The sequence below is a fragment of the Pseudomonas sp. GL_103 genome, from assembly GCF_057835175.1.
The window spans coordinates 574,250-630,952 of the sequence record NZ_CM174420.1 but is presented as its reverse complement, the minus strand read 5'-3'; the positions used below and the strand labels follow the sequence as shown (position 1 = coordinate 630,952).

At 60.1% G+C, this 56,703-nt stretch carries 51 protein-coding genes and 1 pseudogene (2 of these 52 only partly in view); 26 read left to right on the top strand and 26 right to left on the bottom strand.

Going from position 1 to position 56,703, the window contains the following annotated elements; all coding sequences use genetic code 11:
- The 3 genes from urtC to urtE all read left to right on the top strand — a co-directional run.
- Positions 1-775 carry the 3' portion of an urea ABC transporter permease subunit UrtC gene (gene urtC, locus AC3IP0_RS02815; RefSeq protein WP_489318167.1) on the top strand. 305 nt of this gene lie to the left of the window's left edge, so the window shows 775 of its 1,080 coding nt (coding positions 306-1,080); its start codon lies off the left edge, out of view; it ends in the stop codon at positions 773-775.
- Complete coding sequence (gene urtD / locus AC3IP0_RS02810) at positions 772-1,641, top strand: urea ABC transporter ATP-binding protein UrtD (protein WP_489318166.1); 870 nt, start codon at positions 772-774, stop codon at positions 1,639-1,641. The genes urtC and urtD overlap by 4 nt, the downstream gene beginning before the upstream one ends.
- 126 nt (positions 1,642-1,767) lie before the next feature.
- On the top strand, positions 1,768-2,466 hold the full coding sequence (gene urtE / locus AC3IP0_RS02805) for an urea ABC transporter ATP-binding subunit UrtE (RefSeq protein ID WP_489318165.1): 699 nt from the start codon (positions 1,768-1,770) through the stop codon (positions 2,464-2,466).
- Positions 2,467-2,471: 5 nt separating this feature from the next.
- Here urtE and AC3IP0_RS02800 read toward each other — a convergent pair whose 3' ends face one another.
- Positions 2,472-3,176 (bottom strand): DUF4329 domain-containing protein, encoded by a 705-nt coding sequence (locus AC3IP0_RS02800; protein WP_489326613.1) that lies wholly within the window; start codon positions 3,174-3,176, stop codon positions 2,472-2,474.
- Positions 3,177-3,425: 249 nt separating this feature from the next.
- Here AC3IP0_RS02800 and AC3IP0_RS02795 point away from each other — a divergent pair, with 249 nt between their 5' ends.
- The 6 genes from AC3IP0_RS02795 to ureC all read left to right on the top strand — a co-directional run bounded on the left by AC3IP0_RS02795 (position 3,426) and on the right by ureC (position 7,901).
- The gene (locus AC3IP0_RS02795; RefSeq protein ID WP_489318163.1) at positions 3,426-4,265 is read left to right on the top strand and encodes an urease accessory protein UreD; all 840 of its coding nucleotides are present in this window, start codon (positions 3,426-3,428) and stop codon (positions 4,263-4,265) included.
- A 72-nt stretch (positions 4,266-4,337) separates the two neighbouring features.
- The gene (locus AC3IP0_RS02790) at positions 4,338-4,640 is read left to right on the top strand and encodes an urease subunit gamma (RefSeq protein ID WP_223447678.1); all 303 of its coding nucleotides are present in this window, start codon (positions 4,338-4,340) and stop codon (positions 4,638-4,640) included.
- 9 nt (positions 4,641-4,649) lie between these two features.
- The gene (locus AC3IP0_RS02785; RefSeq protein WP_489318162.1) at positions 4,650-5,183 is read left to right on the top strand and encodes a GNAT family N-acetyltransferase; all 534 of its coding nucleotides are present in this window, start codon (positions 4,650-4,652) and stop codon (positions 5,181-5,183) included.
- 6 nt (positions 5,184-5,189) lie between these two features.
- A complete protein-coding gene (locus tag AC3IP0_RS02780; RefSeq protein WP_489318161.1) occupies positions 5,190-5,723 on the top strand; it encodes a GNAT family N-acetyltransferase in 534 nt (177 codons plus the stop codon).
- A complete protein-coding gene (locus AC3IP0_RS02775) occupies positions 5,723-6,031 on the top strand; it encodes an urease subunit beta (protein WP_489318160.1) in 309 nt (102 codons plus the stop codon). Before AC3IP0_RS02780 ends, AC3IP0_RS02775 begins: the two co-directional genes overlap by 1 nt.
- A gap of 169 nt (positions 6,032-6,200) precedes the next feature.
- Positions 6,201-7,901, top strand: a complete 1,701-nt coding sequence (ureC, locus tag AC3IP0_RS02770; protein ID WP_489326611.1) for an urease subunit alpha — start codon at positions 6,201-6,203, stop codon at positions 7,899-7,901.
- A gap of 66 nt (positions 7,902-7,967) precedes the next feature.
- Here ureC and AC3IP0_RS02765 read toward each other — a convergent pair whose 3' ends face one another.
- From AC3IP0_RS02765 to AC3IP0_RS02755, 3 genes are all read right to left on the bottom strand, one after another.
- The gene (locus AC3IP0_RS02765; RefSeq protein ID WP_489326610.1) at positions 7,968-13,238 is read right to left on the bottom strand and encodes a dermonecrotic toxin domain-containing protein; all 5,271 of its coding nucleotides are present in this window, start codon (positions 13,236-13,238) and stop codon (positions 7,968-7,970) included.
- A gap of 618 nt (positions 13,239-13,856) precedes the next feature.
- A complete protein-coding gene (locus AC3IP0_RS02760) occupies positions 13,857-14,162 on the bottom strand; it encodes a chaperone modulator CbpM (protein WP_489326608.1) in 306 nt (101 codons plus the stop codon).
- Positions 14,163-14,189: 27 nt separating this feature from the next.
- Positions 14,190-15,137, bottom strand: coding sequence for a DnaJ C-terminal domain-containing protein (locus AC3IP0_RS02755; protein WP_489318157.1), 948 nt, complete (start codon positions 15,135-15,137; stop codon positions 14,190-14,192).
- Between the two features lie 297 nt (positions 15,138-15,434).
- On the opposite strand from AC3IP0_RS02755, the gene AC3IP0_RS02750 reads away from it, so the two are divergent.
- Positions 15,435-16,709 carry an Hsp70 family protein gene (locus tag AC3IP0_RS02750; RefSeq protein WP_489318156.1) on the top strand — a complete coding sequence of 425 codons (1,275 nt, stop codon included), beginning with the start codon at positions 15,435-15,437 and terminating at the stop codon, positions 16,707-16,709.
- Positions 16,710-16,840: 131 nt separating this feature from the next.
- On the opposite strand, the gene AC3IP0_RS02745 is transcribed toward AC3IP0_RS02750, so the two are convergent.
- The 3 genes and pseudogenes from AC3IP0_RS02745 to AC3IP0_RS02735 form a co-directional block, all read right to left on the bottom strand.
- Complete coding sequence (locus AC3IP0_RS02745; RefSeq protein ID WP_489318155.1) at positions 16,841-17,854, bottom strand: AI-2E family transporter; 1,014 nt, start codon at positions 17,852-17,854, stop codon at positions 16,841-16,843.
- A gap of 179 nt (positions 17,855-18,033) precedes the next feature.
- Positions 18,034-18,342 carry a PsiF family protein gene (locus AC3IP0_RS02740; protein WP_489318154.1) on the bottom strand — a complete coding sequence of 103 codons (309 nt, stop codon included), beginning with the start codon at positions 18,340-18,342 and terminating at the stop codon, positions 18,034-18,036.
- Positions 18,343-18,406: 64 nt separating this feature from the next.
- Positions 18,407-19,191, bottom strand: a pseudogene (locus AC3IP0_RS02735) (AraC family transcriptional regulator).
- 97 nt (positions 19,192-19,288) lie between these two features.
- Here AC3IP0_RS02735 and AC3IP0_RS02730 point away from each other — a divergent pair.
- Complete coding sequence (locus AC3IP0_RS02730) at positions 19,289-20,176, top strand: DMT family transporter (protein ID WP_489318152.1); 888 nt, start codon at positions 19,289-19,291, stop codon at positions 20,174-20,176.
- Between the two features lie 89 nt (positions 20,177-20,265).
- Here AC3IP0_RS02730 and AC3IP0_RS02725 read toward each other — a convergent pair whose 3' ends face one another.
- From AC3IP0_RS02725 to AC3IP0_RS02715, 3 genes are all read right to left on the bottom strand, one after another.
- Entirely contained in the window at positions 20,266-21,156 is an 891-nt protein-coding gene (locus tag AC3IP0_RS02725; protein ID WP_489318151.1) for a lipase family alpha/beta hydrolase, read from the bottom strand.
- A gap of 107 nt (positions 21,157-21,263) precedes the next feature.
- Entirely contained in the window at positions 21,264-21,569 is a 306-nt protein-coding gene (locus AC3IP0_RS02720; protein ID WP_489318150.1) for a DMT family transporter, read from the bottom strand.
- Positions 21,570-22,208, bottom strand: a complete 639-nt coding sequence (locus AC3IP0_RS02715; protein ID WP_489326606.1) for an FMN-dependent NADH-azoreductase — start codon at positions 22,206-22,208, stop codon at positions 21,570-21,572.
- A 109-nt stretch (positions 22,209-22,317) separates the two neighbouring features.
- On the opposite strand from AC3IP0_RS02715, the gene AC3IP0_RS02710 reads away from it, so the two are divergent.
- The 3 genes from AC3IP0_RS02710 to AC3IP0_RS02700 all read left to right on the top strand — a co-directional run bounded on the left by AC3IP0_RS02710 (position 22,318) and on the right by AC3IP0_RS02700 (position 24,978).
- On the top strand, positions 22,318-23,232 hold the full coding sequence (locus AC3IP0_RS02710) for a LysR substrate-binding domain-containing protein (protein WP_489318148.1): 915 nt from the start codon (positions 22,318-22,320) through the stop codon (positions 23,230-23,232).
- Between the two features lie 205 nt (positions 23,233-23,437).
- Positions 23,438-24,211 (top strand): hypothetical protein, encoded by a 774-nt coding sequence (locus AC3IP0_RS02705; protein WP_489318147.1) that lies wholly within the window; start codon positions 23,438-23,440, stop codon positions 24,209-24,211.
- A gap of 77 nt (positions 24,212-24,288) precedes the next feature.
- Positions 24,289-24,978, top strand: a complete 690-nt coding sequence (locus tag AC3IP0_RS02700; protein WP_489318146.1) for a hypothetical protein — start codon at positions 24,289-24,291, stop codon at positions 24,976-24,978.
- Positions 24,979-25,048: 70 nt separating this feature from the next.
- On the opposite strand, the gene AC3IP0_RS02695 is transcribed toward AC3IP0_RS02700, so the two are convergent.
- A complete protein-coding gene (locus AC3IP0_RS02695) occupies positions 25,049-27,118 on the bottom strand; it encodes an AsmA family protein (RefSeq protein WP_489318145.1) in 2,070 nt (689 codons plus the stop codon).
- A gap of 387 nt (positions 27,119-27,505) precedes the next feature.
- On the opposite strand from AC3IP0_RS02695, the gene AC3IP0_RS02690 reads away from it, so the two are divergent.
- From AC3IP0_RS02690 to AC3IP0_RS02660, 7 genes are all read left to right on the top strand, one after another.
- On the top strand, positions 27,506-27,976 hold the full coding sequence (locus AC3IP0_RS02690; protein WP_150727852.1) for a hypothetical protein: 471 nt from the start codon (positions 27,506-27,508) through the stop codon (positions 27,974-27,976).
- A 173-nt stretch (positions 27,977-28,149) separates the two neighbouring features.
- On the top strand, positions 28,150-28,782 hold the full coding sequence (locus AC3IP0_RS02685; RefSeq protein WP_046039880.1) for a TetR family transcriptional regulator: 633 nt from the start codon (positions 28,150-28,152) through the stop codon (positions 28,780-28,782).
- Positions 28,783-28,983: 201 nt separating this feature from the next.
- A complete protein-coding gene (ureE, locus tag AC3IP0_RS02680; RefSeq protein ID WP_150673196.1) occupies positions 28,984-29,484 on the top strand; it encodes an urease accessory protein UreE in 501 nt (166 codons plus the stop codon).
- Positions 29,481-30,155: an urease accessory protein UreF gene (locus AC3IP0_RS02675; RefSeq protein WP_489318144.1), complete on the top strand. Its 675-nt coding sequence runs from the start codon at positions 29,481-29,483 to the stop codon at positions 30,153-30,155. The genes ureE and AC3IP0_RS02675 overlap by 4 nt, the downstream gene beginning before the upstream one ends.
- Before the next feature lie 23 nt (positions 30,156-30,178).
- Positions 30,179-30,793, top strand: a complete 615-nt coding sequence (gene ureG, locus AC3IP0_RS02670) for an urease accessory protein UreG (RefSeq protein WP_090452850.1) — start codon at positions 30,179-30,181, stop codon at positions 30,791-30,793.
- A 29-nt stretch (positions 30,794-30,822) separates the two neighbouring features.
- Positions 30,823-31,395, top strand: a complete 573-nt coding sequence (locus AC3IP0_RS02665; RefSeq protein ID WP_489318143.1) for a HupE/UreJ family protein — start codon at positions 30,823-30,825, stop codon at positions 31,393-31,395.
- A 201-nt stretch (positions 31,396-31,596) separates the two neighbouring features.
- Positions 31,597-32,730, top strand: a complete 1,134-nt coding sequence (locus tag AC3IP0_RS02660; protein ID WP_489318142.1) for an AGE family epimerase/isomerase — start codon at positions 31,597-31,599, stop codon at positions 32,728-32,730.
- Between the two features lie 23 nt (positions 32,731-32,753).
- On the opposite strand, the gene AC3IP0_RS02655 is transcribed toward AC3IP0_RS02660, so the two are convergent.
- The 10 genes from AC3IP0_RS02655 to amaB form a co-directional block, all read right to left on the bottom strand.
- Positions 32,754-33,659, bottom strand: a complete 906-nt coding sequence (locus AC3IP0_RS02655) for a cation diffusion facilitator family transporter (protein ID WP_489318141.1) — start codon at positions 33,657-33,659, stop codon at positions 32,754-32,756.
- Positions 33,660-33,831: 172 nt separating this feature from the next.
- Positions 33,832-34,602: an SDR family oxidoreductase gene (locus AC3IP0_RS02650; protein WP_150813602.1), complete on the bottom strand. Its 771-nt coding sequence runs from the start codon at positions 34,600-34,602 to the stop codon at positions 33,832-33,834.
- A gap of 297 nt (positions 34,603-34,899) precedes the next feature.
- Complete coding sequence (locus AC3IP0_RS02645) at positions 34,900-35,148, bottom strand: hypothetical protein (protein WP_489318140.1); 249 nt, start codon at positions 35,146-35,148, stop codon at positions 34,900-34,902.
- A gap of 293 nt (positions 35,149-35,441) precedes the next feature.
- Complete coding sequence (locus AC3IP0_RS02640; protein ID WP_007979701.1) at positions 35,442-36,158, bottom strand: ABC transporter ATP-binding protein; 717 nt, start codon at positions 36,156-36,158, stop codon at positions 35,442-35,444.
- A complete protein-coding gene (locus tag AC3IP0_RS02635) occupies positions 36,155-37,027 on the bottom strand; it encodes an ABC transporter ATP-binding protein (RefSeq protein WP_489318139.1) in 873 nt (290 codons plus the stop codon). The genes AC3IP0_RS02640 and AC3IP0_RS02635 overlap by 4 nt, the downstream gene beginning before the upstream one ends.
- Positions 37,024-38,307, bottom strand: coding sequence for a high-affinity branched-chain amino acid ABC transporter permease LivM (livM, locus tag AC3IP0_RS02630; protein ID WP_489318138.1), 1,284 nt, complete (start codon positions 38,305-38,307; stop codon positions 37,024-37,026). Before livM ends, AC3IP0_RS02635 begins: the two co-directional genes overlap by 4 nt.
- Positions 38,308-38,310: 3 nt before the next feature.
- On the bottom strand, positions 38,311-39,225 hold the full coding sequence (locus tag AC3IP0_RS02625) for an ABC transporter permease subunit (protein ID WP_489318137.1): 915 nt from the start codon (positions 39,223-39,225) through the stop codon (positions 38,311-38,313).
- 240 nt (positions 39,226-39,465) lie between these two features.
- Positions 39,466-40,599: an ABC transporter substrate-binding protein gene (locus AC3IP0_RS02620; protein WP_053153757.1), complete on the bottom strand. Its 1,134-nt coding sequence runs from the start codon at positions 40,597-40,599 to the stop codon at positions 39,466-39,468.
- A 362-nt stretch (positions 40,600-40,961) separates the two neighbouring features.
- The gene (gene amaA / locus AC3IP0_RS02615; protein ID WP_489318136.1) at positions 40,962-42,245 is read right to left on the bottom strand and encodes an L-pipecolate oxidase; all 1,284 of its coding nucleotides are present in this window, start codon (positions 42,243-42,245) and stop codon (positions 40,962-40,964) included.
- A 144-nt stretch (positions 42,246-42,389) separates the two neighbouring features.
- Positions 42,390-43,880 (bottom strand): L-piperidine-6-carboxylate dehydrogenase, encoded by a 1,491-nt coding sequence (gene amaB / locus AC3IP0_RS02610; RefSeq protein WP_489318135.1) that lies wholly within the window; start codon positions 43,878-43,880, stop codon positions 42,390-42,392.
- A 175-nt stretch (positions 43,881-44,055) separates the two neighbouring features.
- Between amaB and AC3IP0_RS02605 the strand changes: the two genes are divergently transcribed.
- The 3 genes from AC3IP0_RS02605 (at position 44,056) to nadE (ending at position 47,231) form a co-directional block, all read left to right on the top strand.
- Positions 44,056-44,967: a LysR family transcriptional regulator gene (locus tag AC3IP0_RS02605; protein ID WP_489318134.1), complete on the top strand. Its 912-nt coding sequence runs from the start codon at positions 44,056-44,058 to the stop codon at positions 44,965-44,967.
- A 205-nt stretch (positions 44,968-45,172) separates the two neighbouring features.
- Positions 45,173-46,399 carry a nicotinate phosphoribosyltransferase gene (gene pncB / locus AC3IP0_RS02600; protein ID WP_489318133.1) on the top strand — a complete coding sequence of 409 codons (1,227 nt, stop codon included), beginning with the start codon at positions 45,173-45,175 and terminating at the stop codon, positions 46,397-46,399.
- Positions 46,400-46,403: 4 nt separating this feature from the next.
- On the top strand, positions 46,404-47,231 hold the full coding sequence (gene nadE, locus AC3IP0_RS02595; protein WP_489318132.1) for an NAD(+) synthase: 828 nt from the start codon (positions 46,404-46,406) through the stop codon (positions 47,229-47,231).
- Positions 47,232-47,431: 200 nt separating this feature from the next.
- On the opposite strand, the gene azu is transcribed toward nadE, so the two are convergent.
- Positions 47,432-47,878 carry an azurin gene (gene azu / locus AC3IP0_RS02590; RefSeq protein WP_015093240.1) on the bottom strand — a complete coding sequence of 149 codons (447 nt, stop codon included), beginning with the start codon at positions 47,876-47,878 and terminating at the stop codon, positions 47,432-47,434.
- A 344-nt stretch (positions 47,879-48,222) separates the two neighbouring features.
- Here azu and AC3IP0_RS02585 point away from each other — a divergent pair, with 344 nt between their 5' ends.
- Both AC3IP0_RS02585 and AC3IP0_RS02580 read left to right on the top strand, forming a co-directional pair.
- Positions 48,223-48,810: a cytokinin riboside 5'-monophosphate phosphoribohydrolase gene (locus AC3IP0_RS02585; protein ID WP_414914231.1), complete on the top strand. Its 588-nt coding sequence runs from the start codon at positions 48,223-48,225 to the stop codon at positions 48,808-48,810.
- Positions 48,811-48,878: 68 nt separating this feature from the next.
- Positions 48,879-49,058: a hypothetical protein gene (locus AC3IP0_RS02580; RefSeq protein ID WP_007973286.1), complete on the top strand. Its 180-nt coding sequence runs from the start codon at positions 48,879-48,881 to the stop codon at positions 49,056-49,058.
- Positions 49,059-49,185: 127 nt separating this feature from the next.
- On the opposite strand, the gene AC3IP0_RS02575 is transcribed toward AC3IP0_RS02580, so the two are convergent.
- The 4 genes from AC3IP0_RS02575 to AC3IP0_RS02560 form a co-directional block, all read right to left on the bottom strand.
- Positions 49,186-50,076, bottom strand: coding sequence for a transglutaminase family protein (locus AC3IP0_RS02575; protein WP_489318131.1), 891 nt, complete (start codon positions 50,074-50,076; stop codon positions 49,186-49,188).
- Entirely contained in the window at positions 50,076-52,562 is a 2,487-nt protein-coding gene (locus tag AC3IP0_RS02570; protein ID WP_489318130.1) for a circularly permuted type 2 ATP-grasp protein, read from the bottom strand. Before AC3IP0_RS02570 ends, AC3IP0_RS02575 begins: the two co-directional genes overlap by 1 nt.
- An 88-nt stretch (positions 52,563-52,650) precedes the next feature.
- On the bottom strand, positions 52,651-55,926 hold the full coding sequence (locus AC3IP0_RS02565) for a transglutaminase family protein (protein WP_489318129.1): 3,276 nt from the start codon (positions 55,924-55,926) through the stop codon (positions 52,651-52,653).
- A 268-nt stretch (positions 55,927-56,194) separates the two neighbouring features.
- Positions 56,195-56,703 carry the 3' portion of a YgiQ family radical SAM protein gene (locus tag AC3IP0_RS02560; RefSeq protein WP_489318128.1) on the bottom strand. 1,795 nt of this gene lie beyond the right edge of the window, so 509 of the gene's 2,304 nt are visible here — the last part of the coding sequence; its start codon lies beyond the right edge, outside the window — the gene reads right to left on this strand; its stop codon occupies positions 56,195-56,197.

Sequence of the window (56,703 nt, the reverse complement as noted above, 5' to 3'; positions counted from 1 at the left end):
CGATGGCTTGCCGGCGTTCATGACCTTCCTGTCGTGGACCGAAATGCCGTGGTTCTGGACCGGCACCAGCAGCTTCCTCTGGACCCTGTGCCTGGTGGTTTTGGCGCCGGGCTTGCTGGCCTTGGTGTTCGGCTTCTTCGCCTTCCGCTCGCGGATCAAGGGCGTGTATTTCTCGATCATGACCCAGGCCCTGACCTTCGCCGGCATGCTGCTGTTTTTCCGCAACGAAACCGGGTTTGGCGGCAACAACGGCTTCACCAACTTCCGTACGATTCTTGGCTTTGGCATCATTGAGCCAGGCACCCGCGCCGTGCTGTTTTTCGCCACGGTGCTGTTGCTGGTGGCGAGCCTGTTTATCGGCTGGCGCCTGGCGCAAAGCAAATTCGGACGGGTACTGACCGCACTGCGCGATGCGGAAAACCGCCTGATGTTCTGCGGCTACGATCCGCGCGGTTTCAAGTTGTTCGTGTGGGTGTTGAGCGCCGTGTTGTGCGGCCTGGCCGGTGCGTTGTACGTGCCGCAAGTGGGGATCATCAACCCGAGCGAGATGTCGCCGACCAACTCTATTGAAGCGGCAGTCTGGGTGGCACTGGGTGGGCGTGGCACCTTGATCGGTCCGTTGCTCGGCGCCGGCGTGGTCAACGGCATGAAGAGCTGGTTCACCGTGGCGTTTCCCGAGTACTGGCTGTTCTTCCTTGGCGCGCTGTTCATCGTCGTGACCCTGTACCTGCCCAAAGGCGTGATCGGTTTGCTGAAGAAAAGAGGTGAACAATGAGAGTCACGGCAACCGCTGAATTCATGCTCGAACCAGCGTTTTTTCCTGTGGAGCCCAACAAGGACGCCGGCAGCAGCCGCGATGCCATCGGCCTTGGCCATCGGGTCGGGCCAGGCCTGAATACGCGCCACGGCACCATCCTGACCCTGGAAGACATCAGCGTCAGCTTCGACGGCTTCCGCGCACTGAACAATCTGAACCTGTACATCGGCGTCGGCGAGTTGCGTTGCATCATCGGCCCCAACGGCGCGGGCAAGACCACGCTGATGGACGTGATCACCGGCAAGACCCGCCCCAGTCACGGCAAGGCCTGGTTCGGCGAAACCCTGGACCTGACGCAAATGAGCGAAGTGCAGATCGCCCAGGCCGGCATCGGTCGCAAGTTCCAGAAACCGACCGTGTTCGAAGCCTTGAGCGTGTTCGAGAACCTGGAACTGGCGCAGAAAACCGACAAGTCGGTGTGGGCCAGTTTGCGCGCTCGCTTGAATGGCGAACAAAAGGACCGCATCGCCGAAGTACTGGAGACCATTCGCCTGACCTCATCGGTCAATCGCCCCGCCGGTTTGCTGTCCCACGGTCAGAAGCAGTTCCTGGAGATCGGCATGTTACTGATGCAGGACCCGCAACTGCTGCTGCTCGATGAGCCGGTGGCGGGCATGACCGACGCCGAAACCGAATTCACCGCCGAGCTGTTCAAAAGCCTGGCCGGCAAGCACTCGCTGATGGTGGTGGAACACGACATGGGCTTCGTCGGCTCGATTGCCGACCACGTCACGGTGTTGCATCAGGGCAGCGTGCTGGCCGAGGGGTCGCTGGAGCAGGTGCAGGACAACGAGCGGGTGATCGAGGTTTATCTCGGTCGCTGAGTTTCATCCCTGGTAGGAGCTGACGAGTGAAACGAGGCTGCGATCTTTTGATCTTGCTTTGAAGATCAAGATCAAAAGATCGCAGCCTTCGGCAGCTCCTACAGGAGATTTGAGGAGAGTTTGAGAATGCTGCAAGTCGAAAAACTGCACCAGTACTACGGCGGAAGCCACATCCTGCGCGGCCTGACGTTTGACGTGAAGGTCGGCGAAGTCACCTGCCTGCTCGGCCGTAACGGCGTGGGCAAGACCACCCTGCTCAAATGCCTGATGGGCCTGCTGCCAGCGAAGGAAGGCGCAGTGAACTGGGAAGGCAAGCCGATCACCACGTTCAAACCGCACCAACGCGTGCACGCGGGCATCGCCTACGTGCCGCAAGGCCGGGAAATCTTCGGCCGCCTGACCGTCGAGGAAAACCTGCTGATGGGCCTGTCGCGCTTCCCCGGCAGCGAAGCGAAGGAAGTGCCGGCGTTCATCTACGAGTTGTTCCCGGTGCTGCTGCAGATGAAGCAACGCCGTGGCGGCGACCTGTCCGGTGGCCAGCAACAACAACTGGCCATCGGCCGCGCGTTGGCCAGCCGCCCTCGCCTGCTGATCCTCGATGAACCCACCGAAGGCATCCAGCCGTCGGTGATCAAGGAGATCGGAGCCGTGATCAAAAAACTCGCGGCGCGGGGCGACATGGCAATCCTGTTGGTGGAGCAGTTCTACGATTTCGCCGCCGAACTGGCCGACCAGTATCTGGTGATGTCCCGGGGCGAAATCGTGCAACAGGGTCGCGGCGTAAACATGGAGGCCGAAGGTGTGCGCGGACTGGTTACGATCTGAGTCGTTTACTGTCCAGCAGATCCGCGGAGGACCCAATCAGCCGTGATCGGGCCGGTAAATCCACCCCAGACCGTGCCTGGATCGAGGACACGCATTTGGCCAATGGTCACGATCCTCTTGATTTTACTTTCGGGCGTGGAACCCAGTCTGAATCCAGCATAGCCGGATGCGTTTTGTGGATTGATGGAGTAGACCACCAGAGAACCATCGTGACTTGAAATGTAATTGTTTTTGAAGACGTCGACATGCCTGAAAGTGATATCGAGATCGGCTATCGAAGGCAGCGCCTGATGCAACTTGATCTGGTCTTCGCTGTAATCAGGATGAGCCCGCGCGGTCTGTTCGGCATATTCCGGATGGCTGTGATAGCGGCCTACGCAAAGGTACCCCTCCGGGTGAGTGATCGTCCGGGTCTCACGGTTGTATGCCAGCAACCGCTCCAGATCAAATGACGTCTCCTCACCTTCGATGGGTTTTGTGGCGACATACTTCCCGTCAGGGCATAACAAAACGAGCGCACCATATTCCCTATCGCCCTCGCGTTCATGTTGGTGCATCCATAACGCGGCTTCGTCCGCAGAGCCGAAGGGCTGACTCAAAGGTGGCAACACCGGTGCCGCCGCGGCGGTAGAAAGTGGCTGTTCCAGTGGTATGTTTGCAAGTTGCTCAAGCAGCTTGCGTGCATTTTCACGATCCGTATTGCTAGTCATCAAGAAACTCCAAATTATTCAGTCGCCCCGCAGAAGGCGGAGCGCACGCTTGAATACTGGGTTCTTCGAAAGCACGGATGGCGGTACATATGTATGTCTAAAAAATGGATGAAGCACCAATTTGTTGCGCCGCATTTCACGAGGCACCCTCTATTGGTGCGCGCGGCCACCCAATAGCCGCCTCTTGCTGAGATATCCGGCGGCACAGCCTTTGCAATCATCGGGATGTCCTCACGATAAGCACTGACTATGACTCTTCCTGCATCTGGCGCCTTGTTCACCCCCAGCTGGCACGCCGAACTGGAGCTGGGTTACGCCCGATTCGGCGACAGCACGCGCCCGGTCCAGCGTCGACACCAAGGCCCGCTGCGAGTGCAAAAACATCTGTATGCCGAAGGGCCTGAAGTCTGCCAGCACATCATCGTCCACCCGCCGGGCGGGATTGCCGGCGGTGATCGACTGGACATTTCAGCTCACGTCGGCAGCAATGCCTGGGCACAAATCACCAGCCCCGGCGCAGCCAAGTGGTATCGCGCCGCCGGCCCCGCCTATCAGCAGTTGAAGTTGAAGGTGGCGGCCGGTGCGACACTGGAATGGCTGCCCCAGGAGACGATCATTTTCAGCGCCGCCCAGGCTGAACTCAGCACTGGCATCGACCTTGAAGGCGATGCCAGGCTGTTCTACTGGGACGTCGTGGCCCTGGGCCGTCCGGCCAGTGGCGAGCGCTTCGATCTCGGGCACTTCCAGGCGCAACTGGATATCCGCCGTGACGGCCAGTTGCTCTGGCATGAACGCCAGCGCATTGTCGGGGCGGACGGTTTGCTGGACTCGCCCATCGGGCTCGATGGGCAACCGGTGTTTGCGACGTTGCTGGTGACCGGGGAAATCGATAGCGACTTGCTGGAAACCTGCCGCTCGCTGCACAACAACGTGCGCGGGGATCTGACCCAACTGCCGGGGTTGCTGGTTGCACGGTGTCTGGCCAGTGAAGCGTTGTTGGCGCAGGGATGGCTGATTGAACTCTGGAAGTTGCTACGCCCTGCCCTGCTGGGTCGCGAAGCCGTACCACCCAGAATATGGAATACCTGAATCATGCTTTTCTGTGGGGATTTGTATTCACAGATCCAACACTTTTTTAATCTGCCCAGATGGATGTCTACGATGGACCTGACCCCACGCGAAAAAGACAAGCTGCTGATCTTCACCGCCGGCCTGGTGGCCGAGCGGCGTTTGGCTCGCGGCGTGAAACTCAATTACCCGGAGGCCATGGCCTACATTTCCGCCGCGCTGCTTGAGGGCGCCCGCGACGGCCAGACCGTGGCCGACCTGATGCACCTGGGCACCACCCTGCTGACCCGAGAACAAGTGATGCAAGGCATCCCGGAAATGATCCCGGAAATCCAGGTCGAGGCCACCTTCCCCGACGGCACCAAACTGGTCACCGTCCACCAACCCATCGCCTGAGGCCGCGCCATGACTTACCACATCCGCGATGCCGTGCATGCCGACCTGCCAGCCATCCGCGACATCTACAACGACGCAGTGCTCAACACCACGGCGATCTGGAACGAGCAGGCGGTCGACCTCGGCAACCGCCAGGCCTGGTTCAACGCCCGGCAATCCCAGGCTTATCCGATTCTGGTGATTGTCGATGCCGACAACACGGCGCTCGGGTACGCCTCGTTCGGCGACTGGCGATCCTTCGACGGATTCCGCCACACCGTCGAGCACTCGGTCTATGTGCGCAGCGACCAGCGCGGCAATGGCCTCGGTCCGCAACTGATGGATGTGCTGATCGAACGCGCCAAAGGCTGTGGCAAGCACGTGATGGTCGCCGCCATCGAAAGCGGTAACGCCGCCTCCATTCGCTTGCATGAGCGCATCGGTTTTATCACCACCGGACAAATGCCTCAGGTCGGCACCAAATTCGGCCGCTGGCTGGACCTGACCTTCATGCAACTGACCCTCAATCCTGGCGCGCAGCCGCCCGCCGCCAACAAGGAGTGATCGCCCATGAACCCCGCCCAACTGCGACGCGTCAACGTTGAAAGCTTTGCGCATTACCGCCAGGGTCTGATCGACCTGCTGCTCGATGCCGTCGGTTATGGCGCCAGTGTCGGCTTCATGGCCGACCTCAATGCGACCCAGGCCCACGCCTGGTTCGACGAGGTCCAGGACAACCTGAACAAAGGCAATGTGTTGCTGTGGGTGGTGGTCAAGGACGAGCAGGTGCAGGCCAGCGTGCAACTGAGCCTGTGCCAGAAAGCCAACGGCCTTAACCGTGCCGAAGTGCAGAAGCTGCTGGTGCGCGAACATGCGCGGCGTCGTGGCCTGGGCCAGCAACTGATGAGCGCTCTGGAAGCGGCTGCCCTGCAGCAAAAGCGCGGCATGCTGTACCTCGACACCGAAGCCGGTTCGCCCGCCGAAGACTTCTACCAATCGCTGGGCTATACCCGCGCCGGTGAGATCCCCGACTACGCCTGCGACCCGACCGGCCGCTACAAGCCGACCGCCCTGTACTACAAGATTCTCCAAGGAGCCCATTGATGATTCCCGGTGAATATCAGATCCAGCCCGGCGAGATCGAACTCAACGTCGGCCGGCGCACGATCAGTCTGAAAGTCGCCAATAGTGGTGATCGGCCAATCCAGGTCGGCTCGCACTACCACTTTTTCGAAAGCAACGACGCCCTGACGTTCGACCGTTCCGCCAGCCGTGGCATGCGCTTGAACATCCCTGCCGGCACCGCCGTGCGTTTCGAACCGGGGCAGAGCCGCGAGGTGGAGTTGGTGGATTTGGCGGGGCATCGCCGGGTGTTCGGCTTTGCCGGGCGGATCATGGGTGATCTCGACTGACAAATGCGGTGCTCCCAAAAGATCGCAGCCTCGCTTCGCTCGACAGCTCCTACAGGGGCCGGGCGCGCGAATGCAGTGTGAACACCCGTAGGAGCTGCCGAGCGCAGCGAGGCTGCGATAGCGAGTAATGCGAGCGGTCTCAAAATCAATTGAATTCCAAGGCGAACACATGAAGATTTCCCGTCAAGCCTACGCCGACATGTTCGGTCCCACCGTCGGTGACAAGGTGCGCCTGGCCGACACCGAGTTGTGGATCGAAGTGGAAAAGGACTTCACCACCTACGGCGAAGAAGTGAAATTCGGTGGCGGTAAAGTCATCCGTGACGGCCAGGGTCAGAGCCAATTGCTGGCCGCCGAGGTGGTCGACACCCTGATCACCAACGCGCTGATCATCGACCACTGGGGCATCGTCAAGGCCGACGTCGGCCTCAAGGACGGGCGCATCGCAGCGATTGGCAAGGCCGGCAACCCGGACATTCAGCCCAACGTCAACATCGCCATTGGCGCCAGCACCGAAGTCATCGCCGGTGAGGGCATGATCCTCACCGCCGGCGGCATCGACACCCACATCCACTTCATCTGCCCGCAGCAGATCGAAGAGGCATTGATGAGCGGCGTCACCACCATGATCGGTGGCGGCACCGGACCGGCTACCGGCACCAATGCGACCACATGCACCTCCGGGCCGTGGCACCTGGCGCGCATGCTCCAGGCCGCCGACGCGTTCCCGATGAACATCGGCCTGACCGGCAAGGGTAACGCCAGCCTGCCCGAGCCATTGATCGAACAGGTCAAGGCCGGTGCCATCGGCCTCAAGTTGCATGAGGATTGGGGCACCACGCCGGCGAGTATCGACAACTGCCTGAATGTGGCCGACCGGTTCGACGTGCAGGTGGCGATCCACACCGACACCCTCAACGAATCCGGTTTCGTCGAGACCACCCTCGCCGCCTTCAAGGGCCGCACCATTCACACCTATCACACCGAAGGTGCCGGTGGCGGTCACGCGCCGGACATCATCAAGGCCTGCGGTTTTGCCAACGTGCTGCCCAGCTCCACTAACCCGACCCGGCCGTTCACCCGCAACACCATTGATGAGCACCTCGACATGCTGATGGTCTGCCATCACCTCGACCCAAGCATTGCCGAAGACGTAGCGTTCGCCGAAAGCCGCATTCGCCGCGAGACGATTGCCGCCGAAGACATCCTCCACGACCTCGGTGCGTTCTCGATGATCAGCTCCGACAGTCAGGCCATGGGGCGAGTCGGCGAGGTCATCACCCGTACCTGGCAGACCGCCGACAAGATGAAAAAACAACGCGGGCCGCTGCCCGGCGATGGTCAAGGCAACGACAACTTCCGCGCCAAACGCTACATCGCCAAGTACACCATCAACCCGGCGATCACCCACGGCATCAGCCATGAAGTGGGTTCGGTCGAAGTGGGGAAATGGGCAGACCTGGTGCTCTGGCGCCCGGCATTTTTTGGCGTGAAGCCGACGCTGATTCTCAAGGGCGGTGCCATTGCGGCCAGCCTGATGGGCGACGCCAATGCCTCGATCCCGACACCACAACCGGTGCATTACCGCCCGATGTTCGCCAGCTTCGGCGGCTCGCTGCACGCCACCAGCTTGACCTTCATCAGCCAGGCCGCACAGGATGCAGGCCTGCCCGAAGCCCTGGGTTTGAAGAAGAAAATCGCCGTGGTCAAAGGCTGCCGTGACGTGCAGAAAACCGACCTGATTCACAACGACTACCTGCCGAACATCGACGTTGATTCGCAGACCTATCAGGTCAAGGCCGACGGTGTGTTGCTGTGGTGTGAGCCGGCGCATACCTTGCCGATGGCCCAGCGTTACTTCCTGTTCTGAGCCAGTAACCGCATGACAGACAAAGGCCTCACACACAGCGTGTAGAGGCCTTCGTTTTTTCCGTGGTTACTGAACGGATTCAATCCGCAGCCGCTCCAGCCTGGCCCGGATCATCGCTTCCCGGGTCAGTTTTTTCAGCAACTGCGTAATCTGCAGATCGATGTCATCCAAGGCTTGAACATACTCCTCGTCAGTCATCACCTTGCCATCGGCAAAGTCCGTTTCACTTTTGCCCAATTCACTGCACAGCCCTTTGATTTGCGCCTCCACCGCAGCCTTTTCCTCGGTGGTCAGCCGCGTACCTTCGGCCCTGCTCTGCAACGCATCCTGTAAATCGATGGTGGCGTCGATCCGGCGCTTCAAGCCATTCAATTCCTCGCGGTAAGTCGACTCCAGCCAGGTTCGCCAGAGCGGTTGCTCGAAGATTCGATCAATCAGCAATTCGCCCTCCTCCAGCGCCTTGATCCGCTGGAACGCTGCCTCGATCATCTCCTTGTTGACTTCGGCGATCTTGCGAAACTGCATGCCCCGCGCCTGCCAAGGCAAATCCAGGCGCTCGGCCAGATCAGTCATGTAGGCCAGGTGCACTTCCACTTCATCGATAGCGCCGGTCACTTCGCCATCGGCGTCGTAACGGCGAAACCGCTCCCCCTTAGCCAACCGCTCAGACACCCGGCGACGGGCAATGGCACCGAGTTCATCGAGCCGGGACTTGCCCAGGGCCAGCTCCAGCAATTGCGTTTCGATCAGGTCGGCACGCTCCAGGGCGTAAGCTTCGTGAACCATCACCTGCACGCCCATGGCATTGAACAGTTGCGTACCGCCATCCACGCATTCGGTGGGGGTTGCCGCCTCGTTGAACAGTTTGATGCGCAGCTCACTGTCACGGGCCATGGCTTCGAGCATGCGCCAGACCTTGGCCGTCAGTTCCGTCTGATAGGCCCCGCCGGCCTTGAAGTCGGCGGATTGGGTGAGCCTGCGGATTTCATTGAAGAACGGCACTGAATCGAACTCATCCTCGACCGCGTTCCAGACTTCCTGTTTTATATGCCATTGCCGCTCGGTCATGCCCGACGCCCAATCCGCGCTATCGATTACGCCACGGGGCGGATAAGGACGCTCCAGGTCCAATCCGACCGACTCGATGTAAGACTTGAGGATCTCGAGATTCTCCGGCGAGATCCAGCGCGGGGACCGACTGATCACGGTGCGCGCCAATAGCTCTGCGCGAAATGAACCCGGCGCGACCTCGGGTATCCGGCTGATCGGGTTATCGCTCAAATCAAGATAGATACTGCGCGGCCGCGATTGCGAAAACAGCCCGACAGGCCAGCTGTCCAGTCCCGTTTCACCCAGCAACAGTATCTGCAAATACGGCATTCGGCTGATGTTCGGAATGAGCTTCAGCGGGTTGCCGCGCAAACGCAGGAACATCATGCGCGTCAGATTCTTCAGGCGATCGACCGCCACTACATCCAGTTCAATGTTATTGCCGTCAAGAAACAGGTGAGTGAGATGACGCATGTCCTTCACCGCCTGCGGAAGCGCCGACAGCAGATTGTCTTGCAGATTGAGATAGCGCACCTCATGAAAAGAGTCGAGCAGTGACAGATGCCCGGAGCCCAGCCGGCAATTGCGCAAGCTCAACGAGGTGACATGGTCAAAGTTGGCCTCCAGTTTCGGCAGGGTATCCAGAAGCTGGCTCAACTTTGGAATGTTGTCGAGCGTCAAGGACTGCGGGCGCACCACACCCGCCGCGTCCATACCCTCCGGCCCGGTGCGTTGCCAGCATTGCCTGAGCGCTTTGTAGATTTTGTTTCGCGCATTCCACTCCGCCACGCCCGCCGGGGAAAAACGAAAGGATTCCGTCGGCGAGTTAATCCAGCGTTGCAGAGCGTGGTTCAACTGGTTGAACTCGGCCTCGAGCACGGCCAGTCGTTCATGCACCGTACCTTCGCCCTGGCTGAACTGCGCCAGCAACGTCTCGACCTGCTCCGAGGTAAAATCCGGATACAGTGCACGAGCCCGCCGCCTCAGCCCCATGCCATGCGGTGCTTGCCGGGCATAGCCACGCATGCCGCCGCGCAGGCGCATGACGGTCGGATCGTAGGTTGGCTTGAAGTTCGGGTTGTCCCGCAGAATCGGCTCAAACACCTGACGATCCAGCGGGTGTGCCTTTATCGCTTGCTCCAGCCGCGCAGCCTCGTTGATGCCGAAGCCCAGGGCTGTTCGTTGCGAATCCGGCAACGAATGCAGCACCGCGGCATATACATTGTCCGCGCCGTGCAGGTGTTGATCACTGTCGTCCCGTGCCTGGTATTTGCCATCCTCATCCAGGATCAGCACTTTGCGGATCGGCGCGTCGACGGGGCCCAGGCTGTCGGTCAACGCGCCCTCGAACGAGTACTCACGAACCTCCAGACGCAAATCCGCCGGCCAGCCTGGCAGGGCTGCCAGGGAGTGCAACTCCAGGCGCGCGGTGTCAGCGCTGTGCAAGGTGTCGAGGTAAAGGCCTTCATAGGCCCGTGTCATCCGCAATTGTTCGGCGTCCTTACGGGCGTGTTCCGCCAGGCGCAAAGGCACTCGTTTTTTTTCGCTCAGGTGTTGCACGTCCGAGGGGTGCGCCTCAGCCAGCAGTTCTTGCGCCTGGCTGATCGAGATCTCCGCAAAATCCCCCTTGAGCAGATTCACCAAGGGATCGTCCGAACGGGTCCGACGACTGTACAGAAGGTCGAATAACTGCCGCTTGCGCTGGCCCATCTGTGCCGCCCATTGCTCGCGCAATGCTTCGGTACGCTTCTGCACGTCACCGGATAACCATTCGTCGAGCAGTTCGCGAAGCGCCTGTTCGTCAAGGAAACCCACCACGCGCTCGGGCAACGCCCCCGCCAGCAGGTCAGACCAAGTCATCTGCAACGTATTGGCCGGTGACGCCTGGGCATAGCCGTCCTTGATCGCCGATCCCGTCAGTCCCGGCCCCTGGAAGACTTCAATGGCCTTGTCGCCGGGCCAGCCGCCCATTTCGGTCATGGATCGCACGGCGTAATCGGCCCATTCCTCGCCGATCCGGTTGGCCAGAATCTGCTCTGCGCAGGCTTGCGCATCGGCATGGGCCTTGAAGCGCTTGAGGGTATCGGCCAACAGTGCCGCAGGGGTCTCCTGTTCGACGTGAAGCCGGCGCAGCACATTTTCGTGCACACCACTGGCGGTCAGAATCTGCTCCAGGGTTTCATCGGAGAATCCATCCACCGAAGCGCCAAGACGCCTGAGTACTTGCCCCTTGTCCCACTCGAGCGGTTGGTCGAGCTCGGTCTTCCAACTGCCGGCACCGTTGTGCTCCAACAGCGGCTGATACGCATCGGCGCGAGTCGGGTGTTTAAGCCGATACCGGCCGGTGTCCGGGTCTCGCCTGACTGCGTAGCATTTGTCATCGAGCCGCAGCAGGTCCTGATCCTGATGACGGTACAGCCCTGTGTCACTGGCCTTCGCCCCATCGGGCAACGCGATCGGCAGTTCATAGGGACCGAGGTCAGGGTTCCACAAACGCTCTTTGCCGCCGACCTCCACGGGTTTGAGGCCCTCGACAAACGGCGACACTTTGATCGGCGCGACACCGGTGCCGGGCAGCACATGTCCGGCGCCCATGAGTGCCAGTTGCGCGAAGTTGATCAAGACCCCGTTGAAATAGGCAGAGGCCTCTTCCTTGTCACCCTTGCTCCAGTCCTCTACGCCTTCGGCCACCTCGGCGAGCATCTGCGCGACCATGATGCCGAGCATGGCTTCGCCAAGGCCGGGAACCAGCATTGCGGCGAAATTGAACAGGTTCCAGCCGATCGACAGGTAACTGGTCAAGCGTTTGAAGCGTGCGTTGGCATCCTCATCGTCGGTCGGCACTGCGATGAGCCTGGCATCGGCAATGGCCTTGTCCCGGCGCTGCAGAAACAGCGTCACCCACAGATCACCCGTCATCTGGTTGGTGATGGGCTCTGCATCGGGGTTTTCAATCGCTGTTTCACGCCACCACGGGCCCATGTCGAGCGGCTCGCGCTCGTGCCAGGTGAAGGTCGTGAGACGTTCATTGACCCGGGCGAAAAACTGTCCCTTGTCCTTCTGCGTCACAAAGCGGCTGAAAAAGGCCTGGTAATCCGTATTTCTCAACTGACCCAGCAGCTCCTTCATGAACGCGGTCAGCGAGGGATATTCCTTGAGGGGATGCTCCGGATCATCCGGGACATAGGCGATCAACGGACCGGTCAAACGACTCTGTTGATATATATCTTCGCGACGCAACAGCTCATCACTCAAACCCTGCGGTCCATTGGCAAAGAAGGCTTGCAGCAGTTTGAATCGATCATATTCCTGGCCCGGCAGTACAGGGATACGCCGCGACCAATCTATCCAGAATCTCAACAAGGCCGGCGTCAAGGCTTCTACTTCGCGCTTTACTTGCGATGGCTCAGTGACTGCGCTGAACAGCACGATGCCAGTCATTCGAAAGCCCATCAGCGACAACCGATGACACTGCAACGGTTGGTCGTACAGCGCGATGTCTGCCCGGCCCTCACGTACCTGGTTCATTTTTCCAAAGGCATGGTCACTGATATCACCCGTCAATCTGGCAATCAGCGCGGCTACATGAAAAGCCGCCTTTTCACTGGCCACCGAATCTCGTTGCAAGGTTCGCTGTGCCTGCGGGGTTTCGGGCAACAGGACGGACTTGATGTGTCGTTGGTATTGCCCGCCGATGTCCAGGCTTCGGCACAAGGCTGCAAACGCTGGGAGGGTGATGGCTGGTTCAAGGCTGAGACTGCCCCGAGTGTCCTTGCGGTAAATACCGGAGCTGTTTCGGAACGCACCTTCGGTGGCCTCGGACTCTTCGAAGTTGTGCAGCGCTGCTTCCAGCAATGCGGATTGGCGGACACGACTGGCCCCGGTATCGATGCCGAAAATGATCGTGCTCGGCACTTCAAGTTGTACAGTGAGCTCATTGAAGTTCTCGACCGTGTTGAATTTCGACTGCAATGCCGTTTTGAGCAACGGTTCGGCGAAGGCATTGATGTCGTGCTTCAAGTCGCCCTGGGTCTGGTCCAGTACGTCTTGCAAACGCCAGCGCTCATCCATCAACTGTTTGAGGTACTGGCGGTCGATTTCCCCCGCGCCGCTATACCACTCGGGCAATTGCGGATCGAGCGCCAGCAGGGACTTCAACCTCTCTACCGGCGCATTTTTGATGGCGCCGGGGATCACATCGTTTGCACGACGGTAATGTATCCCGTGACTATCGATGGACAATCCGTCCGGTATTTTCTGTGAGTTGCTTCCATGCAAATCAGACACTTTTGAATCACCTTGATGACAGGAAAAGAATCACCAGCTTATTCACCTGCACCCGAAACAAAAGTCCAAATAGCTGCTTGGCCGGCCCCCTGAAAAGGCTCTGGTGGATCGAAAATCAGGGAGCCAAAAACATATATCTACCGCCATTGGCATGTCCGCCTGTGCCTCGGCATGAGCGGTCGTGTTTTTTTCGGCAAAGGGACTACTATTCGACTCGCTGTTCCCGATTCATGAACAGGTAACCGCCATGCGTCTTTCCGAATTCATCGTGTTACACGTTGATCGCATCGTCGATGAGTGGGCCTGGCCTGCGCCGGTCATCCGGAATGCGATCCGACCCTGGATGTACAGGGGACGATCGAGGTCAGTTCCCGTGAGATTGATGGCACGACGTTTACCGTGGTGTTGCCCAGAAAGGTCTAGACGTTTGCCGAGGGGAGGCTTTTGTGGCGAGGGAGCTTGCTCCCGCTCGAGCGCGAAGCGGTCGCAAGTCCTGCAATTGCGCTGAACCTGTTGAAATGTGCTGACTGGATGTTTTTGGGGCTGCTTCACAGCCCAACGGGATGGTGCGGCGATCCGACAAGCTCCCTCGCCACAGGTTGGGTGCCACTCTTTGAGTTACTCCACCACCAACCGCCCCAACCTCTGTTTGAGCATGCGGTTCTCCGCCCGCAGTTGCTGCACCTCTTCGAGCAAGTCCAGCGCCAGGGCGACGCCTTCCCATTCCAGGTCAAGGTCGCGCCGCAGCTTGGCGGCGCGCTTGGCCAGGGTCAGCTCGTAGTCGGTGAAACGCCAGTCCTTGGGCTGAGCGCCCTGAGGTTCGAGGATGCCGTGCTCGACGATTTCGATCACGTAGACGTCCGACAGCTCGGTCGCCTCACAGAATTCTGCCATGTCCAGTTGAACGATCAGGGGACTGCTCATAGTCAGTGACTCCTTGGTTCCATGGGATCAAAAATGCTCTCGCGGGTCGAACGCGGCTTTTTTCGCCAGCTCCTGCCACAAAGCCTTGATGTCATCGTCGGATTTCTTCGGCATCACGGTTTTCAGTTGCACGAACAGGTAACCACGCTCACCGGCCTTGTTCATCAGGCCATGGCCCTTGGCGCGCATGCGCTGGCCGTTCTGGCTGCCGGCCGGAACCTTGAGGTTGATCTTGCCGGTCAGGGTCGGCACGGCGACTTCAGCGCCCAGCGCCAGCTCCCACGGTGCCAGTGGCAAGGTGATGATCAGGTTCTCGCCTTCGACGTCGAATTTCGGATGCGGTGCAAAACGGATCGTCAGGTACAGGTCGCCATTGGCCCCGCCTCCTACGCCCGGAGCGCCCTGCCCCTTGAGGCGAATGCGCTCGCCGTCGCTCACACCGGCCGGAATCTTCACGTTCAGGCTTTTGCTGGTGTTGCTCACATGCTGGCCAGCCGCGTTGTACTGCGGCACCTGGAAGGTGACCTTCTTCGATTCGGTCGACAGCGTTTCTTCGAGAAAAACCCCAAGCTCCATTTCCACGTCCTGCCCTCGACGTCCGGTACTGCGACGCGATTGTCCATCACCACCAAAACCGGGCCCACGGTTGCCGAAGATCGAACTGAAGAAGTCCGAGAAATCGCCCGTGTCCTGACCACCGCCACCGAATCCGCCACGGCTTTGCCAGCCTGGTGGTCCCTGGAACGGTTGGCCGTGCTGGCCATAGCGGCGCAAGTCATCGTATTCGGCGCGCTTGTCGGCGCTTTTCAGTGCTTCATAGGCTTCCGAGGCGTCCTTGAACCTGGACTCGGCATCCTTTTCCTTGCTGACGTCGGGGTGGTATTTGCGCGCCAGCTTGCGATAGGCGGCCTTGATCGCCTTATCGTCTGCGGTCGGCTCCACACCGAGAATCTTGTAATAGTCTTTGAAGTCCATCGCGGGAATCACCATCCGTTATCAAATCGCGCCACAGGCCACAGCATGCGCTTGTTTGCAGCCATTGGTTTGACCGATCTCAGGTTTGTGACCGGGCGGCGCAGCAGAAGTTTATCGGCAGCAGGCGGGGCTTCTTGCGAGCACTCCCGCGGCTGTCCGGTTGATGCAGGGTAGTTTGGGGGGGATGTCCCATCTTTCAAGGCATTGTCTGCGAAGAATTAGCAGATAACTGGCCTTCGAATCTGGCGCGCACTGACATACACTGCGCGGCCGTTTTTTAACCGGAACCTGAAAGACATGAACAACGCATCTCCAGCCCGTGCCTTGGGTATCGACTTTGGCACGTCCAACTCCACTGTCGGCTGGCTGCGCCCCGGCGTGGAAACGCTGATCGCGCTGGAGGACGACAAGATCACCCTGCCGTCAGTGGTCTTCTTCAATATCGAAGAGCGCCGCCCGGTGTACGGCCGGCTGGCGCTGCACGAGTACCTGGAAGGCTACGAAGGCCGCCTGATGCGCTCGCTCAAGAGCCTGCTGGGTTCCAAGCTGATCAAGCACGACACCAGCGTCCTGGGCACGGCGATGCCGTTCAAGGACCTGCTCGGGCTGTTCATCGGCCAGCTCAAGAGCCGCGCCGAAGCGGCCGCCGGTCGGGAATTCGAAGAAGTGGTGCTGGGTCGTCCGGTGTTTTTTGTCGACGATGACCCGATGGCCGACAAGGAAGCCGAAGACACCCTGGTAGATGTGGCACGCAAGATCGGCTTCAAGGAAGTCTCGTTCCAGTACGAGCCGATTGCCGCAGCGTTCGACTACGAGTCGACCATCGAGAAAGAAGAGCTGGTACTGATCGTCGACATCGGCGGTGGTACATCCGACTTCTCGCTGGTGCGCCTGTCGCCGGAGCGTCGGGGTGTGGATAACCGCCACGAGGACATCCTCGCCACTGGCGGTGTGCACATCGGCGGAACCGATTTCGACAAACAGCTCAGCCTGCAAGGCCTGATGCCGCTGTTCGGCTACGGCAGCCGCATGAAGAGCGGCGCCTACATGCCGACCAGTCACCACATGAACCTGGCGACCTGGCACACCATCAACTCGGTGTACTCGCAGAAATCCCAGCTGGCCCTGGGCAGCATGCGCTACGACATTGAAGACACCGGCGGTATCGACCGCCTGTTCAAGCTGATCGAACAGCGCGCCGGGCACTGGCTGGCCATGGAAGTGGAAGAAACCAAGATCCAGCTGACCCACGCCGAGAGTCGCCACGTGCCGCTGGACCGCATCGAAGCCGGTTTGAGTGTGGAGCTGAGCCGGGCTCTGTTCGAGTCGGCCATCGATAACCTGCTTGAACGCGTGCGCAACAGCGTCACCCAACTGCTGGCAGACGCCGATGTGCGGGTCGATCAGGTCGATACGGTGTTCTTCACCGGTGGTTCGAGCGGGATTCCGGCGCTGCGCAACAGCGTTTCGGCGATGTTGCCGAAGGCGCGGCATGTGGAAGGGAATATTTTTGGCAGTATCGGTAGCGGTCTGGCGATCGAGGCTGCAAAACGCTACGGTTCCATGGACTGATCACAATCTCTGTGGCGAGGGAGCTTGCTCCCGTAGGACTGCGCAGCAGTCCCATTTTTGGGGCCGCTACGCGACCCAGCGGGAGCAAGCTCCCTCGCCACAATTTGATCAACAGCTAGATCCGAAGCAGATCAAACCATCCCCACCTGCTTCAACTCACTCTTCAGGTACGCATAGTAAATCGGCCCCGCCACCACCCCCGGCAGGCCGAACGCGGCCTCGAACACCAGCATCGCCAGCAGCAACTCCCACGACTTGGCACTGATCTGCCCGCCGACGATGCGCGCGTTGAGGAAATATTCGAGCTTGTGGATAACAATCAGGTAACCCAGCGCCGCCACAGCGACCCAGATCGACAACGACAAACCGACGATGGTAATCAGGGTGTTCGACATCAGGTTGCCGATCACTGGCAACAGGCCGAGCAGGAACGTCAGCACGATCAGGGTTTTGGTCAGCGGCAGCTTGATACCGAACATCGGCAGCACCACCGCCAGGAAAATCCCGGTGAAGACAGTGTTGAGCAGGGAAATCTTGATCTGGGCGAACACGATGTTGCGAAACGCCTGGACCAGCAGGCTCAGACGTTCGAACAGCGCCGCAGCCAGCGGTTTGCGCTTGGTCAGGTCCGGCACACGCTGCAAGGCAATGATCGCACCCAGCACCATGCCGATCAGCAAGGTCACGAACATGTGCGCCGCGTCCTTGCCCACCAGTTGCAAATCACTGAGGTGTTTACTGACCCACTCGCCAATCGCCACGCGGAACTCCGCGGCACTGGCCGGCAGGTAGGCGTCGATGAACGGTGGCAATTGCCCGCGTGCGCGGTCGACCACCCCCATGAACTTGTCGAGGGAAGCGCCGGGGTTTTCCGCCTCGTGCAGCAGGAAGCTGAAGGCACCGGCAAAGATCAGCGACAGCACGCTGACAATCAGAGTCCCCAGCAACGCCACCGCCAGCCAGCGCGCGCGCCGGCCTTCGATCAGCCGTTGCAGTTGCGGGGTGAGCATGTTGACCAGTTCGAACACCAGCAATCCGGCGAGCAGGCTGGGCAGCAACCGCAGTGGAATCACCAGCAGCAGTCCGCCAAAAATGATGACCCAGCTGATGATCAGCAAAACTTGACGCTGAGAAAACGTTGGCATACAGCCTCAAAAACGAACGGCGTAAAAAGGATTGGCAGTCTGCCAGCGATCCGGTGCGAGCACTAGGGATAGTGTGGGGCGACCTGTAGGAGCTGGCTTGCCAGCGATGGGCACACCACGGTGTACCTGATACTCCACGTCATCTTTATCGCCAGCAAGCCGGCTCCAACAGGGACAGGTTATTTCTTAAGGCACTCGCTCATGAACGCCTTGCGCTCGTCACCCTTGAGGGTTTTGGTGGCGGCGTCGGCGTTGCAGGTCTTCATCTTCTCTTGCTGTGGGGTCAAGGTCTTACCGGCATCGTTTGCCGCCGGGGTAGCCTTCAGGCAGGTGCTCATGAAGGCTTTGCGCTCGTCGCCCTTGAGGCTTTTGGCCGTAGCGTCGGCATTGCAGGTGGTCATCTTCTCTTGCTGGGCCGTGTTGGCGGCAAAGCCCTGGGAGCACAGCAGCAAACCGATCATCAACAAAGGGACACGCATCATCTTCATGGAGTTTTCTCCTGGTCGCCACACCGAGGGGCGCGGCCTTGTTCTGGAGTGTAGACAACCCCTGTTACACCTTCCTGTTCTCCAGATGGCTGCGGCGATACTGCTCCGGCGTACACCCGGCCTGGCGCTGGAACACGCCGAGCCGGTGCTGTAGCCCATGTCGAAGGCGATTTCCTGAATGCTGCGCGGGCTATCCAGCGCTTCGATCGCCGCCAGAAAACGCAGGCGCTGGCGCCACTCACCGAAACTCATGCCCAGTTCCCGCACGAACTGCCGCGCCAGGGTGCGCTCGCTGACATGGATGCGTGCAGCCCATTCCGACAGCGGCCGGTTATCCCCAGGCTCGGCCTGCAACGCTTCGAGAATCCCGAGCAATCCGGGGCCGCTGGCATAGGGCAGGTAGCACTCGTGCACCGGCGCCCGTTGCAACTGGTCCACCAATACCTGGGCCAGACGCTGATCGGCGGCCTGCTCGGGGATTTTCACGTCGCGGGCAGCGAAGTCCTTGAGGATTGCCTTGAGAATGTCGCTGATGGCCAGGGTGCAGGCTCGTGGCGGCAGGTCGGCGCAGACCTTGGGTGCCAGGCACACGGCGCGGTAGTTGACCGGTTGGTGGCTGTAGAAACTGTGCTCGATCTGCGGCGGCACCCATACCGCGTATTGCGGCGGCGACATGAAGCGGCTGCCCTCGACGTCCATGTGCAACACGCCGTGGGCGGCGTATTCCAGCGTCCCCCAGGGATGTCGATGGGGCGCAGCATATTCGTGGGCGTCGAAATCGGCGTAGCGGAAGTACACCGCCGACGGCAGTTCGCTGAAATCCAGCAGGTCGATGTGTTTACTGCTCATGCTGTCCGTCATCAGGGGCCGGTTGTCTGGATCGAAGTATAGGCTTTCATCCAGACAAGCGGATAATTGCCCTTCATTAACGTTCTGGTTTTTCCCGATGCAATACGCTTATCCCCTGCTGGCCATTTTTATCTGGGCCGGCAACACAGTGATCACCAAAATGTCGGCCGGGGCGATCTTCCCCGCCGAGATCGGTTTCTACCGCTGGCTGCTGGCCGGGTTGCTGTTCACGCCCTTCATGCTTAAACCGGTGCTCACCCATTGGCCGCTGATCCGCCCGAAACTGGGCAAGATCTTTGTCCTCGGTGTTCTCGGCATGGCGGTCTATCAAAGCCTGGCGTACTTCGCCGCGAGCCTGACCTCGGCCACCAACATGGGCATCATCCTGTCGCTGATGCCGCTGATGTCGCTCGCCATGGCGATCATCAGCCTCGGCCAGCGCCTGACCATGGGGGCCTTGGCCGGAGCAGTGCTGTCGTTCGCCGGTGTCCTGGTGGTGGTGTCGTCCGGCAGCCTTGGCGCATTGCTCAAACACGGGGTCAACCTGGGCGACGCGATGATGCTGATCGCCACCCTGGCCTACGCGGTCTACAGCACCCTGTTGAAAAAATGGCAGCTGAAACTGCCGCCGCTGGTGCTCCTGTATCTGCAGGTGCTGGTGGCCGTGGTGGTGCTGTTCCCGCTGTTCATCGCCTCACCGAAAGTCGGCCCGACCCTGCAGAATATTCCACTGGTGCTGTACGCCTGCCTGCTGGCTTCGATGGTCGCGCCGCTGGCGTGGATGCAGGCCGTGGTGCGTTTGGGACCGAGCCGGACCACGCAGTTTTTCAATTTGCTGCCGCTGATCACCGCACTGATTGCGGCGGTGGTGTTGCATGAACAACTGGCGCTGTATCACCTGGTGGGCGGGGTGTTGACCCTGGGTGGAGTGATTGTTTCCGAGCGCTGGACGACGGTGTTGGGGCGTAAGGTCAGTGTTGCCTGATCTGACGCCATCGCGAGCAAGCTCGCTCCCACAGGGGAATGCATTCAAAATGTGGGAGCGGGCTTGCTCGCGAAGAACGATAACGCGGTCTAGACGCCTGCCGCCTTCAACCGCGCCGCATGCTCGACAAACAACCGGATCGGCTCGGCCCCCTTGCCCACCAGCCCCAGCGACTGGTTGACGATATCGAAGTGATCCAGCGGGTATTCGTCACCAATCACCGTGCCCAGATGCGAGCTGTAGCGCCCGACCAAGCCGTCGCAATGCCCGGCTTCGCGGACGAAGGCTTTAGCGAACAGCCGACAGCTGCGGTTGGTGCCGTCCAGCAGATTGCGCCCACGATCGGTAATGCCCGGTTGCAAGGTGCCGGACCAGGAGTAATAGCGCACGCCGTTGACCTCCTCCGGTCCGTGACCGCCCCAGGTGTCGGGCAGCCCCTGTGGATAATGTTGGTTGAACAGCGCCACGCCAGCGCTGGTGAGGGAGTGATGGGACGCATGGATATCCACCGGCAGCTTCGGCCCGCGGTAACCGGTATCCAGCCACCCCATCAGCACCCCGACCATCCGCAGCAAAAAGCTCAGCAGACGGCCACGGACACTGTCATGGGGATAATGCTCGTGCAGGTAGTCGGCGAGCTCCGAGCCGTGATTCGGCCCCGCCACCGAGGTCACCGATGCCACCAGGTCCGGGCGTTTGGCCGCCGCATAACGGGCGGTCAGCGAACCCTGGCTATGGCCGATCAGGTTGACCTTGGCGGCCCCGGTTTCCTGCAGGATTTCGTCGATACGTGCCAGCAGTTGCTCGCCGCGCACTTCGTTTGAATTAAGCGGCGAGACCTGCACCGCGAACACCACCGCACCACCCCGGCGCAACGCCTCGACGATCCCGTACCAGTACGGATAAAGCACCAACCGGATGAACCCGAGCATTCCCGGGACCAACACCAGCGGGTAGCGCGGGGCAGAACCTTGCGACATGGGCGGACATCCTTGTGGTCAGGCGGTGACGCAAGGCGGGATGCAAGACATCCGCCAAGCATCACCAGCCAAGATGACAACTCAACGACAAGTCTAGGTCATCCGCCCTACTTCAATCCCGCTACGCCTGCCACGATCAGCCCGACCGAGACCAGCTTGATCATGGTCAGGCTTTCACCCAGCAGCGCGAAACCGAGAAACACCGTGCCCAGCGAACCGATGGCGGTCCAGATCGGGTACGCGATGCTCACCGGCAACTCGCGCATGGCCAGGGTCAGGAAGTAGATCCCGCCCACAGCGGCAACCACGGTGATCAGCGAAGGCCAGAGCCGGGTGAAGCCCTCGGCGTACTTCATGCCCATGGCGAAGGTGACTTCGAACCCGGCGGCGACCAGCAGAAACAGCCAGGCCACCTAGAACTCCCCGGCCAGCGCCAACAAGCGCTGCTCAGCCTCGGCGGCAGAGATTTCAAAGCTGCGCTCGGCGGACTCCTCGCCCTCGGCAGCCACCACGGTGACGTCCGTGATGCCGATGAATCCGAGCACCGTGCGCAGTAGCGTATCGGCATGGTTCATGGCTTCCAGCTCGCCGCCCGGGCCAAAACCGAAGCCGCCGCGACTGGTGACGATCAGGGCTTTTTTGCCCTGCACCAAGGGTTGGTACTGGGCCACGCCATTGTCCAGGGTGTGATCGAAGGTCACCCCGACCCGCACGATCTGATCGATCCAGGCCTTCAAACCGCTGGGTACACTGAAGTTGTGCATCGGCGTGGATATCAGCAACACATCGTGGCCAAGCAGCTCGCCGACCAGTTCGTCGCTGAGCGCCAGGTCAGCCTGCATCGACAGCGGCCGAGCGTCGGGCTCGGGGTAAAACGCAGCGGCCACGAATGCCTCGTTGACGGGCGGAATCAGCGCCCGACCGATTTCGCGTCGGGTCAACTGTGAGTGTGGATGGCGGGCCTGCCAGGCCGACAGAAACACTTCGGCCAAACGCCGGGAGTGCGAACGGTCACCACGTGGGCTGGCGTGAACAGCAAGAATTCTACTCATCTGTCTCTCCTCAGGGCTAAACTCAAACGGCTTGTGGCTTGCAGCTTGAAGCTCACCAGCGTCCTCGTTCAAATGAGCAGAAATCAGTCTGGATGAATCCATTTCATCCATGGAGTGTTCAATGTTTGCCTCGTTGCCGTTGACCGCCCTGCGGGCCTTCGAATCCGCCTCACGCCTGTTGAGCTTCAAGGCCGCCGCCGAAGAACTGTCTGTCACCCCGACGGCGGTGTCCCATCAGATCCGCTCCCTGGAGAGTTGGCTCGGCGTTCCGTTGTTCAAGCGTCTGCCACGCCAGGTGCGCCTGACCGAATGCGGCGAACGGCTGTTCCAGAGCCTGCACGGGGCTTTCCTTGAAGTGGCGCAAAGTGTCGATACCCTGCGCCCACAACGCAGCGGCGCCAACCTGACGGTCTCCACCACCGCTGCCTTCGCCGCCCTGTGGCTGGTGCCACGACTGGGACGCTTCTACGCTCGGCACCCGAACATCAACGTGCGCCTCGATACCCACTGCGAAGTCATCGATCTGCATCAGGACGCCAGTGTCGATATGGTGCTGCGCTACAGCCTCGATGATTACCCCAACCTGTACGGCCAGTGCCTGTTCGATGAGTCCTTCGGTGTCTACGGTTCGCCTGAACAAGTGGCCCTGGCGTCGAGTCGCACTCCCACGCTGATCAGCGTGCGCTGGCACAACTCCAAACTCTATGCCCACGGCTGGGAGGCCTGGTGCGCTCGCTCCGGCGAAACCTGGCTGAGCGGCCGGCCCGCCGTGCGTGAATACGACGAAGAGCACTACGCCCTGCAAGCGGCGATTGCCGGGCAAGGTCTGGTGTTGGCGAGCAATATCCTGGTGTCGGAAAGCGTGGCCAGTGGACTGTTGTTGCCATACCGGGGGGAAGTCCAGGTCGATGGCGCTGGCTACAGCGCACTGTGCGTGCCGGGGCGTGAGCGACATCCACCAGTTCGGGCTTTTTTTGCGTGGTTGCGTGAAGAGGCATTGTTGTCCGGGCATGTGTTGCGCTGATTCGGGACCAGGACAGTTCAAACGTCGGCAAGTCAAACAACAACTTAACCCCTCAAATCCTAACTAAAACCACAATAAAACAAAAACTTCAAACACAACTAAAAACCTATAGTTACAAACACCACCTATACTTCAAAAATAATTGACCTATTCTAACAACCACAGCCAACGAGCTGTTCAATCAAACAAGTAAAGGAATACTTTCATGCTACTTGAACAACGACTCGAATTTATTGACTCCCTGCCGTCCTTACCTATCCAGACGCTACGCCCCGCCCCTGTAATTTCCGGGTTCTCGAACAAGCCCGAACACGACATCGACAAACCAACCGCCAGTGTCATGCCGGACACCATCGATGCCTTCCTGCCGGGTGTTTCGCAGGAAATCATCGACGACGTCAACTTGTGCAAACTGGTCATGCAGAACACTGCCACCAAACGTTTCCCCGAAGATGCGCAACTCTTCGAATGGTACCGTTGCTATGTTGACGGCATGAGCAAACTCGGCTGGGTGATCCAAGACAAGAACATGCAAGAGACCACGATCAGGAAAGTCGGCCTGACGATGGATCAGGTTGCCTTTGAAGTGGCAGCAGAAGCGATTGGCAGTAATGCGGCTCAAGTGTTGGCCAACATTGCGAAAAAAGCACTTGAGGTGGTCCAAAACAATCCGGGCGCCATCACCATTTTTGAAACAAATAAAAAGCTTGGCGCACAGGCAAAATTCGATATCGCACCGGTATGGCTTGATAATAGCGGGCAACCCAACATGCTCCTTAACTGCATATCCCTGGATGCCCGGGAAAGCACGAAAGGTATCCTGTTCTGGAAATCGACCAAACAGTCAACCACCATTAAAACAGGCGCTGTGCGTGCCAATCTTGACATTAAAACGTTCTCCCAAATACGCGATGCCCTCTATAAAAAATATCAGGCAGAGCGGCTAAAATTCATCGAAAACCTCCCGGATTTTTCATAATTACTCGTGCATTTAAATCGTAGATGAGTCATCCGATTTAAATAAGTTACCGCACAAAATTCCGCGCAGGACAACCTATGAAAAAAGCACTGTTGGATATCTACATCGTCAACGGTAACATCACGATATTTTGCGGCTCGCACACTGACAGCTTTAAAAAAGATATTTTGGCGTCCAGCCTGTACTGCGAACTGGTAGCAGCAAAAGAAAGCCGCAACCGCGAAGTTTCCTGGTCAACTTACACAGCTACCGTTCAAAAAATTGGCTGGACTGTCAATAGCCGGGCGACCCAGCAACTCGCATTTGAAAACAGCAGTCTTTTGACTGTTATTGAACAAAGCACCGAGAGTGCCCTGCCACAAGATGAACGGCAAGCGCTCACCCACGCCTTTGCTCAACTGATAAAGCTCGAGCCTGATTCACCGGCGATCAGTACGATCGTCGAGAAACTTCAATCAAACGCTACCGTGAGCAAAGCCAACCCGGATACAGCGGTTTCAACGGCTGTATTGCTGACGATTATTCGCAACGATAAAACCGTGGTAACCCAGCAAGTGGCGTTCGAAGTGGCCAACGGACTTGCGATCGATATTCTCGACCAGCCTGTACTGAGCGCCAGTAACGACCGTCAGACCAACTGCTGGCAGTTGTGCACCTTACTGGATGGGAGCCAATACAATGAGGTAAGAGATGATGTCCTAAAGAAACTGGGGAACAAGATGGCAACGGAGTTACTGCATATTCCGGCGCCCCTCGGCTTGAATTGAAAGATCCAGCATCGCAAGACGTTCAAGCGTCCCGGAATTGGGGCGCTTGAACACTGCTCACTGGCGCCCTTCAGTTTTTGACTGTTTTGGGCGCCTTGCCCGCTTTCATCTGCTCCAGCAACGGCGCGCACTGATTTGGCTCGCCCCCACTCGGTGCCACCAGCGCCAGCAACCCTGCCGCCGGTGCGGCGATCACGCCCAGCGCCACCATCCCGGCTCCGCGCAACATCAACGGCACGGCCTTGACCCCGGCATCGGGCTTGATGAACTTGCCGCGCACATACAGCGGCGAGCGCAATGAAATCAGGCGCCAGCCCTTGGATTCCGGGGTGATGGTCAGGTCTAGTTGTTCGGTCGCCATGTTCGCCGTGCCATCGATATAAATAACGGCGTTCTCGGTGTCGAACACAAACAAGCGGGTACTCGCCAGGCCGGACTGGATGCCGAAGTCGGCGGCGGCGCAGTTGATCTTCACTTCCTTGTCGCCAAAGATCTTGCCAACCACGTAGTTGCCGACATTCAGGCCCGCCAGCTCCATCAATTCGCGACTGATGGCACCATCGTTGATCAGCATTTTCAGATTGCCATTGGCGCTGCCCAGCAGTTTGGCCACCGAATTGCCGCGCCCGCTGATATCACCGTCGCCGTTGAGTTCGCCGAAACTGGTTTTCATCGGTTCAAAGCCGGGGAACAACTGCTTGAGCTTGAAGCCTCGGGCCGTGAGTCTGGCATGGCCCTCCAGTGGATCGGTGTGGCCGTTCAGGCGAATCTGCGCATCCAGATTGCCGCCGGCCACGCCGAAACGCAGCGGCTCGAGGCTGAGCACGCCATCGGTGAGCACCAGATGGGTATAGAGGTCGTTGAACGGCAGTTTTTCGCTGTGCACGATGCGCTTGCCGGTGAACTCGACATCGGCGTCCATATCGCGCCAGCGATCGGTCTTGAACTCTTCGACCGGCAGCACTTTGTCCGCCGGTTGTTTGCTGTCACCGCCCCGGGCTTTCTGTTCGGCGTTGGAGTCGGCACCGATCAGCGGTGCCAGGTCAGCGAACAGCAATTGATTGGACAACAGCGAGCCGCTGAGTTTTGGCCTTGGCAGGCTGGCCACGTAGGTCAGATTGCCATGGATGTCGCTTTCGCCGATCTTGCCGTTGAATTCCTCATAGCGGAACACCGCACCACCCGCCTCGTGCAACTTGGCGATCAGATGGCCGTCGGTGGCATAGGGTGGCGTGTCCGGCAGGATCACACCGGTCAGCGGGTAGAGGTTGCCCAGGCTGGTGCCGGCCAGTTTCAGGCGCAGGTCCAGGGCACCGAGGTTCAGCGGATCGGTCAGGGTGCCGGCCAGTTCAACGCTGGAATCGGCAATCTTTACCTGTGCCTGAAGCGGAAACGGCCGTGCCGCGTCCTGCAACGCCAACAACCCGCCAATCTTGCCCTGGCCCGCGAGTTTCTGGCTGTGGTACTGGCCGTTGACCTTGAGGGCGAACGCATAATCCTGGGGTGACGAGCCCTTTTCCTGCGCGGCTTTCGCCGCTTTGTCGCCGACGATATCGCTGAACGGGATCGGTTTGCCCAATGGATCGATCAGCACGTCGAGTTGAGTCTTCAGGCTCTGATCGTCGAGGGTGACATGGCCCTTGTCGAAGCCGATCGCACCGATATCCACCACCCAGCTCGAAGGCTCGGCGTTCGGGTTCTTTGGGTCGAATTTGAAGGTCCAGTTGGCGCGCCCGTCAGCCAGGCGTTGCAGTTGGGCATTGGGCTCGGTGAGGTCGATACGCGGGATCACTACCCGCTGCGCCAGCAATGCCAGGGGAGAAATACGCAGTTCCACCCGCTTGAGGGTGACCATCTGCGGCTGTTTCGACCAGTCTGGATTGCCCAGGCTCAAGTCTTCGGCCACCACATGAGGCCACGGTACCCAGGCGCGCCAGCCGCTTTCATCGGACTCGGGTTGCCAGACCACCGACAGATTGCCGTTGATGGCGAAAGCGCGGTGCAGCTCTTCGGAAACTTTGGCGTTGAGCGGCGGTTTGATCCGGTTCCAGTCGAAGAACACGATGATCAGCACCAGCACCATCAACAAGGTAAGAAAAGTGGAAAGGGTCCAGACAAACGTTTTTTGAGTGCGCGTCATTGCACAGGGCTCCTGATACGACTGAGCGCCCCGACTGCGACGCACATGTGAAACGGTGAGCCGCAAGCGACCCGCCATGAAATCTACGACTGATAAAAAACCGGCAGGTTTAATCGATAGACCGATTTCGCCGAATCCGTCCAGTCCAATACTGACCAGCCAGTCGACCGGCGTTACCTGACCTGCACTTTTGCACGTCAAAGGTGGGTCGAAAATACCCACTTCGGTGCAAGACTGTTCGCCGGAAACGCCCGATCTAGAGCTTCCGCAGCAAACAATCAATTCCGTTGATTATTACCATTGCGTTTATGAACTTTCATATCGACTTATCGAGAGTAGCATTGCTCTCGTACCCACTTATTCGCACCCCCACGGAGCAAAACAATCATGAAACGCCAACTACTGCTTAGCCTTACACTCTCGATGCTGGCCAGCACTGCTTTTGCCCTGCCAGCGGCTGACCAGGCCACTCCACAAGTGAAACAGAACCACTCGGTGTTCAGCCAGACCGTCGCCGCCGATGGCTCCGACCGTACCCCACAAGGCCAGACCCTTGCCGAAGGTGGTAATGATCGCCTGAAAGAAAAAGGCCTGATCACTCAGGATGGCTCGGACCGCACCCCACAAGGCCAGACCCTCGCCGCAGATGGTTCGGATCGTACTCCACAAGGCCAAACCCTGGCTGCTGATGGCTCCGACCGTACTCCACAAGGCCAAACCCTGGCTGCTGATGGTTCCGACCGTACTCCACAAGGCCAGACCCTTGCCGCCGACGGTTCGGATCGCACTCCACAAGGTCAAACCCTCGCTGAAGGCGGTGGTGACCGTGTAATCGAACGCAACAGCGACCTGAGCTAAGCCTCATGGCAGCCTTGAAAAAAAGCCCAATCACCGGATTGGGCTTTTGACTTTTCAGCGGTCCACTTGATAGATGCCGCACTTCCCCGCTTGATCCCCCCCACAGTCGTTCGACGCCGGCAAAGCCGATTTGCTAGAGTGCGCCGCGTCCCAGTCCAGAAAACGCCCTTGCGATGCTGCCCCGCGCCGAACAGAAACAACAAACCCGTAACGCCCTGATGGACGCTGCCCGGCGCCTGATGGATGGCGGCCGAGGATTCGGCAGCCTGAGCCTGCGCGAAGTCGCGAAAACCGCCGGAATCGTACCGACCGGTTTCTACCGGCATTTTGCCGATATGGATGAATTGGGCCTGGTGCTGGTCAGCGAAGTCGGCCAGACATTTCGCGAAACCATTCGCCTGGTACGACACAACGAATTCGTGATGGGCGGCATCATCGATGCCTCGGTACGGATCTTTCTCGACGTGGTCAGCGCCAACCGTTCGCAGTTCCTGTTTCTCGCCCGTGAGCAATACGGCGGTTCGCTGCCGGTGCGCCAGGCCATCGGCCGTTTGCGTGAAGACATCAGCTCGGACCTGGCGGCGGATTTGTCACTGATGCCGAAACTGCAGCATCTGGACATCGCCGACCTGAGCGTCATGGCGGATCTGATCGTCAAGAGCGTGTTCGCCACCCTGCCAGACATCATCGATCCACCAGCCGAGGCCTTGCCCGAGCACCTGACGCCCCAGGCGAAAATCACCCAGCAACTGCGGTTTATCTTTATCGGCCTCAAGCATTGGCAAGGGCTTGGAAGTACTGAGTAACCTCCTGAGCAAGCCCGTTCCCACATTGAGCCTCATCGCTTCAACTTGGTGCGCGACTCAAAAACAACGCACCAACTTCAACCAGAAAACTCACGCCTTCGACACCCGCCCCACGCTTCCTTCAGCCATTTCCTACGCATCACCTCGATTGGCAAGCCCCTTGCTCTAGCCTGAGCATTGTCCATTGCTGGAAGCCTTCCGATGCTGGTGATTCATCGCAGAATCGACCCTCAACCCGTTTGGGCCGCCGAACTGCACCTGACGTTCGAAGCCCGGAGCAAAAGCCGTTTGCGCTGTTTCAGTGCCGAGGGCGAAGACGTCGGGTTGTTTTTGGAGCGCGGCCAGCCGCCATTGCATGATGGCGAATGCCTGCAAGCCGAAGACGGACGAATCGTGCGGGTCTGCGCCCGCCCCGAACAATTGCTGCACGTCACCTGCGCCAATGCCTTCGAACTGACCCGCGCGGCCTATCACCTGGGCAACCGCCATGTCGCCCTGCAAGTCGGCGACGGCTGGTTGCGCCTGCTCGACGATTACGTGCTCAAGGCCATGCTCGAACAACTCGGTGCCGTTGCCGTGAACATCGAGGCGCCGTTCCAGCCGGAACACGGCGCCTACGGCGGTGGCCATCATCACTCGCGCCACGGCGATGAAGACTTCAACTACGCGCCGAAACTGCACCAGTTCGGCGTACGCACATGAACCCGGCCTGGGCGCTGTTGCGCCTGGCCAGTCCGCAACTGCCGATTGGCGGCTACAGCTATTCCCAAGGGCTGGAAATGGCTGTGGATAACGGCCGCGTAAACGATCCCGACAGCGCCCGGCGCTGGATCAGCGATCAGTTGCTGCTGAATCTGGCACGCTTCGAAGCACCCTTGCTGCTCGCCCATTGCGTGGCCGCCAGCGAGGAAAACTGGGACGAATTGCTGCAGAGCAGTGAAGCACATCGCGCCAGTCGCGAAACCCGCGAGCTGCATCAGGAGAGCCGACAGATGGGCTACTCGTTGCAGCAATTGCTCAATGGCTTGCCGGAACTCGACGCGCCGGCCCGTGCCTTCCTCGAACAACGCAGCGAGCCACATCTGGCCCTGGGTTGGGCGTTGGCCGCGCGCGCCTGGCAGATCAGCCCGCAGGACGCCCTGGCCGCATGGCTCTGGAGCTGGCTGGAAAACCAGTTGGCAGTGCTGATGAAGACCCTGCCCCTGGGTCAGCAAGCCGCCCAGCGCCTGACCAGCGAACTGCTGCCGCTGCTTCAACAGGCTCAACAGAACGCCACTCAAATCGATCCCGATCATTACGGCAGCGCCGCTTTCGGCCTGTCCCTGGCGTGTATGGCCCACGAGCGCCAGTACAGCCGCCTGTTCCGTTCCTAGGGCCTTTTATTTTGGAGAATCACATGAACGCACAACCCCTGCGTGTCGGCATCGGCGGCCCGGTCGGCTCCGGCAAAACCGCCCTGACCCTGGCCCTGTGCCTGGCCCTGCGCGAGCGCTACAACCTGGCCGTCGTGACCAACGACATCTACACCCGCGAAGACGCCGACTTTCTGGTGCGCAACGAAGCCCTGGCACCGGAGCGCATCATCGGCGTGGAAACCGGTGGCTGCCCGCACACGGCCATCCGCGAAGACGCCTCGATCAACCTCGAAGCCGTGGATCAGCTCAACCGCCGCTTTCCGGGGCTGGACCTGATTCTCGTGGAGTCCGGGGGCGACAACCTCTCCGCGACCTTCAGCCCGGAACTGTCGGACCTGACGATCTACGTGATCGACGTTTCGGCCGGTGACAAGCTGCCGCGCAAGGGCGGGCCGGGAATCTGCAAATCCGACCTGCTGGTGATCAACAAGATCGACCTCGCGCCGCTGGTCGGTGCCTCGCTGGAGATGATGAACAGCGACACCCAGCGCATGCGCAATGGCAAGCCGTTCGTGTTCAGCAATCAGAAAACCGGCCTGGGTCTGGAAGAGATCATCGCCTTCATCGAACGCCAGGGTTTGCTGACCGCGGCCTGATCACGACTTATCAACAAGGAAGCTTATCCATGAAACTCAAACGCATTCTCGGCGCCCTGGCCTTGCTGCTGGCACCGGCCCTCGCCTTCGCCCATCCGGGGCATGGCGACAATGGTTTGATCGCCGGTATCAGCCATCCGCTTGACGGTCTCGATCACTTGCTGGCGATGCTGGCGGTCGGTCTTTGGGCTGCGCAACAACAAGGTGCTGCACGCTGGGCGCTGCCGAGCACCTTTGTCGGCACCATGTTGATCGGTGGGCTGTTGGGTTTTGAAGGATTGAGCCTGCCGGCACTGGAGAGCGGGATTGCTGCGTCGGTGCTCGCGTTGGGCCTGGCAGTGGCGTTGGCGGTGCGCCCACCGCTGAGCATGGCAGTTGGCGCGACTGCGTTGTTTGCGCTGTTCCATGGCGTGGCCCATGGTCTTGAGTTGCCGGACATGTCGAGTCCCTGGACCTATGCCGTAGGCTTTGTCGCGGCGACGGCGGTGTTGCACGCGGCCGGTTATGCGCTGGTGCGAATGTTGCCGCAGGCCGCAGCGCCTCTGGTGCGACTGGCGGGCGCGGTTTCGGCGGCGACCGGGGTGTGGTTGCTGGCGGGTTGATTCCTCAGTGCCTGACCTGACCTCTTCGCGGGCAAGCCCGCTCCCACAGGTTTTTGTGGTGTGGTTACGAACGCATGTACACCGCGAGTCCCTGTGGGAGCGGGCTTGCTCGCGAAGGCGGCCTGACAGACACCGCATCGCTCAGGCCGACCTCTCTGTTAACATGTCGCGCAATCGCCCCTGCCGTGACGACGCCAGCCAATGCCGCCTGTTTCCCGCTCCGCCTCTCAGCCTGAACTGACCGCCCTGTTCACCTCGGTGCAACAGCACTTCCTGAACGTCATCGTGCCACTCTGGCAAGGTCCGGGCTGGAACGCCGACATGGCGTTGCCCTACGAGGCGCTGGATGCCGAACACCGACCGCTGCCACCGCAACGCTACCGGGCCATGGCCTGTGCGCGGCAGTTGTATCTGTTTGCCAGCCTGATCGGTCAGGTGCCGGGCGCCGACGAGCGTGCCGCCGCGTTGTTCCGCTCCTTGCAGCGGCACTTCCACGATGCCGAGCACGGCGGATGGTTCTACAGCGTCGATGCACAAGGTGCGCCGCTGGATCAGCGCAAAGACCTCTACACCCATGCCTTCATCCTGTTCGCCTGCGCCCATTACTGGGACAAGGTCCGCGAGCCGCTGGTGGAGTCGGTGCTCAACGCCTCGCTGGAAGTGGTCGCGCAGCGTTTCGCCACGGACGACGGTCTGTACGAAGCCACGCTCGACCGCGACTGGGCATCGTTGGACAGCGGCCCTTTGCAAAACCCGCTGATGCACCTGGCCGAAGCCTTCCTCGCCACCCTGTCGGTGCGTGAAGACCTCGACGTGCAACAGGCGCTCGTCGAGTTATGCACAGCCATGCACGCGCGCTTCATCGATCCGCAGCATGGCGTGTTGATGGAAAAGCCGCTGGGGTCTGTGGATAACTGGTTTGAACCGGGGCATCAGTTCGAGTGGTATTTCCTGCTGGAATCCTCGGCGCTGTTGCGCAATTCGTCGCTGCATGCCGATCTGGAACGGGCCTTCGCCCTAACCGAGCAAGCGGGCGTCGATCAGCAGACTGGCGCCGTGCGGGCGATGCTCGACTTCGCAGCGGAGGGCGGCGTGCGGGATGCCACGCAGCGTATCTGGGCCCAGGCGGAGTACCTGCGCGCGTTGACGCTGCGTCGGGACAGCGAGACTGTCGTGCTGCGCCAATTGCAGGCGTTGCAGCAACGCTCGCTGCACGCAGGAGGCTGGTTTGAGTGCCGTGACGAGCACGGTGAAGTCAGCCGCCGCGACATGCCGTCGACCACGCCTTATCACCTGGCGACCTGTTATCGCGGGCTGGCGCAATATCTCGGCTGACTGGGTGGCGAGGTGAAATCCAATCACTCAGTCCACTTGCGATCCCCGGTAAAGCTGATGGTCAGCCATCGCGCTGCATCCGGCTTACCGAGCTTCGCGGAAATCTCCTCGCGCAAACTGTCCAGTTGCCCCACACCGTCCAGCCAGTAATCCTTCGGCAATACGATGTGAATCTCGATAAAACAAGCCCTGCCGTGTTTCTGCACGTAGGAAATGTAGTCGTCGAAACCATGCTCGACCTTCGCCACATCCATCACCTGGCGCACCTTGTCGTCCAGTTGATCCGGGACGATCCCCAATACATCGCGCAGTGCCGGTCCGAGGATTTTGAACGCCGGGGGCAGCATGCCCAAGGCCAGCAGGATCAGGATCATCGGGTCGACATACACCGCCCACTTGTCATAACCCTGAGTCTTGAGCAGCAGCGCGATCAGGAAACTCACCAGCAGTCCCGCCGACAGCATCGCGTCCACCAGCCAACTGATGTTGTCGAACTGGATCAGCGATGATTTGAGTGTGCGATTGCGATGGCGGACGTAGAAGAAGTAAATGAGCTCAACGACGGTGAACACCGCCGCGTAGAGGATCACCAGCCCGAGTTCGACCTCGCGGCCTCCATTGATGATGCCGAACACACCGTTGAGAAACGCATAAACGGCCACCAGAAATATGAAACAGCCTTCGATCACCAGCACCATGGGCTCCAGGTGCCAGGAACCGAACTGGAAGCGCTGATTGCTTTCCTTGGCGATCAGCCGGGCGGTGATCAGCATCAGGACCTTGATGAAGGCCGCGATCAACGAAAAGAAGCCATCGAACAGGATGGATTGGGCGCCCGAAACAAAACCGGTGATGATCCCGGCGAATGTCACGGCGAGCATCAGGAAGGTCGATTGTTTGAGCAGCGACTGCTCGCCTCGATTACTCACTTGATCTCCTCTAAAACCTCTAGACCGCCGGGTGTGGCGGGTTGCTTGAGGGAGGAGTCTAGCTGAAGCTTTGTGTCGCCTGAGCCGACCCCTTCGCGAGCAAGCCCGCTCCCACATTGGATCGCGGTCTAATGTGGGAGCGGGCTTGCTCGCGAAGAACGATGACTCGGTATTAAGCCTTACCACCACTGCGATCAATCGCAAACCCGGCCCAGGTCTGGCTGACCGGCATCAGCTCCAGGCTGTTGATGTTGATATGCGCCGGGGCATTGAGTACCCAGAAGATGGTCTCGGCGATGTCCTGCGGCTGAATCGGCTCGGCACCGGCGTAAGTGGCGTTGTAGCGCTCCTGGTCACCGGCAAAACGCACCAGCGAGAACTCGCTCTCGCACAGGCCCGGCTCGATGTTGCTGACCCGTACGCCCGTGCCTTGCAGGTCGCAGCGCAGGTTCACGGAGAACTGTTTGACGAACGCCTTGGTCGCACCATACACGTGGCTGCCCGGGTACGGGTAGTTGCCGGCGATGGACCCCAGGTTGACGATACCGGCGCCACGACCGTGGGCGATCAGGCGTGGCAACAGCAGACGGGTGCTGTACATCAGGCCTTTGACGTTGGTATCGACCATGGTGTCCCAGTCGTCCAGGTCGCACTTGGGCGCCGGGTCAACACCCAGGGCCAGCCCGGCGTTGTTGATCAACCCGCGCAGTTTGGCAAAGGATGGCGGCAGATTGGCAATCGCCTCCTCCATGGCCTTGCGATCGCGCACATCGAGCACCAGGCCATGGACTTCGGTCTGCTTCGACAGCTCGGCGCACAGTGCATTGAGGCGCTCTTCACGACGGCCAGTCAGCACCAGTTTCCAGCCGGCCTCGGCAAAACGACGGGCACAGGCTTCACCAAAACCGGAGGTCGCGCCGGTAATAAACAGGGTGTTGGACATCGTGTTCTCCTTGCTTCGGCTGATCGCCAGCCATTGGAATAGAAAATCAGCAGGCAGCATGCCCGGCCTTGTTCACAGCGGCAACCACCGTTCAAACTGTTCAAAAAACGCTCAATCCCGGCAAGCCCTTGACCAGCGTGGCCTACAGCCATGTACGCGCACGTTATCCACAGGCCGGTCCACAGTCTTTGGGGGCAAGTGGAAAAGCTGCAAGCCGCTATCCATAAGGCTTTGCGCGGGGTTTTGAAACTTTTTTGCTTGACCCTCAACCGCCTGCTGTGTAGCCCTTGGCCATTTTCATGACTGACGGGTCAAACCGGCGATGGCGTCAAGCCAGTAACCACGGCCTTCAGCCGAGTCTTTCCAGAGTTTAGTCACAGACTTATCCACAGGCTTGTCCACGCCGATTCCATGCATTTTCATCCCGAACAAAAAGGTTGACAAAGCGGCGTTCAAGCTGCGCAAAAACGCCTGATCAAAAAACAACCACACCTCTGCAGGCCACGGTTTAAAAGGCCTCCAGCCAGCTACTCCCACGTTATTCACAGCCGCTTCCACAGCAAACGGGGACAAGTCAAAACTGTGACAAAACAACTATTTGCAGCGGCTTTATGTCGCGCTTTGCGAGCTTGGGAATATTGTTTTCCACAATTTCCCGGGGGCATGCCAAAACCCTGTGGGAGCGGGCTTGCTCGCGAAAGCGGTGGATCTGTTCTGATGATGTTGAATTTGACGCCGTCTTCGCGGGCAAGCCCGCTCCCACAGGGATTAGTGGGATATTGGAGGTGTAAAAAAGCCCCGGCGATTGCGCGCCGGGGCTTGTGCATAACAAAGCAGACTCAGTGCCCGCCGAGATAGGCGTTACGCACATCCTCGTTAACCAACAGCTCCTTGCCGGTGCCGGTCATGCGGATTTCGCCGTTGACCATCACGTACGCCCGGTCCGACAACCGCAGGGCGTGGTTGGCGTTCTGTTCCACCAGGAAGATGGTCATGCCGGTCTTGGCCAGTTCCCGCAGGGTGGCGAAGATCTGCTTCACCACGATCGGCGCCAGGCCCAGGCTTGGCTCATCGAGCAGTAACAACTTCGGCCGGCTCATCAGGGCCCGGGCGATGGCGAGCATTTGCTGCTCGCCGCCGGACATGGTCATCGCCCGTTGGGTACGCCGCTCTTCGAGCCGCGGGAACAGCTCGAACATGCGCTGCATGTCCTCCTTGGCGTACTTGTCACCGATAGGGATGGTGCCCATCAGCAGGTTCTCCTCGACGGTCATGTCGGGGAACACCCGCCGCCCTTCCGGCGATTGCGCGATGCCGTTGGAGGCGATGTAGTGGGACGACTTGTGGGTAATGTCCACGCCCTGATAGAGGATCTGCCCGTCCGCCGCCCGTGGCTGACCGAAGATCGACATCAGCAGGGTCGACTTGCCGGCGCCGTTGGAGCCGATCAGGCTGACGGTTTCGCCTTCGTTGATGTGCAGCGAGACGCCTTTAAGGGCCTGGATCGGGCCGTAAAACACGTCCAGATCCTTGAGTTCGAGGATGGGTTTACTCATACCACCTCCTCTTCTTCGGCGCCCAGGTAGGCCGCAATCACCTTCGGATCGTTACGAATCGCATCGGGTCCACCCTCGGCGATGACGATGCCGTGGTCCAGCACCACGATGTGGTCGGAAATACTCATAACCATGCCCATGTCGTGTTCGATCAGCACCACGGTCAGATCATGCTCGTCGCGCAGCAGCCGGATCATCGCGCTCAGCGCTTCGGTTTCCTGAGGGTTGAGGCCGGCGGCCGGTTCGTCGAGGCAGATGATCTGCGGACGGGTGCACATGGCCCTGGCGATTTCCAGGCGGCGTTGCTGACCGTAGGAGAGCTCACCGGCCAGGCGGTTGGCGCAGTCCACCAGGTCCACCACTTCCAGCCAGTAGAACGCGTGGTCCAGCGCATCGCTTTCGGCCTTGCGATAGCCCTTGGTGTTGAGGATGCCGGCCAGCATGCTGCGGTTGACCCACATGTGCTGGGCCACCAGCAGGTTTTCCAGCACGGACATTTCCTTGAACAAACGAATGTTCTGGAAGGTCCGCGCCAGGCCTGCACGATTCACCAGGTGGGTGCCGCCGAATGCCTTGTAGAACAGCCGACTGGCGAAGGATTTCGGCGAAACGAAATCCGTTGGTTTGAACGGCTCGCCCAGCAACTTGATGACGTTGGTCTGTTGCCCACGGATGTTGAGTTCGATCTTGCCGCCGGAGGCTTTATAGAACCCGGTCAGGCAGTTGAACACCGTGGTTTTGCCGGCGCCGTTAGGACCGATCAGGGCGAAGATCGAGTTGCGGTGCACTTTCAGGCTGACATCGCTCAACGCCTTGATGCCGCCGAAGTGCATCATCAGCTTTTCTACACTGAGTACGACTTCGCTCATGGCGCTACTCCTTTACGCGGGGTCACACCGGTACGGCTGATCCGAATCAGGCCGCGCGGTCGCCAGATCATCATCAACACCATCAGGATGCCGAACAGCAGCACGCGGTACTCGGCAAAGCCACGCAGCAGCTCCGGGGCAACGGTCAGCACGAAGGCTGCAATTACGACGCCTATGGTCGAACCCATGCCACCCAGTACCACGATGGCGAGGATCAGTGCCGATTCGAAGAAGGTGAACGAGGTCGGATTGACGAAGCCCTGGTAGGTGGCGAAGAACACCCCGGCCAGACCGGCCGTCGAGGCGCCGATGGTGAACGCCGAGAGCTTGACCAGCACGTGGTTCAGGCCCATGGAGCGGCAGGCGATTTCGTCTTCGCGCAGGGCTTCCCAGGCGCGGCCGACCGGCATGCGGGTCAGGCGATGCTTGATGTGCAGCACGGCCAGGACCACCAGGAACAGCACGACGTAGATGAAGTAGTACTTCACGTCAGGGTTGTAGGCGATGCCGAAGAACTCATGGAACGGCACTCCACCCTCTTTCGCCCTTTTTCCGAACTCGATGCCGAAGAAGGTTGGCAACGGCGCTGCCATGCCATTCGGGCCGCCGGTCAGGGACAGCCAGTTATTGAGGATCAACCGAATGATTTCACCGAAGCCCAGGGTCACGATCGCCAGATAGTCGCCATGCAGGCGCAGCACCGGGAACCCGAGGATGCAACCGGCCAGACCGGCGGTGATCGCCGCCAGCGGCAACACCGTCCAGAAACCCAGCCCAAGGTATTGATAACCAAGCGCCAGGCCGTAGGCACCGATGGCGTAGAACGCCACGTAACCAAGGTCGAGCAGGCCGGCCAGGCCGACCACGATGTTCAGCCCCAGCCCCAGCAGCACGTAGATCAACCCGAGGATGACCACGCCCAGCAGGTAGGAGTTGGAGAAAAACGGCAGCACCACGGCGATAACGATCATCAGCGGGATGATCCAGCGCAACCGCGATTTGTAGTCCGGCGCCAGTACATGCACCCCGGAGCCTGTCGTTTCAAAGCCTTCGAGAATTCTCAGGCCCCTGGCTGTCTGCAGGAACATGCTCAGGGCAAAGCGGCCGGCCATGACGATCGCCACGATCCACGCCACCCGGGTGGTTTCCAGGTTGAAGCCATAGCCATCGAGAACGACGCCGACAATCGGCCCGAACACAATCAGGGCAATGAGGCCGGCAAGAATCGCGTCAACCAGACTTTTTTTGATATCAATGGTTTTTTTAGTGGTTGAAGACATCGCTTACACCTTCGACACAAGAGGACGGCCGAGCAGGCCTTGAGGCCGAAAGACCAGAACGAGGACCAGCAACGAGAAGCTGAAAACGTCTTTGTAGTCCGAGTTCACCAGACCGGAAAACAGCGACTCGGAAATCCCGAGGATGATCCCGCCGAGCATCGCGCCGGGCAGTGAGCCAATCCCGCCGAGCACCGCGGCGGTGAACGCCTTGATCCCGATGATGAAGCCGGCATAGAAGTCGAATGTGCCGTAGTTCATGGTGATCAGCACGCCGGCCAGGGCCGCCATCGCTGCACCGATGATGAACACGTAGGAAATCACCCGATCGGTGTTGATCCCCAGGATCGAAGCCATCTTGCGGTCTTGCTGGGTTGCACGGCACATGCGACCGAGCTTGGTGTACTTGATGATGTAGGTCAGCGCGGCCATCCCGACGAACGCTGCGACCAGAATGAAGACCTTGGTGTAAGTCAACTGAACGAAACCGGTACCGATATCAACGCGCCAGGCTCCCGTGAGCAGAGTCGGAACGCCTTGTTGCTTCGCGCCCTGGGAGATCTGTGCGTAGTTTTGCAGGATCAGGGAGATACCGATCGCACTGATCAGCGGTGCGAGTCGGGTGGAGTTACGCAGGGGTTTGTAGGCGACACGCTCGATGACCCAGCCATACACCGCCGTGACGACGATGGTGAAGATCAGTGTGCCAAGCATCAGCAGCGGGAAGGATTCGATACCGAAGTAAGCCAGCAGAGCCAGACTGATTGCCGCGAGGTAAGCGGAAATCATGTAAACCTCGCCGTGGGCGAAGTTGATCATGCCGATGATGCCATAGACCATTGTGTAGCCGATGGCGATCAGGCCATAGACCGACCCGAGGGTCAGGCCGTTGACCAGTTGCTGCAGGAAAATACCATCCATAACGCAATCTCACGCAATGAGAACCTGCACATGTGGCTGTGCGGTTCCTCTAAGGAAAATACAGATATACGTCGGAGCAATGTCGGCCACGATCAGCCGACACACCACCGCCCCCTGTAGGAGCGAGCCTGCTCGCGATTGCGGTTTAACATTCAACGAATATGTTGCCTGTCAGTCCGTCATCGCGAGCAGGCTCGTTCCCACAGGTGACCCGTGGGGTTCACCCAATTGAGTCAGCCCTTACTTCTGTTTTTCCAGCTGGTGGTATTTGCCATCCTTGTCCCACTGGTAAACCACGTAGTCGGAGATTTTCAGGTCGCCCTTGCTGTCCCAGGTCTTCTCGCCCATGACGGTCTTGACCGGGTTCTTCTTCAGCCATGCAGCCGCTTCTTCGCCCTTGTTGGACTTGGCACCGTTGAAGGCTGCAGCCAGGGTCTGGACCGAAGCGTAGGCGTACAGGGTGTAGCCTTCAGGCTCGGTACCGGCCTTGCGGAAGGCATCTACAACGGTCTTGCTGTCTGGCAGCATGCGTGGGTCGGCACCGAAGGTCATCAGCACGCCGTCAACGAATTGCGGACCGCCAGCGGTGGTCACCAGTTCGTCGGTCACGATGCCGTCGTCGGACATGAACTTGACGTCTTTCAGACCTTGTTCACGCAGTTGACGCACCAGAGGACCGGCTTCCGGGTGCAGGCCACCGAAGTAGACGACATCAGCGCCGGCGCCGCGGATCTTGGTCACGATGGTGCTGAAGTCTTTCTCGCCACGGGTCAGGCCTTCATACAACACAGGCGTTACACCGCGCTTGACCAGCTGAGCCTTGGTGGCATCCGCCAGGCCCTGGCCGTAGGTGTCCTTGTCGTGCAGCACGACAACTTTCTTTCCCTTGAGCACGTCGACGATGTAGTCGCCGGCCACGATGCCTTGCTGGTCGTCACGCCCGCACATACGGAACATGGCGCTCAGGCCACGCTCGGTAACGGCCGGGTTGGTGGAGCCTGGAGTGATGGCGATGATGCCCGCTTCGTCGTAGATCTCGGAGGCCGGGATGGTCGACGAGGAGCAGAAGTGACCGACCACGCCGGCGACTTTCTGGTTGGTCAGGTCTTTGGCGACCGTCACAGCCTGTTTCGGTTCACAGGCGTCATCGCCCTTGACCAGTACGATTTTTTCCCCGTTGACCCCGCCCGCCGCGTTGACCGCATCGGCCGCCGCTTGTGCACCCTTCATGTACTGTTCGCCAAATGCCGCGTTGGCGCCAGTCATTGGTCCCGCTACGCCGATCTTGATGTCAGCCTGAGCAAACGCAGAAACACCCAGCGCAGTTGCCACTGCGAGGGCCAGAAAACCTTTCTTGTAAAACGTCTGGGACATGAGGTGGTGCTCCATGGTTTTTTTAATTGGCACTGCGACTTCACTGAATGCTCAGAGCAAGGGCCGTGCCATCGGTTTTTTATTCTTAAAAAAGTCGCTGCTTTCTTGTTATTTCGACTGTTTCGGACCCATTTTCATTGGGCGTGCAACCGTCTAAACCGCGGAAGGTAAAACCATTATTTTTTTGAGGCGCAACCCTACTGCGCCATCATTGCAACCGCGGCTTTAAACGAAGTGCAACCAGCCTGTAACAACGTGCGTCACCGAAGTGCACACTGCTGGTGCGAGACTGCTACAACCCGCACCACTACAGGCTAGCTGCAGATCGAAAAAGCGCCGCTTCCCACTGCAAAAATCAGCCTTCAGATCACGATCCGCAGGCACTGGCCTGCGTGATACAGCGAGAATCCCGCCTCATACAGACAGCTGCGCAACCCCACCCCGGCCAATGGCTGCATGGGCGCGAAAGGAATCGGTAGCGCTTGAGGATTTCCGTTACACAGGTAATCGGCAAAGGCTTTGCCGACCACCGTTCCCGTGGTCACGCCCCGGCCGTTGTAACCGGTGACTGCCACTAAACCGGGCGCAGGTTCGAACAGACGCATCAAATGATCGGGGGTAAACGCGATGCAACCGGTCCAGGTGCACTCCCATTCCACCGGTTTCAAGTAAGGGAAGTAATGTTGCTGCACCCGGTCGGCCCAGGCTTTGAGAAACCAGGCCGGTTTCTGATTGCCATTACCCAGGCTGCCAAGCAGCAGGCGACCGTCTTTGTCGCGACGGATACTGCTGAGCACCTGTCGGGTGTCCCACGACCCTTGGCCACCGGGCAGAATTTGCCGGGCGGCCTCTTCGGTCAGCGGAGCCGAAGCCACCTGATAGTAATAACCGGGGAAAAAATTGCGCCGCAGTTCCGTCCAGTCGCCTTCGGTGTAGGCATTGGAGGCAATCACCACTTTCTCGGCCATGACCGAGCCCTGGGCGGTTTGCACCGACCAGCGCTGGCCCTGACGCTCGAGTCGGGTGACCGGGGAATGATCGAATAACTGACCGCCCAGGCCGATGGCCGCTTTGGCCAGCCCCGTGGTGTAGGCCATCGGGTTGAGCGTGCCGGCGCGGCGATCGAGCAATGCAGCGGCGATCTTTTTCGTGCCAGTGGCTTGTTCGCAGGCCTGACCGGTGAGCAATTCCACCGGCGCACCGCGACGTTTCCATTGTTCTTCACGACTGCGCAAGTCGGCTTCGCCACGGGCGTTGTGCGCCATGTGCAGCGTGCCTTCGCGGCGCAACTGGCAATCGATGTTGTACTTGTCCACAAGGCTGAACACCAGGGATGGCGCCGCCCCCAGCATGCGGTTGAGCTGGCTGCCGACCTCCTTGCCGAACCCGGCTTCGATCTCGTCCGGGGGAATCCACATCCCGGCATTGACCAGCCCGACGTTGCGCCCCGAACCACCATGGCCGGCGCGGTGAGCCTCCAGCACACAAACGGTCTTGCCCTGCTCCAGCAGATGCACCGCCGCCGACAAACCGGTAAACCCGGCGCCGATGACGCAGACATCCACCGAGACCTCACCCTTGAGGGCCGAATTGTCCGGCCTTTGCGGCGTCAGTTTTTCCCACAGACACTCTTCGCGTAACGGCATTGCCAGACTCCAACAGAAACCTAACCCACCTCGTTGTCGCCGCCAAAAGATCGCAGCCTGCGGCAGCTCCTACAAAATCGCAGCCAGTCACAGTCCCGTAGGAGCTGCCGAAGGCTGCGATCTTTCCAGCTTCACAATCAATACTTAATCGAACGTAATGCCCTGCGCCAACGGCAACTCCAGCGAATAGTTCACGGTGTTGGTCTGGCGGCGCATGTAGCCGCGCCATGCATCGGAGCCGGACTCGCGACCGCCACCGGTTTCTTTCTCGCCACCAAACGCGCCGCCGATTTCCGCGCCACTCGGGCCGATGTTGACGTTGGCGATGCCGCAGTCGCTGCCCACCGCCGACATGAACTGCTCGGCTTCACGCACGTCGGTGGTGAAGATGCACGAGGACAGGCCTTGTGGCACGGCGTTGTTCAGGCGCAGGGCTTCCTGGAAGTCGCTGTAACCGACCACGTACAGGATCGGGGCGAAGGTTTCGTGGCACACCACATCGCTCTGCTCCGGCATTTCGACGATGGCCGGCGACACGTAGTAGGCATTCGGGAACTTGTCTTGCAGCTGACGCTCACCGCCAAACACCCGGCCGCCTTCGCTCAAGGCTTGTTCCAGCGCGTCCTGCATGTTTTCGAAGCTTGGCTTGTCGATCAGCGGGCCGATCAGATTGCCTTCCAGCGGATGGCCGATACGCACTTTCGAGTACGCGGCTTTCAGGCGGGTGACGATTTCTTCTTTCACCGACTCATGGGCGATCAGGCGACGCAGGGTGGTGCAGCGCTGGCCGGCGGTGCCGACGGCGCTGAACAGGATTGCGCGAACGGCCATGTCCAGGTCGGCGCTTGGGCCGAGGATCATTGCGTTGTTGCCGCCCAGTTCCAGAATGCTGCGGGCGAAGCGGGCGGCGATTTTCGGCGCCACTTCACGGCCCATGCGGGTGCTGCCGGTGGCGCTGACCAGCGCGACACGCGGGTCATCGACCAGGGCTTCGCCGGCATCGCGACCGCCAATAATCACTTGGCTCAGGTACGGTGGCGCATCGCTGAAGTTCTTCAGCACGCGATCGAACAGCGCTTGGCAAGCCAGTGCGGTCAGTGGAGTCTTTTCCGACGGTTTCCAGATCACCGGGTTGCCGCAGACCAGCGCCAGCGTGGCGTTCCAGGCCCAGACCGCGACCGGGAAGTTGAACGCACTGATCACCCCGACAACGCCCAGCGGATGCCAGGTTTCGCGCATGTGGTGGCCAGGACGCTCGGAGGCGATGGTCAAACCGTACAACTGACGGGACAGGCCGACGGCGAAGTCGCAGATGTCGATCATTTCCTGAACTTCACCCAGGCCCTCCTGAGTGATCTTGCCGGCCTCCCAGGACACCAGCTCGCCGAGGTCGGCCTTGTACTCACGCAGGATGTCACCCAGTTGCCGCACCAGCTCGCCACGGCGCGGCGCCGGAACCTTGCGCCACAGTTCGAACGCATGATCTGCGCGACTGATGTGCTGCTCGACTTCAGCAGCGCCTTCCCAGTTCACGGCGGCAATCGTGCTGCCATCGATCGGCGAATGCACCGGCACTTTGCCGTTCTGGTACAGGGCCGGGTTCACACCTAGACGATCAAGCAATGCGGCAACCATGGGTCACTCCTCAAGCAAAAGACAGAACACGTGCAGCCGGAAATTCACGGCTGATCAGACCTGTAGTTTTAGCTGCCCGGAGGTTACTCAACAAACGACCATTAAGAGAGATATCATTCCGTTTATTCATGCTGTGCATTGCTGGCAATAAAGAGACAAGAACCAAGGACCGCCCATGCTGAATAAACGCTACTTGCCATCGATCGCTGCGTTGCAGTGTTTCGAGGCCGTCACCCGGCATTTGAGCTTCACCCGGGCCGCCGAAGAGTTGAACCTGACCCAAAGCGCCGTGAGCAAACAGGTCGCGCAACTCGAAGAGCTGTTGCAGCACCTGCTGTTTCGCCGGGTGCGCCGCCGCCTGCAGATGACGCCGGCTGGCGACCTGTACCTGGTTGAGGTGCGAAAAATCCTCACGCAGGTCGAGATGTCGACCCATTACCTGCGTTCCTACGGTGGCGAAACAGAAGTCCTGCGGGTCTCGACGCCTCCGACCTTCGGCGCACGCTGGCTGGTGCCGCGCCTGAAAGGCTGGCGCCTGCGGCATCCGTCGATCCACCTGGACCTGTGCAGCGAGCAGGAAGCCGACGATCTGCTGCAAGGTCGCAGCGACCTGGCGTTCTACTTCGGCCAGGGCTCGCGGCCCGGCACCGAATGCCTGAAGCTGTTCGGCGAAGAGCTGGTGCCGGTGTGCGCCCCGGGCAGCCTGCCGGAAACTCCGTTTACCGATCCGACGCAACTGACTGACCTGGTCCTGCTGCAAAACGCCTCCCGCCCCCAGGCCTGGCATGACTGGTTCGACCATCAGGGCTACCACACCGAACACAGCTACCACGGCCCGCGCTTCGAAACCTTTTATATGTGCATCCGCGCCGCCCAGGTTGGCTGCGGCGTGGCGTTGTTGCCGCGTTTTCTGGTGGAAGAAGAACTGGCTGACGGCAAGCTGGTCATTCCCTGGCAGCATGCAATGCCCAGCAGCGATGCCTATTACCTTGCCTACCCGGAGCACTCGGCGGAAGTGCCCAAGGTGCGGGACTTTGTGAAGTGGATGCTGGAGCAGATCGATAGCCCGGATACCCCACAACATTGAGCCCTGGCGCATTCCTTGTGGGAGCGAGCCTGCTCGCGAAGGCGTCGGCACATCCAGCATCAATGTGACTGACAGACCGCATTCGCGAGCAGGCTCGCTCCCACAGGGGAATTGCTGCGATCTAAAAATCGCTGGCAATTCATATCCCTGATATGCGCCACTAGCGCCATTGTTCAATACCGCTGCAACGCCGGAGATTCCCGTTATGAGCGAGAGTGTGTTTGCCGATCGCATCGTGCAGAACCTGCTCGACACCGACTTCTACAAACTGACGATGATGCAGGCGGTGCTGCACAACTACCCGAACGTCGAAGTCGAATGGGAGTTTCGTTGCCGTAACAGCGAGGACTTGCGCCCGTACCTGGCGGAAATCCGATTCCAGATCGAGCGCCTGGCCGAACTGAGCCTGAGCGCCGATCAGTTGAGCTTTCTGGAGCGCATCAGCTTCCTGAAGCCGGACTTCCTGCGTTTTCTCGGTTTGTTTCGCTTCAACCTGCGCTACATCCACACCGGCCTCGAAAACGGTGAGCTGTTTATCCGCCTGCGTGGCCCCTGGCTGCATGTGATCCTGTTCGAAGTGCCGCTGCTGGCGCTGGTCAGCGAGGTGCGCAACCGCTATCGCTATCGCGAAGTCGTGCTGGAGCAGGCCCGCGAGCAGCTCTACCGCAAGTTCGACTGGCTGAGCGCCAACGCCAGCAGTGATGAATTATCCGAATTGCAGGTGGCCGATTTCGGCACGCGCAGACGTTTTTCTTACCGCGTGCAGGAAGAAGTGGTGAATGTGCTCAAGCACGATTTCCCCGGACGCTTCGTCGGCACCAGCAACGTGCACCTGTCCCGGGAGCTGGACATGAAACCCCTGGGCACCATGGCCCACGAATGGATCATGGCGCACCAGCAACTCGGCCCGCGGCTGATCGACAGCCAGATCGCCGCCCTCGATTGCTGGGTCCGCGAATACCGTGGCCTGCTGGGGATTGCCCTGACCGACTGCATCACCATGGATGCCTTCCTCGGCGATTTCGATCTGTTTTTCGCCAAGCTTTTCGACGGTTTGCGTCACGACTCGGGCGATCCGGTGGTCTGGGCGGAAAAAGCCATCGCTCGCTATCACAAGCTCGGCATCGACCCGATGAGCAAGACGCTGACGTTCTCCGACAGCCTGACATTGCCCAAGTGCCTGGAAATATTCCGGGCGCTACGCGGTCGGATCAATGTCAGCTTCGGCATCGGCACCAACCTGACCTGTGATATTCCGGGTGTCGAACCGATGAGCATCGTGCTTAAAATGACCGCCTGCAACGGCCAGCCGGTGGCGAAGATCTCCGACGAGCCAGGCAAGACGCACTGCAAAGACCCGAATTTCGTCGCTTACTTGCGACACGTTTTCCAGGTTCCTGCCGCCCTTTCAAGTACATCAAGCAAGGAGTGAATTCATGCAAGCCGTACAGCGTGAGATTGCTGAACAGCTCAAGGTCCAGCCGCCATTCGTCGACGAAGCCGCCCTTGAGGCCGAAGTCGCCCGGCGGGTGACCTTCATTCAGGACTGCCTGGTCAACTCCGGGCTCAAGACCCTGGTGCTGGGCATCAGTGGCGGTGTCGACTCCCTGACCGCCGGCCTGCTGGCCCAACAGGCCGTCCGTGAACTGCGCCAGCGCAGCGGTGATGCCGCCTACAAATTCATCGCCGTGCGCCTGCCCTACGAAACCCAGTTCGATGAGCACGACGCCCAGGCTTCGGTGGATTTCATCAAGCCGGACGAGCGCCACACCGTGAACATCGGCCCGGCGGTCAAAGCCTTGGCCAATGAAGTGGCAGCCTTCGAAGGCAAACATGCGGTGTCGGTGGACTTCGTGCTCGGCAACACCAAGGCGCGCATGCGCATGGTCGCCCAGTACACCATCGCCGGCGCGGCCCATGGCCTGGTGATCGGCACCGATCACGCGGCGGAAGCGGTGATGGGTTTCTTCACCAAGTTCGGTGACGGCGCCTGCGACCTGGCGCCACTGAGTGGCCTGGTGAAAAACCAGGTCCGCGCCATCGCCCGCAGCTTCGGCGCACCGGAGTCGCTGGTGGAGAAAGTCCCGACCGCTGACCTCGAAGACCTGTCGCCCGGCAAACCGGACGAAGCCTCCCACGGCGTGACCTACGCCGAGATCGACGCCTTCCTGCACGGCGAGCCGGTACGCGAGGAAGCGTTCAAGATCATTTGCGACACGTACAACAAGACGCACCACAAGCGCGTGATGCCGTTTGCACCTTGAGGTGTAAGTGAATGAAAAAGCCCGCTGGAGTGTTGAACTTCAGCGGGCTTTTCTTTGGCCAAAACATACGTTGATGCTTCTGGCCCCTTCGCGGGCAAGCCCGCTCCCACAGGGTTTCAGGTGTTCACAAAAATTGTGTCCGACATAGAACCTTGTGGGAGCGAGCCTGCTCGCGAAGAACGATAACGCGGCGAACCTGCTTACTTCAGGGTCACGGTGCCTTTCATCATCGAGATGTGGCCCGGGAACGAGCAGAAGAACCCGTACTTTTCACCGGCCGCGAGCTTGGACACATCGAAGGTCACCGAGTCGGTTTCCTTGGCGCCGATGATCTTGGTGTGGGCGATCACGCGGGCGTCGCCTTCCTTCAGGTAGTTCTTGTCGATACCGGCGCTCAGGCCGTCGGTGGCGATCGGCTGCATGTCGGCTTCTTTACTCAGCACCCAGTTATGGCCCATGACGTTCTTCGGCAAGCTGCCGGAGTGCTTGAGTTCCACGGTAAACGTCTTGCAGCTCTTGTCGATTTCAATGGCCTTCGTGTCGAAAGACATCTGGTCGGTGGAGTCGACGGTGACTTTGCACTCTGCAGCCATCAATTGGCTGCTGGCCAGTGTCAACAGGGATACCGCAACAAGTTTGGCAAACATGGTGAATCTCCAAGGCAGGGTTAACGAAATCGCGAATAAACAGAAGACTGCCTGAAAACTTCGCAAGTTCATATGACTTGAATCAAAAATTGTATACAACTTTCGGGCTATGAGGCCGATGCAAATTATCTACCGGCCAAGTGTCTGGCCCGGGCCTATCATCAGGCCGTCCCCCTTCAAATGGAACGTCTGTCATGTCGATCAACAGCCTGTTGTGCAGTTTGCTGGCCGCCTACGCTTGCGGCGCCAGCGGTACGTACGAAACCCCGGAACAACAAGTCTAGCCCTTGGAGTGCCGCGCGCCTGCCATTACTCTGTGGCCCTGATCGACCATGGAGCAAGGCATGTCATTAACATCCGTTTGTGTATTTTGTGGTGCCAGCACCGGCACCAACCCCGCTTACCGCGAAGCAGCCGTGGCCCTTGGCCGGGCGTTGGCCGAGCGCAAGCTGACCCTGGTGTATGGCGGTGGCGCCGTGGGCCTGATGGGCATCGTCGCCGATGCGGCCCTGGCGGCCGGCGGTGAAGTGATTGGCATCATCCCGCAAAGCCTCAAGGACAAGGAAATCGGCCACAGCGGCCTGACTCGCCTGGAAGTCGTCGATGGCATGCACGCGCGCAAGGCGCGGATGGCCGAGCTCAGCGATGCCTTTATCGCGCTGCCCGGCGGCCTTGGCACCCTCGAAGAACTGTTTGAAGTCTGGACCTGGGGCCAGCTCGGCTACCACGGCAAACCGCTGGGTTTGCTGGAAGTGAACGGTTTCTACAGCAAATTGACGTCTTTTCTCGATCATATCGTCGGCGAAGGCTTCGTTCGCGGCCAGCACCGTGACATGCTGCAAGTGAGCGAATCGCCGCAAACCCTGCTCGATGCTCTGGATGCCTGGCAACCGTCCGTAGCGCCAAAATGGGCCGAGCAAAAACCCAGCTAACGGCTTGGCACTGATACAGGGCAGAATATGCGCCGCTCAACCTCACCTTCGACCCCAGAGGATCGCCCATGGCTAAACCTAATTATTCCTTCGCCAAACGTCAGAGAGACTTGGCCAAGGAGCAGAAGAAAGAGGAAAAGCTTCAGCGCAAGAAAGCTACAGCTGAAGAAGCTGCACTGAACCCTGAGGGTGAAGTGGCGGCAGAAGACGATGTTGATGCACCGAAAGACTCGGCGCCCGACGCCTGAGAACCTCCGGGCCGGTTGATCTGATCAGGCCCACCGGATCTGTGTAAGGGGTTGGCAGCTTGGCTGCCGACCCTCACAGGCCAGTCGAATGACTCCAAAGCACCGCAATTCCCACATTTGATCTTCATTACTCCAGTGGCATCACCGTTACCCGAACTTCCGGATCGTGATTGCCCCCGCCCAGAATCACCCCCCGCAACGGCGACACATCGGAAAAATCCCGGCCCCAGGCCAAGGTGATGTGCTCCAGCGCCGGTTGCACATTGTTGGTCGGATCGAAATCCACCCACCCCAGCACCGGGCAAAACACCGAGACCCAGGCGTGGGATGCATCAGCACCAATCAGCCGTGGCTGGCCCGGCGGTGGCTGGGTCAGCAAGTAGCCGCTGATGTAGCGTGCCGCCAACCCTCTGGAACGTACGCAGGCGAGCATCAGGTGGGCAAAGTCCTGGCAGACCCCGCGCCGACGCTCCAGCACCTCCACCAGCGGCGTCGCCACCTGGGTCGCTTCGGCATCGAAGGTGAACTCGCTGAAGATTTTCTCCATCAGCGCCTGCACGCCGAGCAACAACGCTCGACCGGGCGGAAAACAGCTTTGCGAGAACTCGACGAAGTTTTTCTTCAAATGCACATACGGCGATTCAAACCGGTATCGGCAGGCTTCGAGCAGCTCGGGCGACAGCGGTTGGCTGCTGTAGGTCAGCGCGCTACGTGTGTCTTCCCACGCTGGAGACCGACTGAAGTCCAGCACCGGCCGGGGCAGCACTTCGATCGTGAGGCTGGCGTTGACCAGCAATTCATCATGGGGACGCTCGAACGCCAGCCGGGTCAGCGGATTACCGAACACATCCAGTTCATCGCGACGAGAGGTCGGCTCGGGGTTGATCTGCAATTGCCGGTCGGTGCAGCGCTGCCAGGCACAAGGCCGTGGCCACAAATGCGCCAGTTGCTGGGCCAGGGACACCGGACTGTCGTAGTGGTAATGGGTGTCGTGGAAAATCTGGTAATGAGCACTCATCAGACGGACACCGTGCGCTGGCTGACATCGTCGACATGGGCGAAATGCCGTAGCGCCAGGCGATCGGAAACCTGCCCGCTGGCGTCGGCGATCTCTTGCAGCAGTGCGGCCAGCCCCTCGATAGCAGCGCGAACACTGGCGTCGCCGAACAGCGGGTTTTCCAGGCAGCCCAGATCGAATCGCGCCAGACGCTCGACCAATTGCGGCAGCACTGTTTCGCGCGGCACGCCAAAGTCGTCGTTGAGGCGCTTGAGGGTGCGGGTCACCAGTTTCAACTGGAACAACACGGCGTGAGGGTTCTGCTCGTCGAGCAACAACAGGTCGAGCACCGGGATCAACTGCGCCACCGCCAGGTAGCGAGAACGGTAGGTGATACTGCTGTTGCCCAGTTCCAGCAACCATTCCAGCCCGGCCTGATCGAAAGCCCCGGCGCCCCGCAGGAACGCCGCCAGGCTGCCACTGAGAAATTGCAGGCGCTCGAGCCGCCGGCCAATCATCAGGAAGCGCCAGCCTTCGTCCCGGGTCATGTCGTCCAGGGCAAAGCCGGACAGCGCCGCCAGGGACATCACCAGACGGTTGAGGAAATCCAGCAACTCGCCGAAATCCGGCTCTTCGGTTTCCAGCTCCATGGCTTCGCGCTGCAACTCCACCAGCGCCTGCCAGTTTTCCCGCGAGAGCTTGCCGCGCACCTGTGAAGCGGCCCACTGCAGGCGTTGCAGGTTGGAACGCAGGCTGAACGGCCAGTCATCACCGAGCAATGCCGCCAACAGGCGCTCTGGCAACTCGCCCTCCTCGGGCAGCAGCATCAGCCGTTCGCCGAGATCCACTGCTGCCTGCAGGGCTTGCGGGTCGTCGCCGTCGACATAGCGCGCCAGCATGATGCGCAGCAAACGGGCGCTGTCGTCGCAACGTTCGCAGTAACGACCGAACCAGAACAGGTTTTCCACCACCCGCGACGGCAGGTACGGATCGCGCCGCACCAGGTCATGCACGCCGATGTTGCGCTGGGCCTTCCATTGTTCGCCGCTGGGCGCACGCTCGCCCAGCACCCAGGTGTCCTTACTGGCGCCGCCGCGCTGCATCGACACCACTTCGGCATCGGCTTCGGCGGCGACCCGGGTCAAGCCACCGGGAAGTACCCGATAACCCTCACGACTGGCCACCGCATACACGCGCATGCCGATGGCACGGGGTTGCAGTTGACCGTCTTCGGCTTGCCAGATCGGCGCCTGGGACAATTGCGCGAGTTCTTGCGCCACATAGGCGTATGGCCGAGCCTGCATGCGCTCGGCGAGTTCCTGGCGCTGTTTTTCACTCAAATCACGGCCAAATACCGGTGCAAAGCTTTGGGACGGAAACGCCGGTTTGATCAGCAATTCCGGCAGTTTCTCCAGGGCCTGGGCCAAAACCGGCGCTTCACCGCACCACCAGGTGGCGATGGACGGCAGGATCAGTTCTTCGCCAAACAGAAATTGATTGATCTTCGGCAGGAAACCCAACAAGCCCGGCGATTCCAGCACACCGCTGCCGAGGGCGTTGGCCACCAGCACCCGCCCCTGCCGCACGGCTTCCAGCAGCCCCGGCACGCCGAGAGCCGAATCGGTACGCAGCTCCAGCGGGTCGCAGAAGTCATCGTCGAGCCGGCGCATGATCGCGTGGACCCGACGCAGTCCACTCAGGGTTTTCAAGTAAACCGTGGCATCGCGCACCGTCAGGTCGCCGCCCTCCACCAGCGGATAACCTAACTGGCGGGCCAGATACAGATGTTCAAAATAGCTTTCGTTGAAACGCCCCGGTGTCAGCAGCACCACCAACGGCGCGTCCCCGTCACTCGGGGCCTGACGGGCCAGGGTTTCCTGCAAGGTGCGGAAGAACCCGGCCAGGTGCTGCACTTTCAGATCGCGGTACAACTCGGGAAAGGCCCGGGACACAATCGTGCGGTTTTCCAGCGCATACCCGGCTCCCGAAGGCGCCTGGGTACGATCCGCCGTTACCCACCAGCGGCCATCGGGTGTGCGCGCCAGATCCACGGCATACAGATGCAGAAAGGCTCCGTCAGGCGGGCTGATGCCCTGACAGGGCCAAAGGAAGTTGTTGTGACCGAACACCAGTTCGGCAGGCAAAAGACCTTCGGCAATCAGCCGTTGCGGACCGTAAAGGTCAGCCAGCACGGCATTGAGCAAGCGCGCCCGCTGAGCGATGCCGGCCGACAACTGTTGCCACTCATCAGCCGCGATGACATGGGGCAGCAGGTCCAGCTCCCACGGCCGGTCCGCGCCCTTGGGATCGGCATAGACGTTATAGGTAACGCCGTTTTCCTGAATCTGCCGGGTCAGCAGGGCATGACGTTGCACCAGTTGTGCCGGCGTGCTGCGTTGCAACTGTTCGAACAGCCGGCGCCAGTGCGGGCGCACGGCGCCACTGTCGTCGAGCAGTTCGTGATAGGTGCCCGCCGTCAGCGGGTAGCGGTCTAGCAGATCAGGCATGGAAAGCTCGGCAGACAGCAATGAACGGTCAGACTAACGCAGGCTCGTGACACCCGGGTATACGAAAAATCCGCGCGTCGCGTACGGTTTAGAAACGTCGCAAATCGAGCGTCATCGGCAACTCGTCGCTGATTTCCAGATTGGGTACAGGAAGTTTTCCCGGCGTGTGTCCGATGCGGAAGAAGCGCGCCATTCGCCGACTCTCCGCTTCATTGGCATTCACCGGCAAGCTGTCGTAGTTGCGCCCGCCCGGATGGGCGACGTGGTACTGGCAACCGCCCAGCGAGCGCTGCATCCAGGTATCGAGCAGATCGAACACCAGGGGCGCATGGACCGGGATGGTAGGTTGCAGGCAGTTGGCCGGTTGCCAGGCACGAAATCTCACGCCCGCGACGAATTCGCCTACACGCCCGGTGGGCTGCAATGGCAGCGGAATGCCGTTGCAGGTCAGCAGATAACGCTGGGGCGGCAAGCCGCTGAGCTTGACCTGCAAGCGCTCCAGCGACGAATCCACGTAACGCACCGTACCGCCGATGGCGCCCTCTTCGCCCAGCACGTGCCAGGGTTCGAGCGCCTGGCGCAGCTCCAGTGCAATGCCACTGACGGCGTAGTCGCCAACCTTGGGGAAACGGAACTCCAGATGCGCGGCGAACCATTCGGCCCGCACCGGATAACCGGCGGCGTTGAGGTCGACGATGACATCGGCGAAGTCTTGCTCGATAAAGTGCGGCAACAGGAAGCGATCGTGCAGCTCCGTGCCCCAGCGCGCCAGTTTTGGCGGTGCATAGGGCTCGCGCCAGAACCGCGCGACCAGCGCCCGCAGCAACAATTGTTGCGTCAGGCTCATGCGCGCATGGGGCGGCATCTCGAACGCACGCAGCTCCAGCAATCCGAGGCGCCCGGTGGCACCGTCCGGCGAATAGAGTTTGTCGATGCAAAATTCGGCGCGGTGGGTGTTGCCGGTCACATCGATCAGCAGATTGCGCAGCAGCCGGTCGACCAACCATGGCGGGCATTCTTCACCCGGATCAGGCATCTGCGCGAAAGCGATCTCCAGTTCGTACAAGGCATCGTTGCGCGCTTCGTCGACCCGCGGCGCCTGGGATGTCGGGCCGATGAACAATCCGGAAAACAGGTAGGACAGCGACGGATGGTTGTGCCAGTAGCTGATCAGGCTGCGCAACAGATCCGGGCGACGCAGAAACGGCGAGTCCCCCGGAGTCGCGCCACCCAGCACGAAATGGTTACCGCCGCCCGTGCCGGTATGCCGGCCGTCGATCATGAATTTTTCGGTGGTCAGCCGGGTCTGGCGCGCTTCTTCGTAGAGGAATTCGGTGCGCTCGACCAATTCATCCCAGGTCGCGGACGGCTGTACGTTGACCTCAATCACCCCGGGATCCGGGGTGATACGGAAGTTGCTCAGGCGTGGGTCGCTCGGCGGCTCATAGCCCTCCAGCAACACCGGGCACATCAACTCTTCAGCGGTGGCTTCGATGGCAGCGACCAGTTCGAGGTAATCCTCGGCCCGCTCCAGCGGCGGCATGAACAGGTACAACCGGCCTTCCCGGGCTTCGGCACAGAAGGCGGTACGGGTCAGCCAGTCGGCGGATTCGTCGATCTTCGGTGCGCGCTCTTGTACCTCGGCAGCCTCGCTTTGGCTTTGCAGTTGCGTGGTGTCGGGCAGCGGCGGGAAATCCTGATTCGGGTCTTGCGGATGAATGAACGGATATTCCGCCGCCTTCACCCACGGTTGCGAACCCAGTGGCAAGCGATAACCCAGCGGTGAGTCTCCCGGTACCAGGCGGCAATGCTCGTCGCGCAGATACCAACGCCCACTCTGCCACTGATCGCCCTTGGCGGTGCGCGCCAACGGCAGGACCTGGCCGATGACCTTGTCCAGCCCTTGGTTGAACACTTTGCGCAGGCGGGCCCGCTCCAGCGGTTCCTCCAGACGCGAGTCTTCAGCACTGACGTTTTGCGGCAGCATTCCTTCGCGCCAGAGGTAATAGAAATTGTCTTCGTAGGCTGGGAACACAAAGCGTGTCGGAATCTTCAGGCGTTCGGCGACACTCGCCAGAAAACGCCCGGCCAGCGCACCGTCTGCGTCATAGTCTTCCTGCTCGTCGGCGATCAGCGCGCTGTTGTGCCAGATCGGCACGCCGTCACGGCGCCAGTAGCAATTGAGCGACCAGCGCGGCAGTTGCTCGCCGGGGTACCACTTGCCCTGCCCGAAATGCACCAACCCCTGGGGCGCGTAGTGTTTACGCATGCGCTGGAACAGTTCGGCGGACAAGCGTCGTTTGTCCGGCCCCAGTGCCGCGGTATTCCACTCGGCGCCGTCCGGGTCATCGATGGACACAAAGGTCGGCTCGCCGCCCATGGTCAGGCGTACATCACCCTCCAGCAGGTCGGCATCGATCTGACGGCCCAGGGCCTGGATCGCCAGCCACTGGTCGTCGGTGTAGGGCTTAGTGACCCGTGGAGCTTCCCAAATCCGCTCCACGGACATTTCGTGGCTGAATTCGCACTCGCACGGCTCCACCAAACCACTGATCGGCGCCGCAGAGGACGGATCGGGACTACAGGCCAACGGAATGTGTCCTTCACCGGCAAACAGCCCGGACGTCGCATCCAGGCCGATCCAGCCGGCGCCGGGCAGGTACACCTCGCACCAGGCATGCAGGTCGGTGAAATCCACCTCGGTGCCGGACGGACCGTCGAGACTTTTGACGTCGGCGGTCAGCTGGATCAGGTAACCCGACACGAAACGCGCCGCCAGCCCCAGGTTGCGTAACAGTTGCACCAGCAACCACGCGGAGTCGCGGCACGACCCGGAGGCCTGGTCGAGGGTGTGTTCAGGCGTTTGTACGCCGGGCTCCATGCGGATCAGGTAGTCGATGTCTTCGCTCAAACGCTGGTTGAGTGCGACAAGAAAGTCCACGGCGGGCAACGGTGTGCGGTCGATGCCGTCCAGGTAGGCCTTGAACTTCGGCGTCAAGGGCAGGGTTTCCAGGTACGGCGCCAGCTCCTTGCGCTCATCCGCGGCATAGGCGAAGGGGATTTTTTCCGCGTAGGGTTCGAGGAAGAAGTCGAACGGATTGAAGATCGCCATTTCTGCCAGCAGATCGACTTCGATTCGCAATTCTTCGGTTTTCTCCGGGAACACCAGTCGCGCCAGGTAATTGCCCTGAGGGTCCTGCTGCCAGTTGATGAAGTGCTGTTCGGGGGAGACTTTCAACGCATAGGACAGAATCCGCGTGCGGCTGTGGGCGGCGGGACGCAGACGAACGATCTGCGGGCCGAGCTCGACAGCGCGGTCATAGCGGTAATGCGTGACGTGGTGCAATGCGACATGAATCGACACGGCGTGCCTCCTGCGAGCCCTAAGCGTATTTAAAAGCGCGCAAGACTTATGCCATCCAGCAGCGCTGGCGCTTTCTTCGGTTGCCTGAGGCAGTACAGCACCAAAATCGGGCGATGCAGGAAAATGGTTGGGAGCGATTGCACGAATATGTCGCGCAGATCAAAAGATCGCACCTGTAGGAGCTGCCGAAGGCTGCGATCTTTTGATCTTGAGACCCAACGCAAAACGCCAACCCGAAGGTTGGCGTTCTGTTCAGCTCAAGCGAAGCTTAGCGCGGTACGACCGGCTTACGGGTCGGCTTGGGACCCTTGCCCTTGGCCGCGTCCTTGCGCTCCTTGGCCGCCTGCTGGTTACGGGCAAACGCCGCAGCCTTGGCCTGTTCACGCTTGTCCCACGGGTTGCCGCCATCGCTGGCACGTGGTGGCAGGCCGGTGTGCTGGGTCAGGATCTTGGTGGTCTTTTCCCCTGCAACCTTATGGCTGCCGGCCGGCGTCGAGTTCTTGCGACGGGCGCTCTGGTAGCTGTCAGTCGACGGCTGATGCAAAGGAATCAACTGGTTCTTGCCCGGCCCGATCAAGTCGGCACGGCCCATGCGGGTCAATGCCTCACGCAGCATCGGCCAGCCTTTCGGGTCGTGATAACGCAAGAACGCCTTGTGCAGGCGACGCTGCTCTTCGCTCTTGACGATGGTCACCGCGTCACTCTTGTAGGTGACCTTGCGCAGCGGGTTCTTGCCCGAGTGGTACATCGCGGTGGCGGTGGCCATCGGCGACGGGT

What these genes read in the sequence shown, in the direction of transcription:
- AC3IP0_RS02660 (WP_489318142.1), top strand. Translation starts at nt 31,597, where the DNA reads ATGCCGCCTGTTTCCCGCTCCGCCTCTCAGCCTGAACTGACCGCCCTG.
- AC3IP0_RS02575 (WP_489318131.1), bottom strand. Translation starts at nt 50,076, where the DNA reads ATGAGTGCTCATTACCAGATTTTCCACGACACCCATTACCACTACGAC.
- AC3IP0_RS02800 (WP_489326613.1), bottom strand. Translation starts at nt 3,176, where the DNA reads ATGACTAGCAATACGGATCGTGAAAATGCACGCAAGCTGCTTGAGCAA.
- AC3IP0_RS02740 (WP_489318154.1), bottom strand. Translation starts at nt 18,342, where the DNA reads ATGAAGATGATGCGTGTCCCTTTGTTGATGATCGGTTTGCTGCTGTGC.
- AC3IP0_RS02635 (WP_489318139.1), bottom strand. Translation starts at nt 37,027, where the DNA reads ATGAGCGAAGTCGTACTCAGTGTAGAAAAGCTGATGATGCACTTCGGC.
- amaA (WP_489318136.1), bottom strand. Translation starts at nt 42,245, where the DNA reads ATGCCGTTACGCGAAGAGTGTCTGTGGGAAAAACTGACGCCGCAAAGG.
- ureE (WP_150673196.1), top strand. Translation starts at nt 28,984, where the DNA reads ATGCTGGTGATTCATCGCAGAATCGACCCTCAACCCGTTTGGGCCGCC.
- AC3IP0_RS02580 (WP_007973286.1), top strand. Translation starts at nt 48,879, where the DNA reads ATGGCTAAACCTAATTATTCCTTCGCCAAACGTCAGAGAGACTTGGCC.
- AC3IP0_RS02715 (WP_489326606.1), bottom strand. Translation starts at nt 22,208, where the DNA reads ATGAGTAGAATTCTTGCTGTTCACGCCAGCCCACGTGGTGACCGTTCG.
- AC3IP0_RS02760 (WP_489326608.1), bottom strand. Translation starts at nt 14,162, where the DNA reads ATGAGCAGTCCCCTGATCGTTCAACTGGACATGGCAGAATTCTGTGAG.
- AC3IP0_RS02785 (WP_489318162.1), top strand. Translation starts at nt 4,650, where the DNA reads ATGACTTACCACATCCGCGATGCCGTGCATGCCGACCTGCCAGCCATC.
- AC3IP0_RS02775 (WP_489318160.1), top strand. Translation starts at nt 5,723, where the DNA reads ATGATTCCCGGTGAATATCAGATCCAGCCCGGCGAGATCGAACTCAAC.
- azu (WP_015093240.1), bottom strand. Translation starts at nt 47,878, where the DNA reads ATGTTTGCCAAACTTGTTGCGGTATCCCTGTTGACACTGGCCAGCAGC.
- AC3IP0_RS02755 (WP_489318157.1), bottom strand. Translation starts at nt 15,137, where the DNA reads ATGGACTTCAAAGACTATTACAAGATTCTCGGTGTGGAGCCGACCGCA.
- AC3IP0_RS02605 (WP_489318134.1), top strand. Translation starts at nt 44,056, where the DNA reads ATGCTGAATAAACGCTACTTGCCATCGATCGCTGCGTTGCAGTGTTTC.
- AC3IP0_RS02780 (WP_489318161.1), top strand. Translation starts at nt 5,190, where the DNA reads ATGAACCCCGCCCAACTGCGACGCGTCAACGTTGAAAGCTTTGCGCAT.
- ureG (WP_090452850.1), top strand. Translation starts at nt 30,179, where the DNA reads ATGAACGCACAACCCCTGCGTGTCGGCATCGGCGGCCCGGTCGGCTCC.
- AC3IP0_RS02585 (WP_414914231.1), top strand. Translation starts at nt 48,223, where the DNA reads ATGTCATTAACATCCGTTTGTGTATTTTGTGGTGCCAGCACCGGCACC.
- AC3IP0_RS02725 (WP_489318151.1), bottom strand. Translation starts at nt 21,156, where the DNA reads ATGTCGCAAGGTTCTGCCCCGCGCTACCCGCTGGTGTTGGTCCCGGGA.
- AC3IP0_RS02650 (WP_150813602.1), bottom strand. Translation starts at nt 34,602, where the DNA reads ATGTCCAACACCCTGTTTATTACCGGCGCGACCTCCGGTTTTGGTGAA.
- urtE (WP_489318165.1), top strand. Translation starts at nt 1,768, where the DNA reads ATGCTGCAAGTCGAAAAACTGCACCAGTACTACGGCGGAAGCCACATC.
- AC3IP0_RS02625 (WP_489318137.1), bottom strand. Translation starts at nt 39,225, where the DNA reads ATGGATGGTATTTTCCTGCAGCAACTGGTCAACGGCCTGACCCTCGGG.
- AC3IP0_RS02705 (WP_489318147.1), top strand. Translation starts at nt 23,438, where the DNA reads ATGCTACTTGAACAACGACTCGAATTTATTGACTCCCTGCCGTCCTTA.
- AC3IP0_RS02665 (WP_489318143.1), top strand. Translation starts at nt 30,823, where the DNA reads ATGAAACTCAAACGCATTCTCGGCGCCCTGGCCTTGCTGCTGGCACCG.
- AC3IP0_RS02790 (WP_223447678.1), top strand. Translation starts at nt 4,338, where the DNA reads ATGGACCTGACCCCACGCGAAAAAGACAAGCTGCTGATCTTCACCGCC.
- AC3IP0_RS02620 (WP_053153757.1), bottom strand. Translation starts at nt 40,599, where the DNA reads ATGTCCCAGACGTTTTACAAGAAAGGTTTTCTGGCCCTCGCAGTGGCA.
- livM (WP_489318138.1), bottom strand. Translation starts at nt 38,307, where the DNA reads ATGTCTTCAACCACTAAAAAAACCATTGATATCAAAAAAAGTCTGGTT.
- AC3IP0_RS02710 (WP_489318148.1), top strand. Translation starts at nt 22,318, where the DNA reads ATGGAGTGTTCAATGTTTGCCTCGTTGCCGTTGACCGCCCTGCGGGCC.
- AC3IP0_RS02695 (WP_489318145.1), bottom strand. Translation starts at nt 27,118, where the DNA reads ATGACGCGCACTCAAAAAACGTTTGTCTGGACCCTTTCCACTTTTCTT.
- urtD (WP_489318166.1), top strand. Translation starts at nt 772, where the DNA reads ATGAGAGTCACGGCAACCGCTGAATTCATGCTCGAACCAGCGTTTTTT.
- nadE (WP_489318132.1), top strand. Translation starts at nt 46,404, where the DNA reads ATGCAAGCCGTACAGCGTGAGATTGCTGAACAGCTCAAGGTCCAGCCG.
- AC3IP0_RS02685 (WP_046039880.1), top strand. Translation starts at nt 28,150, where the DNA reads ATGCTGCCCCGCGCCGAACAGAAACAACAAACCCGTAACGCCCTGATG.
- AC3IP0_RS02750 (WP_489318156.1), top strand. Translation starts at nt 15,435, where the DNA reads ATGAACAACGCATCTCCAGCCCGTGCCTTGGGTATCGACTTTGGCACG.
- AC3IP0_RS02640 (WP_007979701.1), bottom strand. Translation starts at nt 36,158, where the DNA reads ATGAGTAAACCCATCCTCGAACTCAAGGATCTGGACGTGTTTTACGGC.
- AC3IP0_RS02690 (WP_150727852.1), top strand. Translation starts at nt 27,506, where the DNA reads ATGAAACGCCAACTACTGCTTAGCCTTACACTCTCGATGCTGGCCAGC.
- ureC (WP_489326611.1), top strand. Translation starts at nt 6,201, where the DNA reads ATGAAGATTTCCCGTCAAGCCTACGCCGACATGTTCGGTCCCACCGTC.
- AC3IP0_RS02745 (WP_489318155.1), bottom strand. Translation starts at nt 17,854, where the DNA reads ATGCCAACGTTTTCTCAGCGTCAAGTTTTGCTGATCATCAGCTGGGTC.
- amaB (WP_489318135.1), bottom strand. Translation starts at nt 43,880, where the DNA reads ATGGTTGCCGCATTGCTTGATCGTCTAGGTGTGAACCCGGCCCTGTAC.
- pncB (WP_489318133.1), top strand. Translation starts at nt 45,173, where the DNA reads ATGAGCGAGAGTGTGTTTGCCGATCGCATCGTGCAGAACCTGCTCGAC.
- AC3IP0_RS02675 (WP_489318144.1), top strand. Translation starts at nt 29,481, where the DNA reads ATGAACCCGGCCTGGGCGCTGTTGCGCCTGGCCAGTCCGCAACTGCCG.
- AC3IP0_RS02795 (WP_489318163.1), top strand. Translation starts at nt 3,426, where the DNA reads ATGACTCTTCCTGCATCTGGCGCCTTGTTCACCCCCAGCTGGCACGCC.
- AC3IP0_RS02700 (WP_489318146.1), top strand. Translation starts at nt 24,289, where the DNA reads ATGAAAAAAGCACTGTTGGATATCTACATCGTCAACGGTAACATCACG.
- AC3IP0_RS02570 (WP_489318130.1), bottom strand. Translation starts at nt 52,562, where the DNA reads ATGCCTGATCTGCTAGACCGCTACCCGCTGACGGCGGGCACCTATCAC.
- AC3IP0_RS02730 (WP_489318152.1), top strand. Translation starts at nt 19,289, where the DNA reads ATGCAATACGCTTATCCCCTGCTGGCCATTTTTATCTGGGCCGGCAAC.